Annotated in this window: 53 protein-coding genes, 2 tRNA genes and 1 pseudogene (1 of these 56 running past the window's edge); 42 read left to right on the top strand and 14 right to left on the bottom strand. The window is 64.3% G+C overall.

Going from position 1 to position 56,414, the window contains the following annotated elements; translation table 11 throughout:
• From BFD71_RS35355 to BFD71_RS35370, 4 genes and pseudogenes are all read left to right on the top strand, one after another.
• A pseudogene (locus tag BFD71_RS35355) lies at positions 1–450 on the top strand (hopanoid biosynthesis associated radical SAM protein HpnJ); the annotation flags it as partial.
• Positions 450–1,715, top strand: a complete 1,266-nt coding sequence (hpnI, locus tag BFD71_RS35360; protein WP_083245651.1) for a bacteriohopanetetrol glucosamine biosynthesis glycosyltransferase HpnI — start codon at positions 450–452, stop codon at positions 1,713–1,715. The pseudogene BFD71_RS35355 and the gene hpnI, both read left to right, overlap by 1 nt.
• A gap of 59 nt (positions 1,716–1,774) precedes the next feature.
• Entirely contained in the window at positions 1,775–2,785 is a 1,011-nt protein-coding gene (locus tag BFD71_RS35365; RefSeq protein WP_069268857.1) for a lysylphosphatidylglycerol synthase domain-containing protein, read from the top strand.
• A 77-nt stretch (positions 2,786–2,862) separates the two neighbouring features.
• Positions 2,863–3,750 (top strand): YopT-type cysteine protease domain-containing protein, encoded by an 888-nt coding sequence (locus BFD71_RS35370; protein ID WP_141710907.1) that lies wholly within the window; start codon positions 2,863–2,865, stop codon positions 3,748–3,750.
• A gap of 31 nt (positions 3,751–3,781) precedes the next feature.
• On the opposite strand, the gene BFD71_RS35375 is transcribed toward BFD71_RS35370, so the two are convergent.
• Positions 3,782–4,468 (bottom strand): hypothetical protein, encoded by a 687-nt coding sequence (locus tag BFD71_RS35375; protein ID WP_069268859.1) that lies wholly within the window; start codon positions 4,466–4,468, stop codon positions 3,782–3,784.
• A gap of 184 nt (positions 4,469–4,652) precedes the next feature.
• Here BFD71_RS35375 and BFD71_RS35380 point away from each other — a divergent pair, with 184 nt between their 5' ends.
• From BFD71_RS35380 to tagF, 15 genes are all read left to right on the top strand, one after another.
• Positions 4,653–5,156: a DUF3455 domain-containing protein gene (locus tag BFD71_RS35380; RefSeq protein ID WP_069268860.1), complete on the top strand. Its 504-nt coding sequence runs from the start codon at positions 4,653–4,655 to the stop codon at positions 5,154–5,156.
• Between the two features lie 81 nt (positions 5,157–5,237).
• Positions 5,238–6,281 carry a type VI secretion system protein TssA gene (gene tssA, locus BFD71_RS35385; protein WP_069268861.1) on the top strand — a complete coding sequence of 348 codons (1,044 nt, stop codon included), beginning with the start codon at positions 5,238–5,240 and terminating at the stop codon, positions 6,279–6,281.
• 43 nt (positions 6,282–6,324) lie between these two features.
• On the top strand, positions 6,325–6,840 hold the full coding sequence (gene tssB, locus BFD71_RS35390; protein ID WP_069268862.1) for a type VI secretion system contractile sheath small subunit: 516 nt from the start codon (positions 6,325–6,327) through the stop codon (positions 6,838–6,840).
• Positions 6,841–6,850: 10 nt separating this feature from the next.
• Positions 6,851–8,365 carry a type VI secretion system contractile sheath large subunit gene (tssC, locus tag BFD71_RS35395; protein WP_069268863.1) on the top strand — a complete coding sequence of 505 codons (1,515 nt, stop codon included), beginning with the start codon at positions 6,851–6,853 and terminating at the stop codon, positions 8,363–8,365.
• 50 nt (positions 8,366–8,415) lie between these two features.
• On the top strand, positions 8,416–8,907 hold the full coding sequence (locus BFD71_RS35400) for an Hcp family type VI secretion system effector (RefSeq protein WP_069268864.1): 492 nt from the start codon (positions 8,416–8,418) through the stop codon (positions 8,905–8,907).
• A 7-nt stretch (positions 8,908–8,914) separates the two neighbouring features.
• A complete protein-coding gene (gene tssE / locus BFD71_RS35405; protein WP_069268865.1) occupies positions 8,915–9,424 on the top strand; it encodes a type VI secretion system baseplate subunit TssE in 510 nt (169 codons plus the stop codon).
• Positions 9,421–11,271: a type VI secretion system baseplate subunit TssF gene (gene tssF, locus BFD71_RS35410; RefSeq protein WP_069268866.1), complete on the top strand. Its 1,851-nt coding sequence runs from the start codon at positions 9,421–9,423 to the stop codon at positions 11,269–11,271. Before tssE ends, tssF begins: the two co-directional genes overlap by 4 nt.
• Positions 11,256–12,272 (top strand): type VI secretion system baseplate subunit TssG, encoded by a 1,017-nt coding sequence (tssG, locus tag BFD71_RS35415; RefSeq protein WP_069268867.1) that lies wholly within the window; start codon positions 11,256–11,258, stop codon positions 12,270–12,272. Before tssF ends, tssG begins: the two co-directional genes overlap by 16 nt.
• A 4-nt stretch (positions 12,273–12,276) precedes the next feature.
• Entirely contained in the window at positions 12,277–14,880 is a 2,604-nt protein-coding gene (tssH, locus tag BFD71_RS35420) for a type VI secretion system ATPase TssH (RefSeq protein ID WP_069268868.1), read from the top strand.
• Positions 14,867–16,852: a type VI secretion system Vgr family protein gene (locus tag BFD71_RS35425; RefSeq protein WP_069268869.1), complete on the top strand. Its 1,986-nt coding sequence runs from the start codon at positions 14,867–14,869 to the stop codon at positions 16,850–16,852. The genes tssH and BFD71_RS35425 overlap by 14 nt, the downstream gene beginning before the upstream one ends.
• A gap of 2 nt (positions 16,853–16,854) precedes the next feature.
• On the top strand, positions 16,855–18,210 hold the full coding sequence (gene tagH, locus BFD71_RS35430) for a type VI secretion system-associated FHA domain protein TagH (RefSeq protein ID WP_069268870.1): 1,356 nt from the start codon (positions 16,855–16,857) through the stop codon (positions 18,208–18,210).
• An 8-nt stretch (positions 18,211–18,218) separates the two neighbouring features.
• The gene (gene tssK / locus BFD71_RS35435; protein WP_069268871.1) at positions 18,219–19,553 is read left to right on the top strand and encodes a type VI secretion system baseplate subunit TssK; all 1,335 of its coding nucleotides are present in this window, start codon (positions 18,219–18,221) and stop codon (positions 19,551–19,553) included.
• A gap of 25 nt (positions 19,554–19,578) precedes the next feature.
• Positions 19,579–20,931 (top strand): type VI secretion system protein TssL, long form, encoded by a 1,353-nt coding sequence (gene tssL, locus BFD71_RS35440; RefSeq protein WP_069268872.1) that lies wholly within the window; start codon positions 19,579–19,581, stop codon positions 20,929–20,931.
• Positions 20,928–24,452 (top strand): type VI secretion system membrane subunit TssM, encoded by a 3,525-nt coding sequence (gene tssM, locus BFD71_RS35445; RefSeq protein ID WP_069268873.1) that lies wholly within the window; start codon positions 20,928–20,930, stop codon positions 24,450–24,452. The genes tssL and tssM overlap by 4 nt, the downstream gene beginning before the upstream one ends.
• A complete protein-coding gene (gene tagF / locus BFD71_RS35450; protein WP_069268874.1) occupies positions 24,449–25,009 on the top strand; it encodes a type VI secretion system-associated protein TagF in 561 nt (186 codons plus the stop codon). The genes tssM and tagF overlap by 4 nt, the downstream gene beginning before the upstream one ends.
• Here tagF and BFD71_RS35455 read toward each other — a convergent pair.
• The 6 genes from BFD71_RS35455 to BFD71_RS35480 all read right to left on the bottom strand — a co-directional run bounded on the left by BFD71_RS35455 (position 25,006) and on the right by BFD71_RS35480 (position 30,905).
• Positions 25,006–26,343 carry a serine/threonine-protein kinase gene (locus BFD71_RS35455; RefSeq protein WP_069268875.1) on the bottom strand — a complete coding sequence of 446 codons (1,338 nt, stop codon included), beginning with the start codon at positions 26,341–26,343 and terminating at the stop codon, positions 25,006–25,008. The two genes, tagF and BFD71_RS35455, sit on opposite strands and share 4 nt — an antisense overlap.
• 3 nt (positions 26,344–26,346) lie before the next feature.
• Positions 26,347–27,240 (bottom strand): c-type heme family protein, encoded by an 894-nt coding sequence (locus tag BFD71_RS35460; protein ID WP_069268876.1) that lies wholly within the window; start codon positions 27,238–27,240, stop codon positions 26,347–26,349.
• A 19-nt stretch (positions 27,241–27,259) separates the two neighbouring features.
• Complete coding sequence (locus BFD71_RS35465; protein ID WP_069268877.1) at positions 27,260–28,102, bottom strand: hypothetical protein; 843 nt, start codon at positions 28,100–28,102, stop codon at positions 27,260–27,262.
• A 72-nt stretch (positions 28,103–28,174) separates the two neighbouring features.
• Positions 28,175–29,107, bottom strand: coding sequence for an anti-sigma factor family protein (locus BFD71_RS35470; RefSeq protein WP_069268878.1), 933 nt, complete (start codon positions 29,105–29,107; stop codon positions 28,175–28,177).
• Positions 29,104–29,649, bottom strand: a complete 546-nt coding sequence (locus tag BFD71_RS35475; protein ID WP_069268879.1) for an RNA polymerase sigma factor — start codon at positions 29,647–29,649, stop codon at positions 29,104–29,106. Before BFD71_RS35475 ends, BFD71_RS35470 begins: the two co-directional genes overlap by 4 nt.
• Positions 29,650–29,831: 182 nt before the next feature.
• The gene (locus tag BFD71_RS35480; protein ID WP_069268880.1) at positions 29,832–30,905 is read right to left on the bottom strand and encodes a catalase family peroxidase; all 1,074 of its coding nucleotides are present in this window, start codon (positions 30,903–30,905) and stop codon (positions 29,832–29,834) included.
• 113 nt (positions 30,906–31,018) lie between these two features.
• Here BFD71_RS35480 and BFD71_RS39810 point away from each other — a divergent pair, with 113 nt between their 5' ends.
• On the top strand, positions 31,019–31,258 hold the full coding sequence (locus tag BFD71_RS39810; RefSeq protein ID WP_083245653.1) for an ATP-binding protein: 240 nt from the start codon (positions 31,019–31,021) through the stop codon (positions 31,256–31,258).
• 27 nt (positions 31,259–31,285) lie between these two features.
• Here the strand turns inward: BFD71_RS39810 and BFD71_RS35485 are convergent.
• Positions 31,286–31,361: transfer RNA gene (locus BFD71_RS35485), tRNA-Gly, on the bottom strand.
• 5 nt (positions 31,362–31,366) lie between these two features.
• Positions 31,367–31,442, bottom strand: a tRNA-Asn gene (locus BFD71_RS35490).
• 122 nt (positions 31,443–31,564) lie between these two features.
• On the opposite strand from BFD71_RS35490, the gene BFD71_RS35495 reads away from it, so the two are divergent.
• Positions 31,565–32,320: a pyridoxamine 5'-phosphate oxidase family protein gene (locus BFD71_RS35495; protein WP_083245654.1), complete on the top strand. Its 756-nt coding sequence runs from the start codon at positions 31,565–31,567 to the stop codon at positions 32,318–32,320.
• Between the two features lie 16 nt (positions 32,321–32,336).
• Here BFD71_RS35495 and BFD71_RS35500 read toward each other — a convergent pair whose 3' ends face one another.
• Together BFD71_RS35500 and BFD71_RS41000 are read right to left on the bottom strand one after the other, a co-directional pair.
• Entirely contained in the window at positions 32,337–33,548 is a 1,212-nt protein-coding gene (locus BFD71_RS35500) for a GNAT family N-acetyltransferase (RefSeq protein WP_069268882.1), read from the bottom strand.
• A gap of 375 nt (positions 33,549–33,923) precedes the next feature.
• Positions 33,924–34,805, bottom strand: a complete 882-nt coding sequence (locus tag BFD71_RS41000) for a hypothetical protein (protein WP_141710908.1) — start codon at positions 34,803–34,805, stop codon at positions 33,924–33,926.
• A 45-nt stretch (positions 34,806–34,850) separates the two neighbouring features.
• Here BFD71_RS41000 and BFD71_RS35510 point away from each other — a divergent pair, with 45 nt between their 5' ends.
• The 6 genes from BFD71_RS35510 to BFD71_RS35535 all read left to right on the top strand — a co-directional run bounded on the left by BFD71_RS35510 (position 34,851) and on the right by BFD71_RS35535 (position 40,001).
• Complete coding sequence (locus BFD71_RS35510) at positions 34,851–35,684, top strand: ABC transporter substrate-binding protein (RefSeq protein WP_069268884.1); 834 nt, start codon at positions 34,851–34,853, stop codon at positions 35,682–35,684.
• A gap of 16 nt (positions 35,685–35,700) precedes the next feature.
• The gene (locus BFD71_RS35515; protein WP_069268885.1) at positions 35,701–36,432 is read left to right on the top strand and encodes an amino acid ABC transporter permease; all 732 of its coding nucleotides are present in this window, start codon (positions 35,701–35,703) and stop codon (positions 36,430–36,432) included.
• A gap of 35 nt (positions 36,433–36,467) precedes the next feature.
• Entirely contained in the window at positions 36,468–37,112 is a 645-nt protein-coding gene (locus BFD71_RS35520) for an amino acid ABC transporter permease (protein WP_370684339.1), read from the top strand.
• A gap of 136 nt (positions 37,113–37,248) precedes the next feature.
• Positions 37,249–38,544, top strand: a complete 1,296-nt coding sequence (locus BFD71_RS35525; protein WP_069268887.1) for an NAD(P)/FAD-dependent oxidoreductase — start codon at positions 37,249–37,251, stop codon at positions 38,542–38,544.
• 13 nt (positions 38,545–38,557) lie between these two features.
• Positions 38,558–39,115 (top strand): helix-turn-helix domain-containing protein, encoded by a 558-nt coding sequence (locus tag BFD71_RS35530; protein WP_069268888.1) that lies wholly within the window; start codon positions 38,558–38,560, stop codon positions 39,113–39,115.
• A gap of 607 nt (positions 39,116–39,722) precedes the next feature.
• Positions 39,723–40,001: an HU family DNA-binding protein gene (locus tag BFD71_RS35535; RefSeq protein WP_028207645.1), complete on the top strand. Its 279-nt coding sequence runs from the start codon at positions 39,723–39,725 to the stop codon at positions 39,999–40,001.
• Positions 40,002–40,230: 229 nt separating this feature from the next.
• Here the strand turns inward: BFD71_RS35535 and BFD71_RS35540 are convergent, their stop codons facing one another.
• Both BFD71_RS35540 and BFD71_RS35545 read right to left on the bottom strand, forming a co-directional pair.
• Entirely contained in the window at positions 40,231–41,733 is a 1,503-nt protein-coding gene (locus BFD71_RS35540; RefSeq protein WP_069268889.1) for a sensor domain-containing diguanylate cyclase, read from the bottom strand.
• A gap of 149 nt (positions 41,734–41,882) precedes the next feature.
• Positions 41,883–42,260: a DUF427 domain-containing protein gene (locus tag BFD71_RS35545; RefSeq protein WP_069268890.1), complete on the bottom strand. Its 378-nt coding sequence runs from the start codon at positions 42,258–42,260 to the stop codon at positions 41,883–41,885.
• Between the two features lie 218 nt (positions 42,261–42,478).
• On the opposite strand from BFD71_RS35545, the gene ssuD reads away from it, so the two are divergent.
• The 3 genes from ssuD (at position 42,479) to BFD71_RS35560 (ending at position 45,315) form a co-directional block, all read left to right on the top strand.
• Positions 42,479–43,624: an FMNH2-dependent alkanesulfonate monooxygenase gene (gene ssuD, locus BFD71_RS35550; protein WP_069268891.1), complete on the top strand. Its 1,146-nt coding sequence runs from the start codon at positions 42,479–42,481 to the stop codon at positions 43,622–43,624.
• 117 nt (positions 43,625–43,741) lie between these two features.
• A complete protein-coding gene (locus BFD71_RS35555; protein ID WP_069268892.1) occupies positions 43,742–43,987 on the top strand; it encodes a helix-turn-helix domain-containing protein in 246 nt (81 codons plus the stop codon).
• A gap of 2 nt (positions 43,988–43,989) precedes the next feature.
• Entirely contained in the window at positions 43,990–45,315 is a 1,326-nt protein-coding gene (locus tag BFD71_RS35560) for a type II toxin-antitoxin system HipA family toxin (RefSeq protein ID WP_069268893.1), read from the top strand.
• A 57-nt stretch (positions 45,316–45,372) separates the two neighbouring features.
• Here the strand turns inward: BFD71_RS35560 and BFD71_RS35565 are convergent, their stop codons facing one another.
• The gene (locus BFD71_RS35565) at positions 45,373–46,293 is read right to left on the bottom strand and encodes a LysR family transcriptional regulator (RefSeq protein ID WP_069268894.1); all 921 of its coding nucleotides are present in this window, start codon (positions 46,291–46,293) and stop codon (positions 45,373–45,375) included.
• A 195-nt stretch (positions 46,294–46,488) separates the two neighbouring features.
• Here BFD71_RS35565 and BFD71_RS35570 point away from each other — a divergent pair, with 195 nt between their 5' ends.
• From BFD71_RS35570 to BFD71_RS35620, 12 genes are all read left to right on the top strand, one after another.
• Positions 46,489–47,625, top strand: a complete 1,137-nt coding sequence (locus BFD71_RS35570) for a muconate/chloromuconate family cycloisomerase (RefSeq protein ID WP_069268895.1) — start codon at positions 46,489–46,491, stop codon at positions 47,623–47,625.
• Between the two features lie 28 nt (positions 47,626–47,653).
• Positions 47,654–47,944 (top strand): muconolactone Delta-isomerase, encoded by a 291-nt coding sequence (gene catC, locus BFD71_RS35575; protein ID WP_069268896.1) that lies wholly within the window; start codon positions 47,654–47,656, stop codon positions 47,942–47,944.
• A 44-nt stretch (positions 47,945–47,988) separates the two neighbouring features.
• Positions 47,989–48,924, top strand: a complete 936-nt coding sequence (catA, locus tag BFD71_RS35580; RefSeq protein WP_069268897.1) for a catechol 1,2-dioxygenase — start codon at positions 47,989–47,991, stop codon at positions 48,922–48,924.
• A gap of 113 nt (positions 48,925–49,037) precedes the next feature.
• On the top strand, positions 49,038–50,408 hold the full coding sequence (locus tag BFD71_RS35585; protein ID WP_069268898.1) for a Rieske 2Fe-2S domain-containing protein: 1,371 nt from the start codon (positions 49,038–49,040) through the stop codon (positions 50,406–50,408).
• Complete coding sequence (benB, locus tag BFD71_RS35590; RefSeq protein WP_069268899.1) at positions 50,405–50,893, top strand: benzoate 1,2-dioxygenase small subunit; 489 nt, start codon at positions 50,405–50,407, stop codon at positions 50,891–50,893. Before BFD71_RS35585 ends, benB begins: the two co-directional genes overlap by 4 nt.
• 52 nt (positions 50,894–50,945) lie before the next feature.
• A complete protein-coding gene (gene benC, locus BFD71_RS35595) occupies positions 50,946–51,968 on the top strand; it encodes a benzoate 1,2-dioxygenase electron transfer component BenC (RefSeq protein ID WP_069268900.1) in 1,023 nt (340 codons plus the stop codon).
• A complete protein-coding gene (gene benD, locus BFD71_RS35600) occupies positions 51,965–52,741 on the top strand; it encodes a benzoate diol dehydrogenase BenD (RefSeq protein WP_069268901.1) in 777 nt (258 codons plus the stop codon). Before benC ends, benD begins: the two co-directional genes overlap by 4 nt.
• An 84-nt stretch (positions 52,742–52,825) precedes the next feature.
• On the top strand, positions 52,826–53,560 hold the full coding sequence (locus BFD71_RS35605; RefSeq protein WP_069268902.1) for an ABC transporter substrate-binding protein: 735 nt from the start codon (positions 52,826–52,828) through the stop codon (positions 53,558–53,560).
• Between the two features lie 485 nt (positions 53,561–54,045).
• Positions 54,046–55,206, top strand: coding sequence for a porin (locus BFD71_RS35610; RefSeq protein ID WP_069268903.1), 1,161 nt, complete (start codon positions 54,046–54,048; stop codon positions 55,204–55,206).
• A gap of 208 nt (positions 55,207–55,414) precedes the next feature.
• Positions 55,415–55,843, top strand: a complete 429-nt coding sequence (locus BFD71_RS35615) for a MarR family winged helix-turn-helix transcriptional regulator (RefSeq protein WP_069268904.1) — start codon at positions 55,415–55,417, stop codon at positions 55,841–55,843.
• 41 nt (positions 55,844–55,884) lie between these two features.
• Positions 55,885–56,028 carry a hypothetical protein gene (locus BFD71_RS41695; protein WP_176733003.1) on the top strand — a complete coding sequence of 48 codons (144 nt, stop codon included), beginning with the start codon at positions 55,885–55,887 and terminating at the stop codon, positions 56,026–56,028.
• A gap of 32 nt (positions 56,029–56,060) precedes the next feature.
• Positions 56,061–56,414: the 5' portion of a trimeric intracellular cation channel family protein gene (locus BFD71_RS35620; RefSeq protein WP_069268908.1), read on the top strand. It continues 333 nt past the right edge of the window; only the first 354 of its 687 coding nucleotides appear in the window; its start codon is at positions 56,061–56,063; the stop codon falls past the right edge of the window.

The raw sequence follows: 56,414 nt of genomic DNA on the forward strand, positions 1-56,414 counted from the left end.
GCGCGCCGCTTCAGCGCCGACTGCAAGACGCTCGGCATCAAGGTGCACGGCACCTTCATTCTGGGGCTGCCGGGCGAGACGCAGGACACGATCAAGAAGACGATCGAGTACGCGAAGGAAATCAATCCGCATACGATTCAGGTGTCGCTGGCGGCGCCCTATCCAGGCACGACGCTCTACAAGCAGGCCGTGGAAAACGGCTGGATGGAAGAGAACAAGACCATCAACCTGGTGAGCAAGGAAGGCGTGCAACTGGCGGCGATCGGCTATTCACATCTGTCGCGCGACGAGATCTATCACCACCTCGAACAGTTCTATCGCCAGTTCTATTTCCGGCCGTCGAAGATCTGGGAGATCGTGCGCGAGATGCTCACGAGCTGGGACATGATGAAGCGGCGTCTGCGCGAAGGCGTGGAGTTCTTCCGCTTCCTGCGCGCACACGAGGCATGATGGACCGCGCGCATGCGACGGGGCGAACCGGCGCCATCGTTGCGATGGCCGTGACGGTGCTTGCGGTCGCTTCTGCTGCAATCGAAGTCATGCGTGCCGAATTGCCCGGCTTTTCGCACCTGCTCTTCGAATCGCTCGCGGTCCTAAGCGGTCTTTGCGCCGTGGTCGGCATTATCTATACCTGCACGGCGAGCGCGCTGGTCGGTCGTTTCTTCGCGCGCGAGGTGGCGACGCCGCAGCACTTCCCGGCCATCACGCTCGCCAAGCCGCTGCACGGCGACGAATGGCACCTCGAGGAGCACCTCGCCAGCTTTTTCGAGCAGGACTATCCTGGACAAGTCCAGTATCTGTTCGGTGTTCACGACGCGCGTGACGAAGCGCTCAATGCGATCGAGCGGCTACGCACACGTTATCCCGATGCGCACATCACGGTCGTCGCCGATTCGCGCCTATACGGTCCCAACCGCAAGATCGCGAATCTCGTGAACATGCTCGAACAGGCCGAGCACGACGTGCTGTGCTTCGCCGATAGCGACGTGCTCGTCGACAAGAACTATCTGCGCCAGGTGGTCGGGGCACTGCAGCAACCGGGCGTCGGCCTCGTGAGCGCGGTTTATCGGGGCCTGTGCGCGCCCGGATTCTGGCCGCGCGTCGCGTCGGCCTTGACCAACTATCATTTCCTGCCCGGCGTCGTCACGGGGCTCGCCATCGGGCGCGCGCGGCCGTGCTTTGGCCAGTCCATCGCCATGACGCGTGAAATGCTCGACCGCATTGGCGGTCTGGCGCAATTCGCGCATCACCTCGCCGAAGACCATGCGATCGGTGAAGCCGTGCGCCGCGCCGGTGCGGAAGTGTCCATTCCGCCTATTCTGGTGCGGCACGCGTGTGTGGAGAATACGTTCGCCAAGCTCTTTGCGCACGAATTGCGCTGGAGCCGCACTGTTCGCGCGGCGGACCGCTCGGGGCATCTGGGCGCCGTGCTGATGCATCCGTTCGCGCTCGCCATGCTTGCCGTGGCCTTGTCCGGCGGCGCGGCGCCCGCGTGGGTATTGGCCGCCATGGCGCTGTGCGCGCGCGCGTGGCTGATCTGGCGGACCGATCGCGCGACCGGCGACAAGTCCAGCGGACTGTTATGCTTACCCCTTTGGGAAATGGTCCAGTTCGCGATCTATGTCGCGAGCTTTTGTTCGTCTGGCGTCGTTTGGCGCGGCACGCGCTTTCGCGTCGACAGGAATGGCATGCTTTCGCCAGTCCACGAGACCTGAGCGTCACAGTAGATGGGGGGCACAATGAGACGGGAGCATCCACTAGAGAGCACCCGCAGATGAAGCACATGGGACGTATCGCCGCCCTGGTCGGTCTTGCGATCGCCGTGTGGCTCGTATGGCGCGAGCATCCCGCAGCGGTGCTGCAACTGTTGCGCGGGGCGGGCATGGGCCTCGTGCTGGCGGCGGCCGTGCATATCATGCCGATGTGCGCGAATGCATGGGACTGGCGCAGCCTGATTCGCGCGGCGCAGCGGCCGTCGTTCGCGACGATGCTCAAACTCGTGTGGATCCGCGAATCGATCAACGGCTTGCTGCCGGTGGCGCGCGTGGGCGGGGAACTCGTCTCGTTCCGGCTGCTTGGCCGTGCGGGCGTACGGCCGGCCACGGCGGTGGCGAGCCTCATCGCCGACATGCAACTCACGCTGATCAGCCAGGTGCTCTTTGCGTTGCTCGCGGCCGGCTACCTGCTCGAACATTCCTCTTCCGACACCGCGCGGATCGTGGGGCGGCTCGCATGGGGCCTCGCGGGCTTCATCCCGCTGCTCGTGCTGTTCGCACTCGTGCAGCACGCTCGGCCGTTCGAGCGCGCGGCACGCACGCTCAACCGCGTGACGAGCGGCAAGGTCGTCGATCTCGTGGGCAAGTCCGCGCGCGTCGATTTATCCCTCAAGCTGATCTGGCGGCAGACCGGCGTGATCGTGCGCTACGTGCTCGTCTGGCAGACGCTGCAATGCCTCGGTTACGCGCTCGAAATCTGGATCGCGTTGCGCGTGCTCGGCACGGACGCGACCTTCGTGCAGGCGTTCGTGATCGAGGCCCTGATCCAGATGCTGAGCAGCATCGCGTTTCTCGTGCCGGCCGGCCTTGGTGTGCAGGAGGGCGGCTTCGTCGTGATTGGCGGACTGCTGGGGTTCGATGCGCCGACATGCCTTGCGCTCGCGGGCGCAAGACGCGTGCGCGATCTGATGTTCTATTTGCCAGGCCTGCTTGCCTGGCAGGCGGCCGAGTATGGCTGGCCGTCACGACGCCGCACAGAAGGTACCGCCACGCGCGCCCGCACGGAATAATCCCGGAAGTGACCTGTTATTGAAGACAGGTCGCTTCACATTGCTCTATTGTCGGCAATCGCCCGAAAGGACTCGACATGGCAAGGGATTTCAGCGCGCTGAACAAGCACGCTCACCGCGAATACAAATTCGTTCAGGCCGATTCATATCGTCAGGTCAGGCAGACCTACGGGACAGATATGGATGGCGGGGCGTGCATGGGCGTCGTGTTGAATTGGGTCAAGGAGAAGTTGTCGACCTCGAACGGGCTGCTTCGTCCTGATGGTCCCCTGCGCAATTCGGCCGTCAAGCATTTTTCGAATCCACTCAATCCCCTTTCGCGCATTCGCAACGGCATCTCCCCGCCCACGGATTCCACGCTGGGGAAACTCATCGGCAAGGAACCCGGGCAACCACGCGGCAGAAAGAGCGCGGCGCGCAACGAAGCGACCATGCTGGAGGGCGCGAAGAATCAGGAAACTTACAACCGCTACAAGACCACTGACCGGTTGGTCGCTGAACTCGAGCTCGATCCGGGCGGATATACGCCAGAAGAAAAAACGCGCAAGGTAAAGCATGTCGCGCAGAATGTTGGCACAAGCCGCCCCCAGGAGAGTTTCGTAGCCGAGCGCTCGGACGACGCCACGATTGCCGGAGCCGCGGAGCAGTTGCCCAAGGGCAATGCAATCGTGCTCGATTTGCAGCAAGAGGCCGGTGGTCCCGGGCACGCCGTTGCGTTTTACAAGAGCCGGGGAGGCACGCTCTATTTTTTCGACCCGAACGCCGGCGTGTACGAGATATCTCGTCCGTACGAGAAACACCTTCTGGGATTCGTGCAGGCGTGGCTCGATGTCTACACGAAGGACAAAGACGATAAGGGCGTGCCCACTCCGAAAAACTGGAAGACGAAAGATGAACACCGCTGGTATTCAGTTTTTACCCGCACCACCCCCAAGAAAGCCGGCACTGCTCCCACGGAAGACTAACGCCTGAAAGAACCCGGAGCCCTCGCGGGCATTAACCGTGACTCGTGCGCAACTGAAAGCGCCAACGCTCGAGATTCGAGAGTTCATCCACGGTCTTCTTCTCGATGTCGCCGCGAATCAGGTGATGAATCGTGAGCCGACCCTGCTTTGTCTCCAGGATCTGTACTAGCCGTGCGCGCTCCCGCTGCCCCTTGAAGCCCAGATCGAAATAGATGACGCGGCGACGCGTATCTCCGGTGACGAGGCTCAAGCCACCCCCGCCGCCCGACCCGCCAAGGACGCCCATTTGGGGAACATCCCGTATGTGGAGATTCCAGCTGAAGCCATTGCGCGCGATCCACTTCTTTGCATCCTCCTCGCGCTTCATGGCCATGAGCGCAGCGGGCGGATGATTGGTCACATCGGTCGCGATCGTATAGCGCGACTTGTGCCAATTCCTGAAGGTATTCGATTCCCGATTGTGCGCATACATGTTTCTCTCGACTTTGCCTTCGAACTCCCATTGCTGCGTCACGGTGTCGAACCTGAACCATTCGATGCACTCGTTCCACTCCAGTTGGGGGCATTCGATGTCATCGGCCATGAGCTTGCCGAGCATGGGCGCCTTGACCTCAGCGCGAAACGTCAGGTCGAATTGATGACCGGCAGTGGCAGTGGAAGAGCGTCCGCCAATGGGTTTGATCCGCTCGACGGGCACAGCAAGATTGGAAATCGTCATGCGGGCTTTCATGGCTCACCTTTGTGCAATTCGGGATGCAGCCATAACAGCTGAACGTTTCCAGATATTCCCTCCCATGCACGGCGACAGGCTGCAAAAAACAAATGGAATAGTTCTCCTCGCCGGGCTGTTGTGGAAGAGCGGATCGAACTGGATCGACCCGCTGGGCTAAAGGAGCTTCTCCATGACTCACCTCTCACGCGGGAAGCATATTGCGATTGGGGCTGGGCTGATTTCGATGATGAGTGGGGCTTCCGCGCAAGTCGAATCGATCGATGTGCCGGGCGTACAGCCGTTCCTGAAAACGACCGCAGCGGGGGTGCAGATCTACGCCTGCGAGTACGGTGCGGATCACACGCTCGACTGGGTGTTCCGGCAGCCGCGCGCCACGCTCTACGACGCACACGGCGCCGAGGTGATCGAGCATTCGGCCGGCCCGTCGTGGCAGGCGCACGATGGCAGCCGCATCGAGGGAAAAGTCGTCGCGCAGGAACCCAGCGGGACGCCCGGCAGCGTGCCGCAACTGCTGCTCGAGGCGCACTCCGCCGGATCACCGGGCATGCTCGCAGCCGTGCGCTACGTGCAGCGGGTCAGGACGGTGGGCGGTGTGAAGCCGGCCGCGCCGTGCACAGTCGAGCACGAGACGGGTAGCTCGCCCTATATCGCGACTTACATCTTTTATAAGTAAAAAGACAGATCATAGAACGGTCTCTCTGGAAAGAGACACCGCAATTAATTCGGAATACGAATTTAAAACAGTCGAAGCGCCATGACCATCGAATTCATCACGCATCAGGACTGGACCGAGTGGCTCGAACCTCTCACGCAAGCGCAGCCGTGCGGCCCGGACCTCGAATATGACGCGCAATTTCGCGAACTCGAGGAAGCGGTCAGCGGACGTCCCGAAGCCGAGTACGGAGACACGCTCGTGGCCGCCGTTGCGCCCGACTGGGAAGCCGCCGATGCGCTTGGCACCGCATTGATGGCCCGCACGCGAGACCTTCGCGTGGTGATGCATCTAGCGCGAGCGCGCTGGGTTCGCGAGGGCATTACCGGTCTCGCGGACGGCCTCGTCTTGACCGCCGCGCTGCTGGAGCGCCATTGGGAGCACGTGCACCCGCAACTCGACGCCAGCGACGGCGACGACGCGACGGCCCGCATCAACGCGCTTGCCGCGTGGACGGCGGCCGGCGGCGTGCTCGCCGGTCTCATGGATAGCCCGCTGCTGCAAGGCCGTTCTCCGGTCACGCTGCGCGAGTGGTCGTATGCGAATGGCGAAGCCGTCGCGCCAGAAGGGCACACGATGATTAGCCTCACGGCAATCGAAGCGTCGATCGCCGTGTCGCCCGATGCCGCGCGCAGCGCGAAGAGGGCGTTCGATGCCGCGTACGCCAGCGTCCGCGCAATCGAAGCGACGCTTGCCGAACGCGTAGGCGCTACCCAATCGCTCGATTTTGCTTCGTTGAAGGCGTTGCTGGAGCGCGCATCGTCGCTGCTCGCGACGGGCGTGCACCCGGGCGAGGCGCAAATGCATCAAGCGGACGAGCCCGGTGTCGCGTCGCCAGCAGCCGCCATCGGCAACGCATCCTCCAGCACGATCGGCAGCCGCGCCGACGTGGCCGCCACGCTGCAGCGGATCTGCGCCTGGTACGCGCAACACGAACCTGCGAGCCCGGTGCCGTTGCTGCTCGAAAGGGCGCGCGGCCTCGTCGAGAAGTCCTTTGTCGATCTTTTGAAGGACCTCGCGCCGGAAGGACTCGCGCAACTTACCCAGGTGGTCGGTACCGCCGCCGTCGAAATACCGGCGGAATGATCTAAGCCGCACTGCAACGCAGTTCAACCAGGAGAACGGTCAAATGGCCAAGGAGAGCAGTCAGAAGTTCATTGCGCGCAATCGGGCGCCGCGCGTGCAGATCGAGTACGACGTGGAAGTGTACGGCTCGGAAAGGAAGGTCAACTTGCCTTTCGTGATGGGCGTGCTGTCCGATCTCTCGGGGCAGCCGCAGGAAGCGCTGCCGCCCGTTGCGGAACGCAAGTTTCTGGAGATCGACATCGACAACTTCGACGAACGGCTGCGCTCCATGAAGCCGCGTGTGGCGATGCAGGTCGACAACACGTTGACCGGCGAGGGCAAGATCGGCGTGGACATGACTTTCGCGAGCATGGACGACTTCGAGCCCGCCGCGATCGCGCGCAACGTCGAGCCGCTCGCGAGGCTGCTCGAAACGCGCAGCCAGTTGCAGAACCTGCTGACCTATATGGACGGCAAGACCGACGCGGAAAAGCTCGTCGCCCGCTTGCTCGAAGACCCTGCGCTGATGAATGCGCTTGCCGCCGCGCCGAACCCCCAGGGCGAGCCCGACTCCGAATAAAGGACCCAAGATGGCAGACACTCAACTCGATCCATCCGCGTTCGCGCAGCCGGAAAGGCAGGAAGCCGACGCGGCGAGCCCATCCGGCGAGTTTCAACAGCTCTTGCAGAAGGCGTTCCGCCCGCGCACGGAGAAAGCGCGCGAAGCGGTGGAAAGCGCCGTGCGCACGCTCGCGGAGCAGGCGCTGCTCGACACGCACCGCGTGTCCGACGATGCGCTCGCGACCATCGAAGCGCTGATCGCGCGCATCGACGAAAAGCTGAGCGCCCAGATCAACGTCATCCTGCATGCAGAGCCGTTCCAGCAGCTCGAAAGCGCGTGGCGCGGGCTCCACTATCTCGTCACCAACACCGAGAGCGACGAGAGCCTCAAACTGCGCGTGATGAACATTTCGAAGGCCGACCTGCACCGCTCGCTGCGCAAGTACAAGGGCGTGGCGTGGGACCAGAGCCCGCTCTTCAAGCGGCTTTACGAGGAAGAATACGGCCAGTTCGGCGGTGAGCCTTACGGCGCATTGGTGGCCGATTACTACTTCGACAACAGCGGCCCCGACGTCGATTTCCTCACGCAGATGGGCAAGATTTCCGCTGCCGCGCACGCGCCGTTCATCGCGGGCGCGGACCCCGCCGTCATGCTGATGGACTCGTGGCAGGAGCTGGCGAATCCGCGCGATCTCACGAAGATCTTCCAGACGCCCGAGCACGCCGCATGGCGCTCGCTGCGCGATTCCGAAGACTCGCGCTATATCGGCCTCGCCATGCCGCGCTTTCTCGCGCGCACGCCCTATGGCGCGAAAACGAGCCCCGTGGACGAATTCGATTTCGAGGAAGACACCGCGGGCGCGGACGCGTCGAAATACGCGTGGGCCAATGCGGCCTACGCGATGGCCGTGAACATCAATCGCTCGTTCAAGACGTGGGGATGGTGCTCGCGCATTCGCGGCATCGAGTCGGGCGGGGTGGTGGAGGATCTGCCGGTCCACGCGTTTCCGACCGACGACGGCGGCGTCGACATGAAGTGCCCGACGGAAATCGCCATCAGCGACCGCCGCGAAGCCGAACTGGCGAAGAACGGTTTCATGCCGCTCGTCCACAAGAAGAATTCGGATATTGCGGCATTCATCGGCGCGCAGTCGCTCAACAAGCCGATCGAATACGAAGACCCGGACGCCACGGCGAACGCCAACCTCGCCGCGCGCCTGCCTTATCTGTTCGCCTGCAGCCGTTTCGCGCACTACCTCAAGTGCATTGCGCGCGACAAGCTCGGCAGCTTCAAGGAGAAGGACGACATGCAGCGTTGGTTGCAGGACTGGATTCTTCAGTACGTGGACGGCGACCCGGCCAACTCGTCGGAAGAGACCAAGTCGCGCCGGCCGCTCGCGGCGGCGGAAGTCGTGGTCGAGGAAGTGGAGGGCAATCCGGGCTACTACACGTCGAAGTTCTACCTGCGTCCGCATTATCAGCTCGAAGGCCTGACCGTCTCGTTGCGGCTCGTTTCCCGGCTGCCGTCGACCAAAGCGGCCTGAGCCGCGACGGTTTTTCAAACTTGTACGAACCTGATCAATAAGGAATCCAAATGGCAGTCGATATTTTTCTGAAACTTGGCACGGTCACGGGCGAGTCGCTGGATCAGACTCACAAGGACGAAATCGACGTGCTCTCGTGGAGCTGGAGCATGGACCAGTCCGGCACGATGCACCTCGGCACGGGCGGTGGCGGCGGCAAGGTCGATGTGCACGATCTCTCGATCACCAAGTACACGGACCACGCCACGCCGGCCATCATGACCGCCTGCGTGACGGGCAAGCATTTCCCCACCGGAAAACTCACCGTGCGCAAGGCGGGCGGCACCAAACCGTTGGAGTACTACACGATCGATCTGGAAAAAGTGCTCGTCACGAACTACGCGACAGGCGGATCGGACGGCGAAGACCGCTTCACCGAAACGGTGACGCTCAACTTCGAGAAATTCCACGTGACCTACCAGCAGCAGGATCCGACCACCGGCTCGGCGCTCGGCGGCGTAGTCGAGTGCAAGTGGAACATTCCGGCCAGCGCAACGGCGTAAGCGGATCATGCGCACGAGAAACGCGGAGCGCGTGCAGCCCTCGCTGCTGGAGCGGCTGACCGACCACGCGCCCGAAGCCACGAGCGAAGTCCGCGAGCATCGCGCCAGCTCGGCGCGCGCGCAGCGCCTGAGCGTCATGCGCGATATCGGTTGGCTCCTCAATGCGCGGGGCATCGCGTCGGCGCAGGAGATCGCGCGCTATCCGTGCGTGGCCGACTCGGTGCTCAACTTCGGCTTCGCGGAGCTGGCGGGCAAGAGCGCGTCGGACGTGGAGCTCAGTCGGATCGAACGGCTGATTGCCGAGGCGATCGGCGCATTCGAGCCGCGCATCGTGCGCGGCACCCTGCGCGTGCGCGCCATTGAGTCCGGTGGGGTGGATATCGCACACAACGCGCTGGCGTTCATCGTCGAAGGCGATCTCCATGCGCACCCTGTACCCGAGCGGCTTTATTTGCGCACGGAACTCGATCTGGAAGCCGGCAAGGCAAACGTGTACGAAGAGGTGACGCCCAGATGAACCCCGACTTCCTCCAGTACTACAGCCGCGAATTGCAGCACGTTCGCGAGATGGGTGGCGAGTTCGCCAAGGCGTTTCCGAAGATCGCGGGGCGGCTGGGCCTCGAAGGTTTCGACTGCGCCGATCCGTATGTGGAGCGTTTGCTCGAAGGGTTCGGCTTTCTGGCCGCGCGCGTGCAGATGAAAATCGATGCGGAGTTTCCGCGCTTCACGCAGCATCTCGCCGAACTGGTGTATCCGCACTATCTCGCGCCGACGCCCGCGATGACGGTCGTGCAACTGCAGCCCGACAAGACTCACCCCGCACTGGCGGACGGCGTTGCCGTGCCGCGCGGTACGGCCCTGCAGGGTCGGTTCGACGGCGAACGTGCGACGCGCTGCGAGTTCCGCACAGCGCACGCGCTGACTTTGTCTCCGCTCGAACTGGTGGAGGCGCGGCTTTTCACTCACACCGGCGCGCTGCCCGGCGTCGCCGCCGTGCCGCGCGGCGTGAAGGCAGGCTTGCGCCTCAAGTTGCGCGCGCTCGGCGAGCGCACCATCGGCGATCTGACGATCGATCATCTGCCCATCTACCTGCGCGGCAGCGACGGCGCGGCGGCGAAACTTTTTGAACTGCTGGTCGGCTCGACGCTTGGCATCGCGACATCCGGTGGCGTGCTGTCGCCTTCGTCGCTGCGCCCGCTCGGCTTCTCCGACGAAGAAGCCCTGCTGCCCGTGAGCGATCAATCGTTTCCCGGCTATCGGCTGCTGCAAGAGTATTTCGCATTTTCCCAGCGCTTCATGTTCATCGGCATCGATGGATTGCGCTCGCATTTCGCTCGTTGCGAAAGCGACGAAATCGAGCTTGTGGTACTGCTTTCGAAGGGCGATACCACACTCGAACAACGGGTCGACCACGAAAACTTCGCGCTGCATTGCACGCCCGCCATCAATCTCTTTGCGCGCCGCGCCGATCGCATCGCGGTGACGGGTGAGCAGTTCGAACATCATGTGGTGGCGGACCGCACGCGTCCGCGCGACTTCGAGGTCTATCGCGTGCAAAGCGTGACGGGCCATCGCTCGGGCGGCGGTGCGCCGATCGAATTTCAGCCGTTCTACCGAATGCGCGATCTGGGCGCAGGCGAACCCGACACGGCGTTTTATCAGGTGCGGCGCGAGAAACGTCTGCCATCCGCCCGCGAGCAGGAGCGCGGCACGCGTTCGTCGTATTCGGGCAGCGAAACCTGGATCGCCCTGGTGGATACGCACGAAGCGCCGTATCCCGGCGATCTGCATCAACTCGGCGTGAGCGTGCTGTGCACCAACCGCGACCTCACGCTGACGATGCCGCTCGGGCGGGGCGAAACCGACTTCACTCTGGAGCTGGAAGCGCCGGTATCCGGCGTGCGCTGTGTCGCCGGCCCGAGCCGCCCATTGCCGTCCTATGCGCAAGGTGCAGTGGCGTGGCGTCTCTTGAGTCACCTGTCGCTCAACTATGCGTCGCTCGTGGACGACGCGGACGGGAGCGGCGCGCGCGCCATGCGCGACTTGCTCGCGCTCTACGCGCCCGAAGGCGACGGCGCGGCCGCGCGGCAGATCGAAGGTCTGCGCTCCATCGGCTCGCGCGCAGTCACGCGCCGCTTGCCGTCGCGCGGGCCGATCGTGTTCGGCCGCGGCCTCGCGCTCGATGTGCTGCTCGACGAGAACGGTTTCGAAGGTGCGAGCGCGTTTCTGTTCGGTGCGGTGCTCGCGCGCTTTTTCGAGCAATACGTGTCGATGAATTCGTTTACCGAAACCTGCGTGTCCTCGACCACTCGCGGTGAAATCATGCGCTGGGCGCCGGGGAGCGGGCAATGCCGGACGCTGTGATGCTATTCGAGCGCTTCTCTGCCGATGCGAACCGCTTCGACTTCTTTCAGGCCGTGCGGCTGGTGGAATGTGCGCATAGCGGGTTGCCGCGCGTGGGCGCTTCGCTGCGCCCGCGTGACGACGCAGTGCGATTCGGTCAGGAACCCGAATTGATCTTCTTTCCGACTGCGTTACGCCATTTCGCCAGCAAGCAGGACGCCGCGCCGAAGCTCGCCCTGAACTTCTTCGGTCTGCTTGGCCCGAATGGCCCGATGCCCACGCATCTGACCGAATACGTGCGTCATCGCGCGCGTAACGCGGGCGATCCGACTTTCGCGCGCTTTCTCGACGTGTTTCATCACCGCATGGCCTCGCTGTTCTATCGCGCGTGGGCCACGGCGCAGCCGGTGGTCAGTCTCGATCGCGACGACAACGATCGATTCTCCGCATACGTGGGCACCGTGTTCGGGCTCAACGAAGCGGCGCTGCGCAACCGCGACAGCGTCCCCGATTTCGCCAAGCTGCATTTCGCGGGGCTGCTCGCGGGGCCCACGCGCCACGCAGCGGGTTTGCGGATCGTGCTGTCGCGCTTTTTTGGCTTGCCAGTGGAAGTCGTGCAGAACGTGGGGCACTGGATGAAGCTGCCCGAAGCTGCGCTGACGCACCTCGGTGCGCGCGATGAAAACGCCCTCATGGGTGTCGGCACGATGCTTGGGGGCCGCGTGTTCGATCGGCAGCACAAGTTCCGCGTCGTGCTCGGACCGCTTTCGCTGAGCGATTACGAGCGCTTCCTGCCGGGCGGTACGAGCCTCGCGCGGCTCGCCGACTGGGTGCGTCTATACCTGCGCGACCCATTCGAATGGGACGTGAACCTGCAATTGCGGCGCGCAGAGGTGCCGCGTCTCGCATTGGGGCGCAAGCAGCGCCTCGGCTACACGACCTGGCTGCACGCGCGCGCCGCCACGGCCGACGCGACGCAACTCGAGCTTCGTCCGTTGATCCCATCTCATGCAAAGGACTAGTGCAATGGCAGACATCAGCCGCGCCGTCATGTTCGGCAAACTCGATACGCTCAGCTTCGGCGCGATGGAGAGTGCGACCACGTTCTGCCGCTTGCGCGGCAATGCGTATGTCGAGCTTGCGCACTGGCTGCATCAGATGCTGCAGTTGCCCGATTCGGATCTGCACCGCGTCATCCGGCACGCCCACTTCGAACCCGCGGCGCTCGCGCGCGATCTGACCGATGCGCTCGACCGACTGCCGCGCGGGGCGGCCTCGGTCAGCGATATTTCATCGCAGCTGGAAGAGGCCGTGGAGCGCGGCTGGGTCTATGCTTCGCTGCTCTTCGACGCGCAGAAGGTGCGCAGCGCGCATGTGCTCGTCGGCGTGTTGCAGACGCCCGTGCTGCGCAACGCATTGCGCGGTATTTCGCGCGAGTTCGATCGCGTGAAGCTGGATGACCTCGTCGCCAACTTCGCCGATGTGCTCGACGGTTCGCCGGAAGCATCGACGCAGGCGCCTGTCGTGACGCAGGAGCCCGACACGCCGCATCGCACCGACGACGCGTTGCAGCGCTTCACCGTCGATCTCACGGCCCAGGCGCGTGAAGGCCGGCTCGATCCCGTGGTGGGCCGCGATGCGGAGATTCGCCAGGTCGTCGACATCCTCATGCGGCGCAGGCAGAACAATCCGATCCTCACCGGCGAGGCAGGGGTCGGCAAGACGGCCGTGGTCGAAGGCCTCGCACTGCGCATCGCGGCGGGCGACGTGCCGCCCGCGCTGCGCGACGTGAGCCTGCGGGCGCTCGACGTCGCACTGCTGCAGGCCGGAGCGGGCGTGAAAGGCGAATTCGAAGCGCGGTTGCGTCAGGTGCTGGAAGCCGTGCAGGCGGCGTTCCATCCCATCATCCTCTTCATCGACGAGGCGCACACGCTGATCGGCGCGGGCGGCGCGGCGGGCACCGGCGACGCGGCGAATCTGCTCAAGCCCGCGCTTGCACGCGGGAGTGTGCGCACCATCGCAGCAACGACGTGGTCGGAGTACCGCAGGCACATCGAGAAAGATCCGGCGCTCACGCGGCGCTTTCAGGTCGTGCAGGTCCACGAGCCCGAGGAGGCGCGTGCCGTGACGATGATGCGGGGACTCGCTGCCGCGCTGGAAACGCATCACGGCGTGCAGGTGCTCGACGAGGCAATCGAGGCGGCGGTGAAACTCTCGCATCGCTATCTGCCCGCGCGGCAGTTGCCGGACAAGTCGGTGAGCCTGCTCGATACCGCATGCGCACGCGTTGCGGTGAGCCAGCACGCCACGCCGCCGGCCGTCGACGACGCGCAACGGCGCATCGATGCGCTCAACACGGAGCTGGAGGTGATCGGGCGCGAGGCGGCGATCGGCGTCGATACGGCGGCACGTCGCGAAGCCGCGGCGGCGGCATTGCAAACCGAGACCGCGCGCCTTGCCGATCTGCACGCGCGCTGGAATGTGGAGCGCGAGATGGTCGAAGACATCCTCGCGCGCCGCCAGGCGCTGCGGGAAGGCGCCCCGGACGCCGATCTTGCCGCGTTGCGCGAACGCCAGGCGCAACTCGCCGAGCATCAGGGCGACGCGCCGCTCGTGCTGCCAGGCGTGGACCGTCATGCCGTGGCCGCGGTCGTGCAGGACTGGACCGGCGTGCCCGTGCTCAACATGCTGAAGAACGAGATCTGCAATGTATTGCGGCTGAACGAGGTGCTCGACCGCCGCATCATCGGCCAGCAGCATGCCACGCAAATGATCGCGCGGCGCGTGCAGACTTCGCGCGCAGGCCTCGACGATCCGAATAAGCCGGTTGGCGTGTTTTTGCTCGCGGGCACCTCGGGCGTGGGCAAGACCGAGACGGCGCTCGCGCTTGCCGAGGCACTCTATGGCGGCGAGCAAAACCTCATTGCCATCAACATGAGCGAGTATCAGGAAGCGCACACGGTGTCGCTGCTCAAGGGCGCGCCGCCGGGCTACGTGGGCTTCGGCGAAGGCGGCGTGCTGACCGAAGCGGTGCGCCGGCGGCCGCACAGCGTCGTGCTGCTCGACGAAGTGGAGAAGGCGCATCCCGACGTGCACGAGCTGTTTTTCCAGGTTTTCGACAAAGGCCGGATGGACGACAGCGAAGGCCGTTCCATCGATTTCCGCAATACGCTCATTCTGCTCACGACCAATGCGGGCACCGAATGCGTTGCGCAGTTGTGCCGCGATCCACGAACGAGCCCACCGATGGAGGTGATTGAACGCGAGCTCCACACGCAATTGCTGGAGACGTTCCCGGCCGCGTTGCTCGGACGCATGGTGACCATTCCGTATTACCCGCTCTCCAATGAGATGCTGAGCGCCATCATCCGGCTGCAACTCGGCCGCGTGGCCGAGCGTGTGACGCTCACGCACGGCGTGCCGTTCACCTATGACGAGACCGTGGTGACGCAGATCGCACAGCGTTGCACGCGCATGGAAAGCGGCGGCCGCATGATCGACGCGATCCTCACCAACAGCGTGCTGCCGCGCATCAGCACGGCGTTCCTTTCGCGCGTGATGGACGGAAAGACGCTTGCGCGTGTGCATGTGAGCGTCGAGAACGAGGAGTTCAGCTATGCCTTCGACTAGTCGCCATGTGCGTATGACCTGTGCGGCGCTCGGCGACGACGCGGTGTTTCTGCGTATGTCGGCGAGCGAGGCGCTGGGACGCCTGAGCCGCTTCGAGATCGCGTTCCTGAGCCTTCACAACGATATCGACCCGGGCGCGGTGCTCGGGCAGAACCTTTCTGTGACGCTCGATTATCCAGCGGGCGGGTCGCGCGAGTTCAACGGCATTGTCACGACGCTGCGTCTGCTCGCACCCGGCGACACCACGAAAAATCGCATGGCGCGCTATGAGGCGGTCGTGCATCCGCGCCTGTGGTTGCTCACGCGCGCCTCGCACCGGCGCTTCTTTCATCAGCGCACGGCACCGCAAATCGTTGCGCAAGTGCTGGAGTCGTACGACATCGACTTTCGCAACGCATGTACGGCGAGCTATCCGGCGCTCGACCATTGCGTGCAGTACCGCGAAACGGATTTCGACTTCGTGAGCCGCCTCATGGAGCGCGAAGGCATGCATTACTTCTTCGAGCACGCAGGCGGCAAGCATACGCTCGTGCTGGCCGATTCCGGCGCGGAGCATCGGCCCATCGCGCACTATGAGTCGGTGCCGTTTCAGGGCTGGGACACGCCGGAACCCGATGAAGAATGCGTCTACCGCTGGCATGCGGGCGCGACGCTCGAAACGGGGCGCTACGAAGTCAACGACTACGACTTCGAAAAGGCCTCGGTGAGCAACAGCGAAGGACTCGTTTCGCGCGCGACACGCAGCGCACCCTACGATCCGCCGCGGTATTTGATGCAGGAGCATCTGAGCGGGCATCTGAAAGCGGGCGACGGCGAGCGCCTCGCGCGCATCAACGTGGAGATCCATCAAACGCAGAACGACGCGATGGAAGGGCGCGCCACCTCACGCGGCATCGCAGCGGGCGGCTTGTTCCGGCTGCGCGAACATCCGGGTGGCGCGCAGAACCGTCAGTATCTCGTGATCGAGAATCAGGCCGAAATCGTATCGGATGCCTATGTATCCACGAGCGATCCCACACAGCCGATGTTCGATTGTCGTTTCACTGCGATTCGCAGCGACAACACGTTCCGTTCGCTGCGCATCACGCCCGTTCCTCGCGCGGCGGGACCGCAGACGGCGGTCGTGATCGGCCCGCCGGGCGAAGAGATTCTCACAGACAAATACGGGCGCGTGAAAGTGCAGTTCCATTGGGAGCAGCTTTCGCAGGCAGGCGGCGCGGATCGGCTCGATCGCTGCTGGGTGCGCGTGGCGCAGGGCTGGGCGAACCGGCGCTGGGGGGCGATGTGCCTGCCGCGCATCGGCCAGGAGGTGCTGGTGGATTTCATCGAAGGCGATCCCGACCGGCCAGTGATCGTCGGCGCGGTCTACAACTCGACCAACATGCCGCCGTACGACCTGCCCGCGCAAAGCGCGGTGTCCACGCTCAAGAGTCAGTCGACGAAGGGCGGCAACGGCTACAACGAAGTCCGCCTCGACGACCGCAAGGGCGGCGAACAAATGTTCTTTCACGCCGAGCGCGATCACGAAACGTGGGTCAAGCACGACGCGCTGATGAACGTCACCGGCGAACGGCATCTGTGCATCGGCGGCGAGGAGTTTCGCGAGACGCGCGGCGCACGTAACGATTCGGTACTGGGCAGCAGCACGTCGCGCGTGGTTGGCCCCGTCTCGGCCGCCAGCATGACGACGCACGAGCAGTTCGTGGGCGAGGTGTATTCGCTCGACGCGGGCGCAGCCGTGCACATCAAGGCGGGCGCGGCGGTGGAAATCGAGGCGAGCGCAACCATCGCGCTGCGTGCGGGAGCGTCGTACATCCTCATCGGTCCGGAAACGATCGAGATGTCGAGCTTCCCGATTCCGCTCGGCCCGGGCGTGCCGCCGGTGTCGCTTTCCGTGGCCCCCGCGCCGCCAACGCCGCCCCGCGACGCCGACGACGGCACGAGCAAGATTCGCAATCAGGAGGCTCCGTGAGATTGACGTTGACTGTTGAGGGCGGCGAAGCCGGTGAGCACGCCGCGCCACGCACGATGGAGATCGACGATCGCGCAACGATTGGCCGCGCGCCGGAGAGCACGCTGGTGCTGAGCGACGCGCAGCGCGGTATTTCGCGCATGCAGGCGAGTATCGAGCGCCGTGACGGCATCTATGTGCTAATCGATGCCGGAAGCAATCCGACACTGCTGAATGGCGAGGCGCTGAACGGCGCGCACGAGGCCGTGTTGTCCGATGGCGACCAGATCCGGATTGGCGCTTATACGCTTGCGGTTTCCATCGAAAAGGACGAGGAAAGCCGGGCGCCATTCGATCAAACGCTGATGACGCAAGCCACGCCGCCTGCGCGGCTACCCGCAGCGAGCCTGCCGGGCACGCCGGAGTTCGAGGCGCCGCCGAGCGCGCCGCTCATCCCCGACGACTGGGACGCGCCCCGCGCTTGCGCTGCGCCGCAGCCTGTGCGCGACGAAACGCCGTTCACGCCCGACCCGCTCGCCGCGACGCCATTACTGCGCGAACCGGGCCATTTCGGCGGCGAAGCGAATCAGGCGCTAATGGACGTGCTGGGCTCCGCCGACCCGTTACGCGACGCCCCCGCGCCGGCGGAGCGCGAACCGGCCGCGCCGTTACGCAGTTTCGAGCACGTCTCGCCAGAAAAAGCCGTGACTGCCATACCGGCGCACCGGTTGGACGCGGCGCGCGCGGCGGCACCGGAGACCCGCCCCGCAGCCCCTCGCGCGGACGATTCGGCAGTGCTGGACGCACTGCTGGAGGGTCTCGGCATCGCGTCCGCCGATGTCGCCCACCTCAGCGCGCCGGAGGTCGCGCGCCTCGCCGGCGCGCTGTTGCGCGAAGCCACGCAGGGCACGATGAGCGTGCTGCGCTCGCGCGCGATGGCGCGCCGCGAGGCCCGCATGGCGATGACGATGATCGAGGCGCGCGACAACAACCCGCTCAAATTCTTTCCCGACGCAGACCGCGCCTTGACGCAAATGCTCGGCGCGCGCGGTCGCGGCTATCTTGCGCCGGACGAAGCCTTGCGCGCCGCGTACCGCGATATCCAGGCGCACGAACTCGCACTCGTCGCCGGCATGCGCGCCGCGTTCGACGACGCCATGGCGCGCCTCGACCCAGACGCGATCGAGGGCTCGCTCGACGCGCCCTCCGGCCTCGAGGCGCTCGTCGGCAATCGCCGGGCGCGCCTGTGGCTGCGCTTCGTGAAGACGTGGGAGCACGTGTCGCGCGACGCGGGCGACGACTTCCAGCAACGCTTCGGCGAACCGTTCAATCGAGCCTATCAGGCGCAGATCGACGCGTTGCAATTTCCCAAGGATTGAGTCACAGCATGTACTGGAACAACAAAGTCATCTGGTCGGAGGGCATGTTCCTTCAGCCGCAGCATCTCCAGCAGCACGACCGGCACGTCGAGGCGCTGCTCGCGGGCCGCGTGAACGGCCTGCGCGCCTATGGCTGGGGCTTTACGACGCTGGAGATCGACGAGGCGCTGCTCAAGCTCGGCAAGCTGGCGTTGCGCGCGGCGGCAGGCGTGCTGCCCGACGGCACGCCGTTCAACCTGCCCGCAGACGACGATCTGCCCGAGCCGCTCGACATCCCGGAAAACGCCGCGAACGTGACCGTCATGCTCGCGCTGCCGGTTCGCCGCGCCGGCGCGCCCGAATCGGGCGGCGACGGGCACGCCGACGATCTCGCGCGTTACGGCGCGGGGGACTTCGAAGTGCACGACAGCAACGACGCCGACGCGCCCAGCACGTTGCTGCAGATCGGCAAGCTGCGCCTGCGCCTCGCGCTCGCGCCCGAGGTTGCCAACGCGCATGCGTGCGCGGGTGTGGCGCACGTGATCGAGCGCCGCAGCGACGGCCGCGTCGTGCTCGACGACGACTATTGCGCGCCGTGCCTCGACTATCGCGTGGCGGGGCGCCTCGCGCGCTTCTCGACCGAGCTGGGCGGCCTGCTTCAGCAGCGCGGCGAAGCGCTCGCCGGACGTCTCGCCCAGCCCGACGGCGCGGGTATGGCCGAAATCGCCGATTTCCTGCTGCTGCAGATCGTCAATCGCGCGCAGCCGCTCGTCACTCACTTCAATGCCATGGATGGTTTGCATCCCGAAGCGTTCTATCAGTCGTGCATCGCGCTGGCGGGCGAGCTTGCTACGTTCAGCCAGACTGGGCGGCGGCCACCGACGTTCGCAGCATACCGGCACGACCGGCTGAAGGAGACCTTCGAACCCGTGATCGATGCGCTGCGGCTCGCGCTGTCGCGCGTCGCCGATCCACAGGTCGTGGCGATTGCGCTCGAAGAACGCAAGTATGGATTGCGGGTGGCGCGCGTTGCGGACCGCACGCTCTTTGCCGGCGCGACCTTCGTGCTCGCGGTGCGGGCGCAGGTGCCGGCCGGCACGCTGATTTCCGCGTTCACAAGCCAGGTGAAGATCGGCAGCATCGAAAAGATCCGCGATCTCGTGAACCTGCAGCTGCCTGGCATCGCGTTGCGCGCGCTGGCGGTCGCGCCGCGCCAGTTGCCGTTCCACGCGGGCTACAGCTATTTCGAACTCGACGACCAGGACGAAGCGTGGGCAACGCTTGCCGCTTCGGCGGGCATGGCGCTGCACGTGGCGGGCGAGTTTCCCGGGCTCACGATGGAACTCTGGGCCATCCGTCATTGAAGTCATGCGTGGAGGACCTCTTTCCATGACCGATAGCACAAACGCACCGCTCGACGACGCGGACTATCTCGACGCGGCGCGCACGATCCGCATGCCGATGCCGGGGCGCAAGCGCGAACGCACAGGCGGCGCCGAAGCGCAGGCCACGCCGCAGCCCAAGCCGCAAGCCGCCGAGCCGGCACTCACGCCGCTCGATGCCTCGGCCGCCGGGCGCAACCCGCTGCTGCGGGCGGCCAATGCGCTGCTGGAACTCGCGCTCCCGCTGCGCCGCCTGCCGAGCCATCCGGATCTCGACGCGCTGCGCGCGCAACTGATCCAGATGGTGCGCCGCTTCGAGGCCGACGGCCGAGCGTTCGGCGTGCCCGACACGCAGCTCGGCCCGGCGCGCTATTGCCTGTGCACCTTCATCGACGAGGCCATTGCGGCGACGCCATGGGGCGCAGGGGTCTGGGGCCGCAGGAGCCTGCTCGTGACGTTTCACAACGAGGCCTCCGGCGGCGAGCGGCTTTTCGTCATGTTGCAGCGGCTCGCGCAAACCCCCGCTGCCGATATCGACCTGCTCGAACTGATCTATGTGATGCTCGCGCTTGGCTTCGACGGGCGCTACCGGCTCATGGAAGGCGGCAAGCGGCAGCTCGACGAGATTCGCGAACGCCTTGAACAGATGATCCGCGCGCAACGCGGCCCGGTCGAGCGCGCGCTGTCGCCGCACTGGCAACCCGCGGAGCACGCGCGCGAACGCACGCTGGGTTTCGTGCCGCTGTGGGTCGCGCTGGCGCTGGCGGCCCTCGTGTTGATGGCGACGAGCCTCGTGCTCGGGCTGCGCATCAACGCGTTCTCCGACCCGGTGTTCGAGGCGATGCGCGGCATTCGCGTGGCGCCTGCGCCCGTACTCGCGGCAAAGATGCAGGCCGCGCCGAAATTCGCGTCGGCGCTCGATGGCTTTCTCGCGCCGGAGATCGCGCAAGGGTTGGTCACGGTGGGCGAATCGGGGGACCGCACAACCGTGACCATCAACAACAGCGCCGAAGGCACGCAAATCTTCGCATCCGGGAGTGCCGAACTCGACCCGCATTTTGTGCCGCTCGTGCAGCGCATCGGCGAGGCGCTGGCGGACAAGCCGGGCAATGTCGTCGTGATCGGGCACACGGACGATCAGCGCATCGTGTCGGCGCGCTTTCCCTCGAACGTCGCACTCTCGCAGGCGCGCGCGGAGACGGTGCGCGCGATTCTCGCCGCACATCTCGCGGACCCTGCGCGCGTGAGCGCCGAAGGCCGCGGCGATACCGAGCCGGTCGCATCGAACGATACCGCGACGGGCCGCGCGCGCAACCGCCGCGTGACGATCGCCATTCTTGCCCCGGGAGCCGCGCCATGAAGTGGATCCAGGGGTTCAAAAGGCCCGCTGTCGTCACGTTTGCGGGCGTACTCGCGCTTTGTGCGCTGGTCTGGTTCGAAGGGCCGCTCGTGGCGTTCAACGGCACGGCGCCGTTCGAGAGCAGCGCCAGGCGCTGGAGCGTGATTGCGCTCATTCTCGCGTGCTGGGCGCTATATTGGGGCGTCCGGTTTGCAAAAACACGCATCGCCAGTTCGACGTTCGTGCAGCGCCTCGTTGCCGATGCGCTCGACCCCGCGAAACACGCACCGGACCCCGCGCGCAAGGCCGCCGACGCCGACGTCGCGGCGCTGCGCACGCGCTTCGAAGCGGCGCTGAAGACACTGCGCGACTCGCGCACACCTGCCGGCGGCGCGCGCGGCATGCGGCGCATCTTCGCGTGGCTCGCTCCACGCCGCGAAACGCTCTACGACTTGCCGTGGTATCTCTTCGTCGGCGCGCCGGGCGCGGGCAAGACGACCGCACTCGCGCATTCGGGGCTGCGCTTCCCGCTCGCGGACCGGCTCGGCGCGCAGGCGGTGGGCGGCGTGGGCGGCACACGCAACTGCGACTGGTGGTTCACGGACCACGCCGTGCTGCTCGACACTGCCGGCCGCTTCACCACGCAGGACAGCCACGAGCAGGCCGATCGCGGCGCATGGCTCGGCTTTCTCGGGCTGCTGCGCAAGTACCGGCCGCGCCGTCCGCTCGACGGCGTGATGGCCGTGGTTTCGGCCGCCGATCTGCTGCAACAGTCCGACGCCGCGCGCGCCACCTATGCCGCCGCAATCCGCGAGCGCCTTTCCGAACTGAACCAGCAACTCGGTGTGCATCTGCCGGTGTATGTCGTCGTGACGAAAACCGACATGCTTGCAGGCTTCTCCGAGTATTTCGACGACTTTGGGCGCGACGAGCGCGAGCAGGTGTGGGGTATGACGTTTCCGCTCGCATCGGAGAACGAGGCGGGCGAAGGCAGTGCGCCGCTCGCGCGGTTCTCCGAAGCGTTCGGCTTGCTGCACGCGCAACTGCAAGGCCGCGTGCTGCAACGCATGCAGCAGGAAACCGACCCGCGGCGGCGCGCGCTGATCTATGCCTTCCCGCAGCAGTTCGCGGGCATCGAGCGCGCGTTGCGGCGGTTTCTCGAAGAGGCATTCGGCGAGTCTCGTTTCGCACGCGCGCCGTCGCTGCGCGGCGTGTACTTCACGAGCGGCACGCAGAGCGGACGTCCACTCGACCGCATGATGAGCGCGATGGCCGCATCGCTCGGCTTGAGCCGCGAGGTCGTGATGGCGGACGCCTCGAGCGGCCGCGCGTATTTCGTCAAGCGGCTGCTGCGCGACGTGATCTTCGCCGAACAGGGCATCGCGGGGAGCGACCCGCGCGCGGTGCGGAGGCGCACGCGCTTTCAGCAGGCCGCAATCGCAGGCATCGCCGTGTTGCTGGCGGCTGGACTGATCGTCCTGATCGCGAGCGATCGCGCAAATCGCCGCTTCGTCGATGAAAGCCGTCAGCAGATCGCGGCGCTCGCCGAGCTTGCGAAGAAAACCAGTGCGGGCGACAGTCCGCTTGCGGTCCTGCCGCTGCTCGACGCCGCGCGCGATTTGCCCGGCGGCGAAGCGGAGCGTGCTTCGCGTGACACGCCGTGGTGGGCGGGCCTGGGTCTCGATCAGCGCCAGAAGCTCGGCCTGGAAGCGCAGCGCCTGTATCAGCGCCTGCTGCGGCAGACCTTGCTGCCGATCGTCGTGCAACGCATGGAGGACGAGCTTCGCCGCGGCAACACGGAAGACCCGGCCACGCTCTATGAAGCCCTGCGTGCGTACCTGATGCTGGGCGACCCGACGCATTTCGACCCGGACGCGCTGCAGGTCTGGGCGCTGCGTACCTGGCGAACGGGTTCGATGAAAGATGCGAGCGACGCGCAGCGCGCGGACATCGAGCAGCATTTGCAGGCGCTGTTCCGGCGTGGCGAGTTCGATTCGAACTTGCCGCTCGATCAGAACCTCATCGCGCAGGCGCGCGCCGTGCTCAATCGCGTGCCGCTCGCGCAGCGCCTGAACGGCCGTATCGATCAGCAACTCGCGCAGCTGCGCCTGCCGGATTTCACCGTGGCGAAAGCGGCGGGGCCGAGCGGGCAGATCGTGTTCGTGAGACGGAGCGGCGCGCCGCTCACGCAAGGCATAGAGGGCGCCTATACGCGTGCGGGCTTCGACGCGTTCGTGCGCTTGCGCGAAGAGGCGCTCGCCAATCTGTCGAAGGACGACTGGGTGCTCGGCGCGGGCCAGACGCATACGGATGCGCAAAGCACCGACGCATTGCGCGCGGCGCTCACGCGGCTCTACAGCGAGGAGGCGATGCGCCAGTGGGACGCGCTGCTTGCCGATATCGCCGTCGTGCCGTTCAGCGCGCCGGATCAGGGCGCGCGCATCGCGAACCTGCTCGGCTCGGCGACTTCGCCGTTGCGCGCGCTGATTCAGGCCGTCGCGCGTGAAACGACCTTCACGCCGCCTGCCGCCGCGCCCGGCAAGCTCGACGCGCTCGAAAAGCGCATCGGCGCGGAAGCGGAGCAGCCTGCCGCGCCGACACCCGTCGATACGCATTTTCAGGCGCTGCACGATCTAGCCGGCGCGGCGCTGGACGAATACATCAACGCGCTCAAGGACGCCGCAGCGACCCTGCAGGCGGAAGACACGGCGCGCAGGCAGTCGCTGCCGCCGCCCGCCACGGGCCCGCTCGACCGCCTGAAGCTGCTCTCGCAGAACGCGCCCGCGCCGCTCGCGGCGGTGCTGCAAGGCGTAGCGGGCGACGCCGATACCGTGCAGATCCAGGGCCAGCGCGCGCAATTGCAAACGCTTTGGGCCACGACCGTCGCGCCCGCGTGCAAGCAGGCGCTCGACGGCCGTTACCCGCTCGTGAGGACTTCGACGCGCGACGCCGCGCCCGACGACTTCGCGCGCGTGCTGGCGCCCGGCGGCTTGATCGACGCGTTCTTCCAGAAGAATCTGCAGAATCGGGTGGATACGTCCGGCGCGGTGTGGAAGTGGCGGCCCGAAGCGAAAGCCCTCGGCATGTCCGACGACGTGCCGGTGGCGTTCCAGCGTGCGGCGACGTTGCGGGATGCTTTGTTTCGCGACGGCGGCCACGACGTGTCCGTGCATTTCTCGGCGAAAGTGGTTTCGCTCGATCCTTCGCTGAAGCGCTTCGTGCTCGATGTCGACGGCACCCAACTGAGCGCGACGAGCGATGCGCCCAACGCCACCGCCGCCTTCCAGTGGCCGAGCGGGAAGGGCACGGGGCAGGCGCATGTCGAACTCGATCCCGCGACGACGACGCCGCCTCGCGCGGACGGACCCTGGGCGCTGTTCCATCTGCTCGACACCGCGCGTATCGAGCAGGCCGGACAGGCCGATCATTTCAATGCGACGTTCGACGACGGCAAGGTCAAGCTCGCGCTCGTTGCCGGCAGCGTGGAGAATCCGTTGCGCGCGGGCGTGCTCACTGGCTTTCGTTGCCCGGCCTCGCTATGAACGCAGCATCTCGAATCGACGCCGGTTTTTACGGCAAGGTCCGCACACATGGCGATTTCGTCGGACGCGGCCTTTCCGCGGCTTTCGTCGGCCGTTGGGACGCGTGGTTGCAACGCGGTCTGCTGGCCGCGCGCGAACGCCATGCCGGAGGCTGGCTCGAGCGCTATCTGGAGATGCCCGTGTGGCGCTTTTCGGCTCCGCCCTCCGTGATCGACGACTACGCGTGCACCGGCGTGCTCATGCCAGGCATCGACGCCGTGGGGCGCTATTTTCCATTCGTGATCGCGCGGCAAATCGAAGGCGCAGCGCGTGCCGTCGATTCGCGCTGGCACGTCGAGGCATGTGCGCTTGCCCTCTCGACGCTGGCGCCTTCGTTTTCGCTCACGGCGTTCGAGTCGAAACTTGCTACGCTGCACGAGCAGCCAGTCGCACTGGCATCGTGCGAGGGCGCCAGCCTGTGGTGGACTCAGGAAGGCAGTGCGATGCATCGGCACGAGGGTGCGCTCGATCCGAGCTTGTTCCTGGACCTGCTCGAAGCGTACGACATCGCACGCTAGTCGCTGTCCACATCCCATTCGCGACGCAGCGTTTCGCGGTGCGGCTCCGGCACCGCGTCGAGCAGTTGCGTGTGGAAAGTGCGCAGATCGGTGGCGCGATCGGCGGCGCGGCGCGCCACGATACGGGCGACGGGGCCCAGCAGCGTCGAGAGGCGCGAGGCGGCTTCGTTCACGCTTTCGGCGCTGACTGTCTGCGGGCCGATCGTGCGCGGCGCGCCCGCGCCTACCGGAATCAATAGCGAATCGAAGTCGCGTCGCGCATCGTCGTTGGGCAAGTGGGCGCTCAGGCGTTCGCGCAGCGTATCGATGTTCGTCGCCCCTACGCACGCTCGCCGTACCAGCAACGACGCCACGGGCCCGACATGGCTCGCCAGGCGCTTCTCCAGATGCGCGACGAGTTGGGGATCGAGTTGGGTCCGCGTTGGCGGCGCGGGAAACGGCGATTCGAGAGCCGCCTGCACAAGCACCGTTCGTTCGGCATCCTCATGGACGCCGGCAGCGAGTGCCGCAAGCAGCGTATCGCGCCAATCGCGCGCACCGGCGTAGCGCCCTTGCGGGCGCTTCTCCATGCCCTTCATCACCAGTTCGTCAACGTAGGCAGGCAAGCCGGGCACGAGCGCCGAAGGGGGAGGCGGCATCTCATCGAGAATCTTGTGCATCACGGCGCCCGCCGTTCCCGTGAACGGGCATATGCCGGTGAGCATTTCATAGAGCACGACTGCCGCGCTAAAGAGATCGGAGCGTGCGTCGACAGCGTCGCCGGTGAACTGCTCCGGCGACATATAGCTCGGCGTGCCGAGCAGCGTGCCGGTTTGCGTGAGCTTGGACGTGTCGAGTTGCGCGATGCCGAAGTCCGCGACCTTGCATTCGCCGCGCGGCGAGATCAGCAGATTGGCGGGCTTGACGTCGCGGTGAACGATGCCTGCGCCGTGCGCGTAGTCGAGTGCGTCGAGCAACTGCGCGAACCAGCGCAGGGCGGCCAGCGGATTCATCTGCGTGCCCGCGCGCGCGTGCTGCGCGAGATGCGCAGCGAGGGTTTCGCCGCGCACATATTCCATCGTGATAAAGGCGGTGTCGCCCGTTTCGCCATAGTCGTACACCGCAACGATGTGCGGATGGGCGAGACGTCCCGCGGCGCGCGCTTCGTTCAGAAAGCGCGCGGTGAGTTCGTGATCCGCTTCGCCGTTCGCAGGCCGCTGAATAGTCTTGAGCGCCACCTTGCGCTCGATGCGCGGGTCGAACGCCAGATACACCACGCCCATTGCGCCGCGCCCGAGTACGCGCTCGATCACGTAGCGGTCGAAGGTCGCGGGGATGTCGGCGGAGTGGGACATCGCTTACGTCTGCTCTTCGTCGAGAATGCGGAACGCTTCGATGAGGCTGGTCTGCATGCGTCCGAAGGACACCGCAAGCGAGGCGATTTCGTCCGATCCGCCCGTTGGCAGCGTGGTCGCGTCGAGCTTGCCGAGGCTCATTTCGTCGGCGGCGCGAGACAGCGCACGAATGGGACGCGTGATCAGCACGTGCATCATCACGTTCATGACGATCAGCACGACCGCGAACACGCCGGTGAGCGAAAGCATGAACGTGCGCCAGACGGCGCGCCCGCGCGCAATGGGCTGCGCCATCGGCACGGACACGAACTCCGCGCCGATCACCTCGTTCATGGTCCAGCCGAAGCCGTTCGAGGTGCCGTACTTCTCGATCATCGTCGCGGGCGCGGCGTTCGGCGTGCTATGGCACTGCATGCAGGCAGTGTCGGTAATGCTGCTGGGCCGCGCGAGGAAGAACGAACGGCCGCCTGGCGCGTCGCGCTGGCCGCTCAGTTCCTTGAGTTCCGGATGATCGTGCAGATGCCGGATGACGTCGGTCTCCCAGTCGGTCGGGCGGTCGCGCGGATTGGTCGGGTTGAGCATCGTGGCGTTGTACGAGAAGTTCGGGAAGTCCTTTCCCAGCAGTTTGAGCATCTCGATAGCCGAAAACGCGGGGATCGATTCGGGCACGAAGCTGTACTTGATTTGCGTGGCGAGCAACGGCGTGACGTGCGCCGCGGTGTAGCTCTGCATCGACGATGCGGCGCTCGCGAGGATGTTGGCGTCGTGCGCGGTTTCTTCGAGCGCCTGCCTTTGCAGCAGTCGGTCGGAGACCACGCCGATGACCACCAGCGCGATCGCGAAGATGATCAGGAATACCAGGTTGAATTTGACGCTGAGCGAGAGTCCGGGCTTCATGGCAGTGAAGGATCGAGCCTTAGGGATAGCGCACGTTGTGAACGCCCGGGCCCGGGCGCGCTGGCGGATAGAGCAGGGCGCGCCAGTCGGGCAGGGTATTCAGATGCGCTTGAACATCGTGGCGAAATGCACGATCGGTCAGACGCGAGCGAAAGCGTGCGGGAAAGCTCTTGCGCGCGGGCAGCTTGCTGTCCAGCCACCGCGCGACGTCGCCGTAAGTCGCGGCGTGCGAGGGCGGCGCAATGTGTGCGGGCCTGGCGACGGCGAGCGGCTGCAAGGCGTCGCGAAACGCGACCGGCATGGTCGTGACGAAAGCGTCGGTGGGGCGCGCCGATATTTGCACACGGCCCGTGCTGTCGATGCTCGCGAAACGGCCGTTTGGTAGCGACGTGGGCGGCTTAGCCGCTAAGGTCTGCGTGCCGGTTTCGCTGAATACGTTGACCGTTTGCGTGTTATCGGGCGCTGCGATGATCGCAGCCGCGCTCGCTCCAATATCGAGCGATCCGGGTTCCGTGTCCACGCGCACCTGGGCACAAGGCGCGCTTGCGCACGCGGCAGCCGCGATCTTCAGCCAGCCGCTGAGCAAGGCGACATGTCCGTCGGCCATGAGCATCGCGCGAGTTCGCGGACCGAGCGCGACGAGCGTGCCGTGCTCGTCCTGCAGATGCGCAACGCCATCACGCGATTCGAGTAGATCGCCGTCGCGCAAGGTGTCGCCCGCCGCTGCCGAAGTCACGCTCGCGCCGCGCACGACGCCGATGGGTGCATCGCTGCTCGCGAGCCGCCAGGCGGCGTGCGCAGGCGATGCAAGCGCCGCCGCGATGACGATGCCCGCTGCCCAGAGGTGCAATCGATGAATCATGCCGAGCCATTGATCGAGGGTTCCTCAACACAACAGCCCGGCGTCGAAATTATTCCGCGCCGGCCTTGGCGCTTATCCGTTATGCGGCGGTACGGCTTCCTGCGCCTCGCTGAATAGCGCGGCCGTATCGAGGTTGGAGATGCGCTTGCCGAGCGCGGCGAGATCGACATCGCCCGGCTGGCCTATGAGCGCGTAAGTCAGCTCGTTCTGCCGCCATGTGGTGACGCCCATCGAATCGACGGTGCGCGAGGCGACCGCTTCGTCCGGGCGCGCGTCCTTCATCACGCACAACGCGATGGGCGGCCCGCTGCGCGGCAGATAAACGATCTGCACGAGCGGCTTGTCGTGAAAGCGCAGGCGCTGCACCGACTTGAAGGTGAGCCCTGCGCTGCTCAGGTCGGGCACGCGCAGCGCGAGACGGTCGTCGCGGCGGATGTCGTTGACGACCCTGGCGGCGAGCGCCGGATCGTCCTGCCGGTAGGCGACGGTCTCCCGCGTATAGAGCTTCTGGTAGCCGACCGCCGCCTTCACCCACGGCGACAGGTCCGATGCGCTCGCGAGTTGCGAGGCGCCGGAGCCCTGGCCCGCAGGCCCGAACAGCGCATCGAAGCGCACGAACTGGCCGGCCAGGAACGCGCCCGCCACGCAGGCCGCCGCGAGCCAGACCGGCACACGGCGCAGGCGCGATCTCACGGGCGCGGGGGGGTGTTGTTCCGCGGCTGGTATCGCCGCGTCGTTTGCGCTCGAAGACGGTTGCGCGGGTTGCCCGGTTTGTGCGGTTTGTGCGCGCACCCTATCCTCGATGGCAATGCGCAGCGATTCGGGCACGGGCGGCAGCGTTTGCTGAGCGAAGGCGCCGGCGAAATCGACCTGCGAGGTGCGCAGCAGCGTAACCTTCTTGCGCGCCTCGGCGGACTCGCGCAACTGCGCTTCGATCGCGGCGCGCTCGTCCGGCGACAGGCGGCCGTCCACATAGGCGAGTAACTGTGCGTCGTCGGCAATCATGCGAGTGAGTCCTTCTGCTGCGGGGCGGGCGGCGCCTTGGGCGCTGCACCGCTGAACATGGCGCCGACCGATTGCCGCGCTCGCGAGAGCCGGCTCATCACGGTGCCGATGGGTACCTTGAGCACGTCGGCGGCCTGCTGGTACGTCATGCCTTCGACCGCGACGAGCAGCATCACCACACGCTGGGCTTCGGGCAGGCGCTCGACTGCCTCGATGATCTGGCTGTGCATGAGTTGTGTTTCGGGGCCGTTATCGACGGGATCGGGGAGATTTTCGAGGAAATCGTCGTCCCATTCGAAGCTCGCGCGCTTGCGCACGCTGCGGGCTCGAAGTTCGTTGATCCATGTGGAATGCATGATGGAGTACATCCAGCTCAGGGGAGCCGTGTCGGGTCGAAGCTGATGAGCGCGTTCGAGCCCGCGCAGGCAGGCGCGTTGCACGAGGTCTTCGGCGTCGTGCTGGTCCCCGGACAGGCGCAGCGCAAACGCCCACAGCCGCGGAATCATGGCGGGTAGCATGCCCGGTAAGTCTGTACCGCTCATCGAAGGGTTTTCTCCACGATCCCCGTTCAATCCGGACTGGCGTGCGCTGCGGTCGTGTGCGACCGTCTGGTCAAGGGCGCGCGGCTCGGGCCATTTTGGTGAACTAGAAACGAAACACCTGGCCGTTGGACTTTATTCCATGCTTTCGTTTGGGTTGCGTTTGGGTTGCGTTTGCGCCGCCTTCAGCGGGCTTTGACGCGGGCGTGCGCTTCTTCGCTCGTGCGGCGGTCGAACGACACCGCGTAAGCGGCCGCGCGCGCGGCGAGCAGCGGGTCGTCCGAGGGCGCAATGCCCACCGGCAGCACCGTTGGGTCGAAATTGATGTCGCGGCAGGGGCCGTCGATCTGCGACTGTGCATGCTCGATGACGATGGTACCCGCATCGACGCGGTGCTGCTCGCGTTCGGCGGGCCAGGTCCGGGTGGCATCGTCCACCGGGTCGCCCGCGCCCGCGGGCGTCAGCATGAGGTGCCAGCGCACGGGAGCCGACTTCAATTGCACTTTCAGGTCGTGCGCGAGAAAGTCGGGGTCTCTCGCATTCGAGTTCCGGGTGTCCAGCGCCGCGTAAGGCGTATCGGGCACGACACTCCAGCGCACGAATCGCATGTTGCCGCTTGCGTCAGTGAAGCGAAACGCATCGATGCTGTAATAGCTCGCGTTATAGAACGCGGAGGACGGCGCATGCGCGGCGAGCCAGTCGCGCAGTGCGCGAGTTTCGGGGTGGCTCGCAAAGAACGCGTCGAGTCTCGCGGGGTCGGGACGGCCTGTGAGCGTGTCGTGCTCCATTGCCTCTTGCAGTTCGTAAACCGCTTGCGGCGTGCGCACCGCGAATACGGGCGCGGAATTCATGCCAGTGCGCCATTGCTCGCCGTCGCGCATCGCGAAGCGCAGCGCAAAGCTGCGCACGGTCGTGTCCGCGTCGTCTTCAGCAGGATTGCCGCCGGGCGCGGAGAAGCGGCCAATCAACGGCGTGCGTCCGCGCTCGAATACGCTCGCGCGAGAAAGCGCCGTGCCGTTGCCGTTGCTGTCGAAATAGCCGCTCACGCAGATGCCTTTCGCATGATTGCGGCGAAATCCGGGATGCTTGCCGGCTGTGCGTTCGAAGACGTCGATGAGCCGGTCAGGCGTGAGCGCGGCCTGAGCGCCGGGCCAGTGTATCCAGCCCGCGGTCCATGCGAACGCCGCGGCAAATGCCGCTAGCGTGAACGCAATGAATGCGTACCGGACAAGAAGTTGCGAAAGCGAAAGACGGGACATAAATCAGCGCAGGGGCCTCATACAGCCGCTGATGCATCGAAAGGCCCTCTATGAATCTCGTGCGTTGCCGTCGTGCGGCGAGGCCATTATGGTAATCCGCTTGCGGCTATTCAGTGTGCACTGAACGACGAAGGTATTCCTATGTATCGGGTGCCACGAAGGTCGCGCACCATCTGTTCGACTCGCTCGCGACTACCAAAGACGCGGGCATGGGGATGGGGCTGTCGATCTGCAAGTCGATTGTCGAGGCGCACGGCGGACAGATCGAAGCGACTTCGCTGGAGGGGAAAGGGGCGTGCTTCCGGTTTTCGCTGCCTCGAGGCAGGGGCACGCGCGCTTGGACGCGGTGCTGATCGCAGGCGGATGGCCTGACTGGATGCTGGAGCGGGAGACGAGTCTCGAACTCGCGACCTCAACCTTGGCAAGGTTGCGCTCTACCAACTGAGCTACTCCCGCATGTCTGGCTCCCCGACCTGGGCTCGAACCAGGGACCTACGGATTAACAGTCCGGCGCTCTACCGACTGAGCTATCGGGGAATCAAGGAGGCCGGATTGTACAGGAGATTTTTTGATCCTGCAGCTTTTTCCTGACAAATCTCGATGAGGTGTTTTGGGGAAGATTTGTGGCTCCACCGCACAAGGCGAGTCTGGATCTACCCATGGGGCCACGGCTTGTCTATCGTAGGCGGCATCTCAACCCGAACCATCGAGGAAGCCAAACGATGTCCCTTGCCGATGCCGTCAACGACCCTGCCGCCGACACCAGCGCAGCACCTTCGCCACGCACACGTGTGCGCCGGATCGCGCGGCGCGCGCACTATGATGCGGCGACGCTGCATGCGATTCTTGACGAAGCCTACGTCTGCCACGTCGCCTTCAGCGACGAGCACGGCGTGCATTGCATTCCCACCGCATGCTGGCGCGAAGGCGATCATCTCTATATTCACGGTTCGAACGGCAGCCGCATGCTGCGCCTGGCGGCCGAGGGCGCCGAGGTTTGCGTGACCGTCACGCATCTCGATGGACTCGTGCTCGCGCGCTCGGCGTTCAACCATTCGATGAACTATCGTTCCGCCGTGATTTACGGTGTGTTCGAGGTGGTGACGGAAGAGCACAAGGCTGCCGTGCTCGATGCCTTCATGGAGCACATCGCGCCGGGCCGCAGGCATGAAGTGCGAGCGGGCAATCGCAAGGAACTGGCAGCGACCACGGTCATGCGCATTGCGCTCGCGGAGTCCGTGACGAAGATCCGCACGGGCGGCCCGAAGGACGACGAGGATGACATGGATCGCCCTGTCTGGGCAGGTGTGCTGCCGTTGACGCTCGCACCGTTGCCGCCCGTAGCCGATACCGCAACGCCGGAGCGCGAGGCTCCGGCTTACGTCAAGGCCTGGTCAAACCGGCAGGACGGCTGACCACGGATTGCGGCGTTCAGCGCGCCGACATGAGGGCGCGCAGCTTCGCGCGCAGCGGGTCGATGGCAAACTCGCGCGCTCTGCGCAATACGCGCCGAGCCTGCTCCGCGGCAAGAGGAAACTCAATGAGCCTGCCACGCCATGTGAGTACGACGAAATGCGATTCGTACCAGCTCTTATGATTCGACCAACGCTCCTTGTAGCTCGAGAAGTATGGGCGGAAGTCGAAATCACGGCCGTTCGCGAGCGCCCATCGCGCCATGCTGTCGACCAGCAGGTTGCCGACGGAGCGGGCGGCATAGGCCTCGTCATACGTCGTGATGAAATACTCCAGCCTGCGCGGCCCGGTCAGATTGACGGATGCCGCAATGGGAATGCCGTCCAGTTTGACGAACGAGACCAGTGGAGTCGTAGCGAGATCGGTCCGCCCGGCGAGTTCGATGAAGAAGTCGCGCACGTCGTCGTTCATCAGATAAGGCGCGTCGAGGCCGCGAGATAACACCCAGTTGCGCTTCGTCGCAAAGAGCCATGTGAGGACCGTTCGGGCGTCTTCGACGTCCTTGCACCAGCCATATTCCACCGCGCCGTCCTCCGAAAGCCGCCTTGCGAGACGTCGCAATGGGCGACGCAGCGAGTCGGGCCTCGTCGCGATGAAGGCGTCGAAGGTGGGGAATCGGGACAGCTCCATGGAGTACCCGGACAGCAGGCGCCAGCGTTCCGGAAGCGCGCGTAAGACCCACGACAGAGGCGCACGCGAGAGCGCCTCGTGAAGGGGGCCATTACATTCGACGAAGCGTATCTCCAGCACGTCGGCGTCGACGCTGCGCAACGCATCGACGGCGGCGTCATAGAAGCGCCCGTCGCCTCGATCGGATACGAGCGGGCCGCCATATTCCTCGTTGCTTCCGCAGCCGAGTGCGCGCGCGATCCGGCATGCGCCTTCGCGCGCAATGCACAACGGCCAGAGCGCGACGAGCGCGGCGCCGTCGTAGACGAGCGCGACATTGACCGCCGCGCCGCGCGCAAATGCCTTGGCGGCTGCAAGTTCGCAATAGGTAAACTCGAGTGTCGCCGGACACGTCGTGCAGACGGCCTCCCAGGAAGAGCGCAGTTTCAGGAAGTCCGCGTGGGTGTTGCATACGCGGATCTCGTGGCGAAGACTACCCGTGTTCGCGCGGGCGGTGACGTCGGGAAGGAAAGCAGTCTCGGTCGGTGAGTTTCGCATCATGTTGTCCCGGTAGTCCGATTCAGTGGAGCGCCAATCTCACATTTTCCTTATCGCTATGGACTCCGAACGAGAGATACGTATGATCATCGGAGGCATATCCATATGATCCATCGAAATAACTCGCGCAGCGCGGGAAAGTATTCCGATTGCTTGAAATTGGCGGCGGACGACTAATGCGTGGTGCAATCGCGGTAAGAGGAATGTGGAAGTGCGGTAAAACGCACCGCACCATCGCATGAATTCGCCTGGCCTTCGGCATGAGTTGCCGCTCGATTAGTCGGTTGAATGATCAACCAGGTGGAGATCCGACCGACGACGAACGCGGGCGACTACCGAGCCCGCAAGATTTGATTGCGGGTAGTCGCTCGGTCCCGGTCAGGCGATGGCGGACCAGAGCATGCTGGCGATTGCGACGAGGTAGAAGACAGCCGTGATGATTGCCGCCACGCGTAGCGGCCGGCCGACTGCCGAACTGCCGGTGATAATGACGAGGCTTATCCCGATGCCGATCAGGGCGAGCACGAAGAGTCGCGGCAGCAGGCTCCAGCCATCCAGCCCAACCTTGAAGATCGACCAGCCCAGGGCGGCGACGAACATGCCGAAATACCACCACAGTCCCGCCGAGCGGTTCCATAGCATGAGGATGCCAGCGCCGATCAGTGCAACGCCGGCGACGAAGTAATAAGGCGCGTGGCCCATCCAGGGTATCCACCCGCCCAGCACTGCGAAAGCCGCGCCGACGAGGATGATCCATTCTGCGGTCTCGGCAGGAGACGTCCAGCGGCGGTAAGACATAAAAGTCCCCCAAATGCAGACAAACCGGGATTTGCAGCGAGCCTTGCTGAGGACCGAAACTGACTCATCGACCCGCCGATGAAAAAGCTCAATGCAAAGTCCCACGTTGATGCTAAGCAGCCGATGTACCCAGGTCAAGGGTGATAACCCCATTAAGTTGTAAGAACCTGGGAACCTATTCGCATTCAATTTTCGCGCGCGAAATAAATGCATGTCGGCGGCATTGGCGATAGTCGACATTACCGCATCGAATGGATTTTCCCGGCAAGAGTTGCAGTGCGAGGCCGCATGCAAGGAAGCATGCGTCAACATTACTTGCGGCAGGTGGTGCGGGTATGGCCATCGGATCGCTGTATCTCGGCGCTTATAGCGAGGCATAAGCGACAGTTGCAGCGTGCCGTTGGCCATATCGCCAGCAGCGCTTTCGATCTGAAAAAAACTTGGTTCGTTCGCACCCGTCATGCGGATAGGCTGCGTACCTCAACGAGAAAAGAAGGAAAACCGATAATGAAAAGCAGCATCTGGGGCGCGGTGCCAGGCGCACTGTTGACGGCACTTCTGGTCGTGGCATCGACTTCCGCGCATGCGGATCGTCTGGACGACATCAAGCGGGCGGGCGTGTTGCGCGTCGCTGCATTCGACAGCAATCCGCCGTTCGGTTTCGTCGATCCGAAAGACAATCAGATCGTTGGGCTCGACGTGGACTATGCGCGCGCCGTCGCAAAAAACCTGGGTGTGAAGCTCGAAGTTCAGCCCACCAATCCCGCCAATCGCATTGCGTTTCTGAAGTCGGGAAAGGTCGATCTGGTATTCGCCAACTTTACGATTACCGACGATCGCAGGAAGGAAGTCGATTTCAGCACGCCATACTTCGCTTCGGGCACCCAGTTCATTGCGAAGAAGGGCGTGCTGAAGTCTTCGGAACAGCTCAACAGTCTGCGTATCGGCGCGGATAAAGGCACGACCAACGAACAGCAGGTGCGGGCGAAATTCCCGGGTGCAACCATCGTCGCGTACGATGACACACCTTTCGCTTTTGCCGCACTGCGTACGGGCAACGTGCAAGCCATCACGCAGGACGGCCCGAAGCTCGTCGCGCTGCTGGCACGCGCGCCGGACAAGGCGGGCTATGAGATTTCCCCGTTCACGATCTCGAACGACTACGAAGGCGTTGGCGTACCCAAAGGCGAGACGCGTCTGCTCGATGCGGTGAACAGCACGCTGACTCACCTGGAGAGCGACGGCGAGGCCGCGCAGATTTACGACAAGTGGTTCGGCCCGAAGAGTGCGGCGCCGCTGCCCCGTCTCTTCAAGATCGGCGACCCGCAAAAGAACAGCTGAGCGCGGCGCCTGATTCATGCATAACTGGCTTGACCCGAAGTATCTCGCGTGGCTCGAACAAGGTTTCTTCGTCACGCTGATGCTCTCTGCCTGCACGGCGTCGTGCGCGACGCCGCTGGGCTTTCTGCTCGCGGTTGCGCGCACGGCCCGCACTCGCGCGATTGCGCGCGCGGCGGCGCTCTACGTGTTCGTCTTCCGCAATTCTCCTCTGCTCGTTCAATTGCTGTTCTGGTATTTCGGTGTCGCGGCCGTGCTGCCGTCCGGCTGGATGAGCTGGCTTAACACGCCGCACCTGGCGACGTTTGGGCCGCTTACGCTGCGCTGGCCGAGTTTCGAACTGTTCGCCGGCTGGGTTGGATTGACCTGCTACACCACGGCGTTCATCGGCGAAGAGTTTCTGGCCGGCATGCGCGGCGTGAACCGCGCACAGTGGCAGGCGGCTGCGGCGCTTGGCATGCGCCGCTACGCGATCCTGCGCTACGTGATCCTGCCACAGGCGTTGCGCATTGCCACGCCGCCGCTCGCTGGCCAATACATGAACGTGATCAAAAATTCGTCGCTGACGATGGCGATAGGGGTGGGCGAGCTGTCATACATGTCGCGGCAGGTCGATACCGAAAGCTTCAGGACCTTTCAGGCATTCGGCACAGCGACCGTATTCTATGTGCTCGCCATCGCAGTTATCGAAGTCGCGCTGGTGCTCTGGCAGCGTGCCGGCCTGCACGGTTTGCAGCGAGGCCGTGCGTGAACGAGTTCGCGTGGTTACCGGCTTTGCGCTATTTGATGATCGGCGCGTTTCCGGCGGGACCGCTGGGAGGCGTTGCGCTGACGATCGCGCTCTCGGTGGTGTCGGCTCTGCTCGCAGCGCTGACCGGATTCGCGCTCGGCGTTGCGCTCGCCATGACGCGCGGCGTCGTCCGTCTCGTGCTGACCGCCGTGGTCGCATTCTTTCGCGCGATACCCGTGTTGATGCTGATCTTCTGGACCTTCTTCCTGATGCCGATCCTGCTGCACGTCGACGTTCCTGGTCTTGCGACGGTCGTGTGCGCGCTCGCGCTGATCGGCGGCGCGTATCTGTCGCATTCGGTTTATGCGGGCATCACGTCGATCGGCGCGGGGCAGCGGCAGGCAGCGCTTTCGCTTGGCTTGACGCGCTGGCAGGCATTGCGCGAAGTCATCCTGCCGCAAGCCGTGCGGGTGATGATGCCGTCGTTCGTCAATCAGTGGGTGTCGTTGATCAAGGATACGTCGCTCGCCTATATCGTCGGCGTGCCCGAATTCACCTTCCTCGCCAATCAGCTCAATAACCGTCTGCTGGTGTACCCGGCGCAAATCTTCCTGTTCGTCGGGTTCGTGTATCTGCTGCTGTGCGGTGCGTTGCAATGGGGCGCCAATGCGTTCCTCGCGCGCCGTGAGCCGGGCCTTTAGCCGATGGGCACAAATGTTGATCTCGGGTACGCCGGTTCCGGGGAGCGTCGCCACCGGGAATACGTCGATTTGCGTGTGTGAAATTTTCGTGTTAGTTTTTCATGAAATTTAACATGAAAAATTTCACAGACGTGCCATGTTCGCCGAATCGACCCGTCATATTGAAAGCTATTACGCACGTCGCTTCGCCCAGAGCGGCGCGCTGCCCGAGCGCCCCGCACTGGCGGGCGATTACCACGCCGACGTGCTGGTCGTAGGGGCAGGCTTCAGCGGCTTGCACACGGCGTTGCGGCTTGCGCTGGCCGGGCGCCGCGTGGCGGTCGTCGAGGCGAGCCGCGTGGCTTGGGCCGCCTCTGGCCGCAATGGCGGGCAAGCGCTGCTCGGCTGGTCGTGCGATATGCCGCCGTTCGAGCAGGCGCTGGGTCTGGCGGGGGCGCGCGAGCTGTGGGACAGCATGCGCTGGGCCGCCGCCGAAGTGCGCGAATTGCCCGGGCGGCACGGCTTCGACATCGACTACCGGCCAGGCAGCCTGTGGGCGGCGGTGCGGCGCTCGCGTGTCGCCATGCTCGAAGCCGCGCGCGACGAGGCCGCGCACAAGTGGGGCTACGAACGCCTGCGACTCATTGGCGAGCCGGAGATGCCGGAGTGGATCGGCAGTCGCCGTTATCGCGCGGCGCTCTACGATCCCGAGGCGGGGCATCTCGATCCGCTCAAGCTGGCGCTCGGCCTCGCCGACGCCATTGAGCGCGCGGGCGGCGCCATCTTCGAGCAAAGCCGGGTGCTCGCGTATCGCGAAACGCCGGGCGGCTGCGTGGCGAGCACGCGGGAAGGCACGGTGCGCGCCGGCACGCTGGTGCTCGCCTGCAACGCCTACATCGACCGGCTCGATAGCGATCTGGCAAGCCGCGTGCTGCCTGTGGGCACCTGGCAGATCGCCACGTGCAGGCTCGACCCTGCGCTTGCCCGCTCGCTTTTGCCGCGCAACAGTTGCGTGATCGACAATCAGTTCGTGCCTGACTACTTTCGCCTGAGCCCGGACGATCGCCTGCTCTTTGGCGGCGCATGCACATATCTTGGCGGCATCCCGAAGGACATCGGCGCCGCGATCCGCCCGAGTCTCGAGCGCGCGTTTCCGCAGCTGCGCGGGATCGAATTCGAGTACGCGTGGGGCGGCCATATCGACATCAGCATCCGCCGCACGCCCGACGTCGGTCGCGAACGCGATCGGTACTGGCTGCAGGGCTTTTCCGGGCACGGCATTCTGCCTACGCTCGCGGCGGCGCGCGCCGTTGCCGACGCCATCCTCGGCGAACCGCACTTGCTCTCGCTCTATGAGCGCATTCATAATCCGCGCTTTCCGGGCGGCGAGCGCTTCGCCGCGCCGCTCGAGGCGCTCGGCAAGCTGTGGTATCGCCTGCGCGACGTCGTGTGACAGAGAGAACCGCATGGACCAGCAGGACGAAATCGAAGGCCTCGCGATCCTCATTCGCGATCTGCGCAAGCACAAGAAGGTGACGCTCGCCGAACTCGCACAAAAGATCGGCCGCTCGGTGGGCTTTCTTTCGCAGGTCGAGCGGGGGCTTTCGCGGCCCACGGTGGCGGATCTCACGTCCATCGGCGAGGCGCTGCAGACGCCCACCACGTACTTCTATAGCGTGAGCATGCCGCGCGAGCTGCCGTGGGTCACGCGGCCAGGCGAGCGGCGCACGCTCTACTATGGCGGCGGCATCACGGACGTGCTCGTTTCGCCCAGCATGTCGTCGGGTTTTTCGATGCTGGAGAGCCGGCTCGATCCCGGCGCGACGAGTGGCGAGCGCCCCGTGGACGACAGCGACGAGCAGGGCGGCTTCGTGCTCGACGGCGAGCTGACGATCTGGGTGGAGGACAGCGAAGAACCCGTGACGCTGCGGGCCAACGACAGCTTCCAGTTGCCGGCGCGTTGCCGCTTTCGCTACGCCAATCTCGCCGATGTGCCCGCGCGCGTCCTTTGGGTTTTCACCTGAGCCCGGCTGTCGCGATCGAAGGCGGCGAGTCTATAGGTAATCAGCATCACTGATCAATACAGCCATGGATAGCGAGATTTCCTTTGGTGCAGACGCCACCAAAGTCGAAAGGCGTTCACGCTGCCTTACGTTGCGCAACTGAAAGACAGGATGCGATTCGGGCCGCCGCGATCCGCATTCTGGAGGACGGCTGATGCATTCGCCCCGGTCGACCCCAGTCCGCCTGGCTCGCCAGACGCCGCCCGAGTGATGCTTCCAGGAGGGTGACAGCAGGCTGGCGGCGCATTTTTTTTCTGGCTCGGTCACAACCGGAAATACTCCCGGTTTTCGCTATGCGTCAGCGGCCATCTGCACGAACCATTCCTGTATAAACCCGTTTTAAACCGCCGCAATGTCGTTTTTGCGCATTTTTGCCAATTTTTAACGTGTTTTTGTCTACACACTGACGCCGTGTTGTGCTATTGATTCGGCTTTCGCCGTCATGCGCGTGGGAGGCAAAACACGTGCCGGGCGGGCGATCGGCGCGTTTCCATATGCAACGCGATTTGCCTGTTTTGCCCGCGTGAGGTAGGGTATGCAGGTTTTCTCAACTCAACACAGGTAGCAGATGAACAAACAGGAACTCATTGACGCAGTCGCCGCTAGCACGGGCGAGACCAAGGCAGCGACGGGCGCAGCTATCGACGCGATCCTTGACGTCGTCACGCGTGCGGTCACCTCGGGTGACTCCGTGCAACTCGTCGGCTTCGGCTCGTTCTCGACTGGCCAGCGTGCCGCCCGCGTGGGCCGCAACCCTGCCACGGGCGCGGAGATCCAGATTGCCGCCGCCAAGACGGTGAAGTTCACCGCTGGCAAGGCATTCAAGGACGCCGTCAACGCGTCGTGATGCCAGGTCGCCGTCATGGCGGACGCGCGCGGCTGGCTCGCTTGCTGGCGCGCGGCGCAGCATCACGCCAGCACGGTAGCCCGCACTCAGGCCGGTGGCGTCGCGCCGCTAGCCTGAGTGTGTGAAACGAGGGCGCAAGGCCTTCGGCAAGCCGGCAAGCTCACATGCCGGCCGCTTTTTCTTCCCCGCTTTTCTTACGGTATCCGAAGCTTTTCGCGCGCCTCGGGCTTCAGGCATCACGCGCCGCGTCGGTTTCCAGCGACGTGCGGCTCGTTTCGTTGCGGCGGCGCTTGGCCTCGTACATCGCCGCGTCTGCTTCACGCAGCATCGCTTCCACGCTTTCGCCTTCCTCGCAGCTGGCAAAGCCCATTGAAAAGCTCAGCTTCGGTCCGCCGTAGAACTGGTTGTTCAACTCCACCAGTTTGTTGATGCTGTCCACCACGGTTTCCGCATCGCGCAGATCGGCGCCAGGCATCAGTACGGCGAATTCGTCGCCGCCAATGCGCGCAGCCTGCCAGGGCTTCTGGATCGCTTTCGCGAGCACTTCACCGGCGCGGCGCAGCAACGCGTCGCCGGCCGCGTGGCCGAGCTGGTCGTTTACCGTCTTCAGATTGTCCATATCGACGACGATCGCGCTCACCGGGAACGGCCCCTTGCGATGCAGTCGGTTGAGTTCGTCCACATAGAACGAGCGGTTCTTGAGCTTCGTGAGCACGTCGTGCTTGCCGAGGAATTCGAGGTAGGCCTCGGCTTTCTTGCGCGCCGTGATGTCGGTGAGCGCGAGCAGCACGAGGTCCCACTGCGCTTCGTGGCCTGGGAACACGGAAAACTGCAGGTGTACGTTGACCTCGCTGCCGTCGAGCGCGTAGTTCACCACCTCTCGCTGCTGAAAGAGGCGGCCTTCCCAGAGATCGAGCAGCTGCTCGCGAAAGTGCGGGCGCATTTCGTCGCGGAACACCTCGGGCAGGCGCGCGAGCAGCGTGGCTTTGTCCGGTGCGCGAAACATGCCCAGCGTGTAGTGATTGACGTCGAGCACCTGGATTTCGCTCATGCAGCGCTCGACAAATTCGGGGTGCACGTCGGTAAAGGTACGAAAGTCGACGATGCCCTGCTCACGGACCTCGTTGAGCAGCTCGCGAATGGCAGAGAAGTTTTCGACCCACAGCGATACCGGCGAGTGTTCGAAAACGCCGAGCGCGTATTGCTCGCTCACCGTCGCCCGATGGCGCGCTTCTTCGAGCGCCGAGACATCTTCGATCGCCACGAGCACGCGGCTCCAGTCGGCTTCGTGGCCCGGCAGAATCACGCCGCGCAACAGGATGTCCATGCGCCGGCCGCGCAGCGTGTAGTTCACGCTCTTGCTCTCGAACGTGCTGTGCCCGGCCCACATCTGCTCGAGCTCTCCGACGTGTGCCTGGAACATGTCGTCGCGCAGCACCTGCGGAAGATGCGCGGCAAGTTCTTCATAGTCGCGCGCACCGTAAAGATCGAGCGTATGGCGGTTGACCTTGAGCACGCGAATGCAGGCTGAGCATTCGGCCACGCGGCGCGGATCGTCTTCGAGGAACTGGCGCAGGCTGGTCACGCCTTGTGCGCGCCAGCTGTCGAACAGCGCTCGCAGCTGGCTATAGTCTTCGAGCCACAGCGAAGTGGGCGTTACGTCGAAGAAGTCGAGCAGATCGACGCCCATGTTGGCAAAACTGGCCGCGGTGGCCGGGGTGCCTTGTTGCATGTCGGTTGGATGTAAGGGAGCGGGGTGCGGCGGGCTGCGCCGCACGAATTACCGAATCCTGGCACATCTTGGGGCCCGAGTGGGCATCGACGATGCAGATGTCGCGTCGCCTGGCGATACGTTACGCATCGAAAGGCGGCGCAGGGCGCTCAGTCGGACGTCTCGATCGAATCGACACGATCCGGGTAGAACGCAAGATGGTCCTTGATTGCCGACACCGCTTCATGCGGCGTTTCATAAGTCCATATTGCGTTTATGGCTCGCTCGCCGCCTGGCGTGATCGAGTAGTACGAAGCCTCGCCCTTGTACGGGCACCAGCTCTTGTGTTCCGTGCGTGAGAGCAGCGACATGTCGGCGTCCTCGCGCGGTATGTAGAACACGGCCGGATAGCTCGCCTCGCGCAGCGTGAGCGCGCGGCGCGTGTCGGCGATCACGCGGCCGCCTGCTGTCACCACCACGTGTGTGCGCGCCGGTTCGACCGTGATCGGATGATCGGGGCCGGGAATTTTGACGGTCCGTGTGTCCATGGCTGGGTTCCTCGCGAAAGGGGTTGGAAATGCGGACGTTTAGCCGAATACATCATATGCAATTGCAGATTAACTGGTAGGGGAAAACGCTGCAGGCTGTTTCAATGAGGGCGCGACACAGTTCGACGCACGGGCGGCGATAGTCACGCGATTGCGCCGCGCGCCATCGTGCTTCCAGTCTTCACCCGCGCCTTCATTTACCCGCAGCAGGATCACTGATGAGCCTCGATATCTTCTGGTTCTTGCCGACTTCCGGCGACACCCGCTACCTCGGCAAATCCGATTTCGGCCGCGCGCCGACCAACGCGTATATGCGCCAGATCGCCGTGACCGCCGAAGAGCTCGGCTACGACGGCCTCCTCATTCCCACCGGCAGCAGCTGCCTCGACCCGTGGGTGACGGCGGCGAGCCTCGCGCCCGTCACGCAGCGCATCAAGCTGCTCGTCGCGCTGCGCACGTCGCTCGGCGGTCCCACCGCTTCGGCGCGCCAGGCGGCCACGCTCGACCAGGCGTTGAACGGCCGTTTGCTGCTCAACGTCGTGCCGGGCGGCGACGCCACCGAACTCGCGGCCGACGGCGTGTTCCTCGCGCACGACGAGCGCTATGAAGCCGCCGACGAATTCCTGACGATCTGGCGCGACCTGCTGCGCGGCGAGACGGTGAACTTCGAGGGCAAGCATTTGCGCGTGCAGGGCGCGCAGAACTTTCACGCACCGGTCCAGACGCCGCATCCGCCGCTGTATTTCGGCGGCTCCTCGCCGGCGGCGCACGAACTGGCGGCAAAGCACGTGGACGCCTATCTCACGTGGGGCGAGCCGCCCGAAGCCGTCGCGCAGAAGTTCGCCGATATCCGCGCGCGGGCGGCACGCCATGGACGCACGCTCAAGCTAGGCGTGCGCCTGCACGTGATCGTGCGCGAGACCAACGACGAAGCGTGGGCCGCTGCTGAGCGCCTCATCAGCAAGCTCGACGACGACGATATCCGCCGCGCCCAGGAAAACTACGCGAGCATGGATTCGGTGGGCCAGCGCCGCATGGCCGAACTGCACGGCGGCAGCCGGGACAAGCTCGAGATCAGCCCGAACCTGTGGGCCGGCGTGGGCCTCGTGCGCGGCGGCGCGGGCACGGCGCTCGTGGGCGATCCGCAAACCGTGGCGGCGCGCCTCAAGGAATACGTGGATGCCGGCGCGGACAGTTTCGTGCTCTCCGGCTATCCTCACCTCGAAGAGGCGATTCGCTTCGCCGAACTGGTGTTCCCGCTGCTACCGGGCAAGAAACCGGTGACGCTGCGTGACCAGGCTCTGACGGGCGGCGCGTTCGACGTGCGTGCGCATGAGCGGGCGCAGCAGGCCGCTCGCGCGTGAGGAGCCTTGCCGGACGATTATTCGTGGGAGCGATATGTCCGTTTTATTCGTGTGAATGATATTGGCGAAATATTCCCCACAGGCATATAATCGGTTTATGCCTCACAGGAATATGCCATGAAGATCATCGTCCAGACGCCAGCCGGGCTTGGCGAGATTCTGCAATCGGCCCGCAAGGCGCGCGGCATGACCCAGGCGCAGGCCGCGGCGCATCTCGGCATCGGCCAGCCGCGTCTTTCCGCGCTCGAAACCACGGGCGCCGCCAGCCTCTCGCTCGAGCAGATGCTCGCGCTTTTCGCGCTCTACGGGCTGGAATTCTGCGTGCAATCGCGCGAGGCGGCGGCCGGCGCGCCGGAGTGGTGAGCATGGGCCGCAAATCGCATTCGCGCGCGCTATCGATCTGGGCCAACGGCGAGCGTGTGGGCACGTGGGTCATGACGTCCGCCGGCGACACCGAGCTGCGTTATGACGACGCCTGGAAGCGCTCGGCCGTGGGCCGGCCGCTTTCGCTCTCGCTGCCGTTCGGCATCGGCGACCTGCCGTTGCGCGGTGAGCGCGTGCAGCACTATTTCGACAATCTCCTGCCCGACAGCGAGCCCATCCGCCGCCGCATCGCCACGCGCTTTCGCACCGATACGCTCGAGGCCTTCGACCTGCTCAAGGCCATCGGGCGCGATTGCGTGGGCGCGGTGCAACTGCTGGGCGAGGACGAAACGCCGGGGCGCGTCGACCGCATCGAAGGCACCGCGCTGAGCGATGCCGTCATCGAGCGCCTGCTGCTCAAAACGGCCGGCGCGCTGCCCGGTGGCGCGCACGAGACTGACGATCTGCGCATTTCGCTAGCGGGCGCGCAGGAGAAGACCGCGCTCCTGCGCCACCGCGGCAAATGGCTGCTGCCGCGCGGCGCCACGCCCACCACGCATATTCTCAAGCTGCCACTCGGGCTGATCGGCCATCGCAAGGTGGACTTCAATACCTCGGTCGAAAACGAATGGCTTTGCCTGGCATTGCTGAGGGCCTATGGGTTGCCTGCTTCGCAGGCGCAGATACTCCACTTTGGCGCGCAGAAGGTGCTCAGCGTGGAGCGCTTCGATCGTACGCGCTCGCGCGCCGGTGGCTTGCTGCGCCTGCCGCAGGAGGACTTCTGCCAGGCGCTCGGCGTGCCGCCGCATCGCAAGTACGAAGCGCATGGCGGCCCCGGCGTGCGTGAAATTGCGGGTCTCCTGCGCCAGTCGCTGCAGGCACGGGAAGACCTCGAAACGTTTCTCACTGCGCAAATCGTCTTCTGGATGCTTGCGGCGCCGGACGGCCACGCGAAAAATTTCAGCATCCGCCTGCTGCCGGCAGGGCGCTTTCAGCTCGCGCCGCTCTATGACGTCATGTCGATCTGGCCCGTCGAGGGCGACGGCGGCAATCAATGGTCGTGGCACAAGGCGTCGCTCGCCATGGCGGTGTGGGGCAAGGCGCGCCACTATCGCATGCGCGACGTGAAGCGCACGCATTTCGACGCCACCGCGCGGCTGTGCCACTACGGGCCGGATGCGGGCCCGCTGATCGAGCGCGTGCTGGCGCGTACGCCCGCTGCGATAGAGGAAGTCGCGGCGGCACTACCCGAAGGCTTTCCCGAGCGGGTAGCCGAGCGACTCTTCGACGGCTTGCGTTTTTCGGCGGAGCGACTGGCTGCGCAGTGACGGTGTGCGTCGCCGTACGCGAATTCCTGAACGAACAGGCTTAGACGGCACATCGCTTCACGACTTTTGCTTCTTCGAAGGCAGCCACGTTTGAGGCTCGGCGTACATTTCCTTGACCAGTTGCTTCACGAGATCGACGTAGACTGAATTGTCGTTCACGCGGTGATTCAGGATGATTGGCGAGGTCGCGTGGTCGCTGTCTATCAGCCGGTAGTGCACGTCCTGCCGCAACTGCCGCGCTGATGCGGGGATCACACATACGCCGAACTCGGCCGCGACGAGCCCCAGCGCCGTCTGGATTTCCCGCACTTCCAGCACTTCACCCGGTTGCACGCCGTCGCCGTGCAACACGTTCAATACCTGATCGGCAAAGCTGGGGCGCGGCTCCTTGGGATAAACAATCAGTTTCTGCCCGGCCAGTTGCTCGATGGGGATGGGTGTGGATTCCTGCGCCATCTCGCTGCCGATCGGCACCACCACCGCCAGCGGCTCTTCGCGCAGGACGATGCCGGCCACGTTGGGGTCGCTGTGGCGCACGCGTCCGAAGCCGATGTCGATACGGCCTTCCTTCAACGCCTCGATCTGTTGCACCGACATCAGTTCGACCATCTGGATGTCGAGTTCCGGCGCATTCTGGCGCAGCTTGCGCATCAACGGCGGCAGTCCCGAATACAGAACGGAGGCGACGAAGCCGATCGACAGCACGGTGCGGTGATGCAGTCCCACGTGTTTGGCCGTCGCCTGCAGTTGTTCGACGCGCCCAAGAATCTGCATGGCCTGCTCGTAGACGAGCCGCCCCGCATCGGTCGTGCGCACCGGTCGCGTATTGCGAATCAGAAGGGGCACGCCGATCTCTTGTTCGAGCAACTGAATCTGCCGGCTCAGTGGCGGTTGAGCGATGCAAAGCTGTTCCGCGGCGCGCGTGAAATTGCGCTCGCGCACGACGGCAACGAAGTAACGAAGCTGGCGGAGATCCATGGTTCCTTCCCAAATGAAGCCATCAAATTATCAATACTCTGAAAATATGATGCGCCGCAATATTGGCCTGCTAATGGGCGATTGCGGGGTTTCCATATTATAAAGGTATGGAATTGGACGCAAATAGTATTGGATCAGGCTCAGGCGCGGCGTGTATAAATCCACCATACCTTCTTCACTTACGCAGCCTTCGAGATGACTTCCACCACGATCGAACGTATCGAAACCCGCCTCGTCGATCTGCCGACGATTCGCCCTCACAAGCTGTCCGTCGCCACGATGTACGGGCAAACCCTGATGCTGGTGAAGGTGTATTGCAGCGATGGCGTAACCGGCATCGGTGAAGGTACGACGATTGCCGGCATGGCCTACGGCCCCGAAAGTCCGGAAGCGATGAAGCTCGCGATCGACGCCTACCTCGCCCCGGCGATGATCGGCCAGGACGCCACGCGAATCCAGGCGCTCATGGCGCATCTGGGCAAGCTCGTGAAGGTCAATCACTTCGCCAAGTGCGCGCTGGAAACGGCGCTGCTCGACGCGCAGGGCAAGCGTCTCTCCGTGCCGGTGAGCGAACTGCTGGGCGGCCGCCGCCGCGAACGCCTGCCGGTGGCATGGACGCTCGCTTCGGGCGATACCGCCAAGGACATCGCCGAAGCTGAGACCATGCTCGAAGTGCGCCGCCACAAGATCTTCAAGCTGAAGATCGGCGCGAAGGACCTCAATACCGACATCAAGCACGTGGCCGACATCAAGAAGGCGGTGGGCGATCGTGCCGCCGTGCGCGTGGACGTCAACATGGCCTGGAGCGAGACGCAGGCGGCCTGGGCGATTCCCGCGCTGGCGCAAGCCGGCTGCGAGCTGGTCGAGCAGCCGGTGGCTTCGCCCGCGGCGCTTGCGCGCCTCATGCGCCGATTCCCGGTGGCGTTGATGGCCGACGAAATCCTGCAGGGACCGGAAAGCGCGTTCGAGATCGCGAAGAACGAGGGCGCCGATGTGTTCGCGATCAAGATCGAACAAAGCGGCGGACTGTTCGCGGCGCAGCGCGTGGCCACGATTGCGGACGCCGCGGGTATCGAACTTTACGGCGGCACGATGCTCGAAGGCGCATTCAGCACGGTGGCGTCGGCGCATCTGTTCGCGAGCTTCGCCAACCTGCAGTGGGGCACCGAACTGTTCGGCCCCTTGCTGATCACCGAAGAAATTCTGACGACCCCGCTGGACTACAGCAACTTCGAGCTGACCGTGCCGAACGGTCCGGGCCTGGGCATCGAACTGGACGAAGCGAAGGTCAAGCGCTTCACCCGCGACGGCCTCATGAAAGCCACGAAGTAATCCGGACACCTGATAAACGGACAAGACGATGCTATTCCACGTACGCATGGATGTGAACATCCCGGCCGACATGCCGGCCAATGTCGCCAACGAAATCAAGGCGCGCGAAAAAGAGTACTCGCAGGAACTGCAGCGCAGCGGCAAGTGGCGCCATATCTGGCGACTGGTGGGCGAGTACGCGAACTACAGCATCTTCGACGTAGAGAGTAATGCAGAGCTGCACGACATTCTCACCGCCTTGCCGCTTTTCCCGTACATGAAGATAACGGTCACGCCGTTGTGTCGCCACCCGTCCTCCGTCAGGGCCAACGACGCTTGAGCTGATTCCCCCTCAATACCAGCAAGCACCAGGAGACAAACACCATGAGCGCAAAAGTATTCGACACGAAGGAAGTGCAGGACCTGCTGAAGGCCGCTGCGAATCTCAACGGCAGCAGCGGCAACGCGCGTTTCCAGCAGGTCGTTTATCGGCTGCTGGGCGACCTGTTCAAGGCCATCGACGATCTCGACATCACGCCCGATGAGGTCTGGGCCGGTGTGAACTATCTGAACAAGCTCGGCCAGGACGGCGAAGCGGCGCTGCTCGCCGCCGGACTCGGCCTCGAGAAGTACCTCGACATCCGCATGGACGCCGCAGACAAGGCGGTGGGTCTCGAAGGCGGCACGCCGCGCACGATCGAAGGGCCGCTGTATGTGGCAGGCGCGCCGGTGCGCGAGAGCGTTTCGCGCATCGACCTGAACGCCGACGCCGATGCCGGCCCGCTCGTCATTCACGGCACGGTCACCGGCCTCGACGGCAAGCCGCTCGCCGGCGCCCTGGTCGAATGCTGGCACGCCAATTCGAAGGGCTTCTACTCGCACTTCGACCCGACCGGCGCACAGGACGACTTCAACCTGCGCGGCGCGGTGAAGACCGGCGCGGACGGCAAGTACGAATTCCGCACGCTGATGCCGGTGGGTTACGGTTGCCCGCCGCAGGGTTCGACCCAGCGTCTGCTGGACGGCCTCGGCCGCCACGGCAACCGCCCGGCGCACGTTCACTTCTTCGTGACGGCGGATAACAGCCGCAAGCTCACCACGCAATTCAATATCGAAGGCGACCCGCTCATTTGGGACGACTTCGCCTACGCGACGCGTGAAGAGCTGATTCCGCATGTGGCCGAAAAGACCGGTGGCACCGCGCTCGGCCTGAAAGCCGACACGTACAAGGACATCGAGTTCAACTTCACGCTCACGCCGCTGGTCCAGGGCAAGGACAACCAGCTCGTCCATCGCCTGCGCGCCGCAGCGACGGCGTAACCGCCCAGCATGGCGGCGGCACGTTGCCGCCGCCCCTCGTTTCTTCGCGATCATCATCCGACACCGATGCAGGGACTCCGTACTGCGTGTGGAGTATGCATAGGAGAGCTAATATGTCAGCCATCATCGACAAAGCCAGTGACCTGGATCACCTGCTGTCCACCGCCGTGCAGGACGACAAGCAAAACGGTGTGTTCCGTTGCCGCCGCGACATCTTCACCAATGCCGACCTGTTCGAACTGGAGATGAAATACATCTTCGAGAAGAACTGGGTGTACCTCGCGCACGAAAGCCAGATTCCCGAAAACAACGACTACTACACCACGTGGCTCGGTCGTCAGCCGGTAGTCATCACGCGCGACAAGACCGGCACGCTCAACGCCGTGATCAACGCCTGCGCGCACAAAGGCGCCATGCTGTGCCGGCGCAAGCACGGCAACAAGGGCAGCTTCACCTGTCCGTTCCACGGCTGGACGTTCTCCAACACCGGCAAGCTGCTCAAGGTGAAGGACGAAAAGACCACGGAATATCCCGTGCAATTCAACAAGCAGGGCTCGCATGACCTGAAGAAGGTCGCGCGCTTCGAGAACTACCGGGGCTTTCTGTTCGGCAGCCTCAACGCTGACGTGAAGCCGCTGGAAGACTACCTCGGCGAAGCGAAGATCATCATCGACCAGATCGTCGACCAGTCGCCGAGCGGCCTCGAAGTGCTGCGCGGCAACTCCTCGTATGTCTACGACGGCAACTGGAAGATGCAGATGGAGAACGGCTGCGACGGCTACCACGTCAGCACCGTGCACTGGAATTACGCCGCGACCATGGGCCGCCGCAAGGAAGACGGCACCCAGGCGGTGGACGCCAATAGCTGGAGCAAGTCGGTGGCGGGTGTTTACGGCTTCGACCACGGCCACATCCTCTTGTGGACGAACACGATGAACCCCGAAGTGCGGCCGGTCTACAAGCATCGCGACGAAATCAGGGCGCGCGTGGGGGAAGTGCAGGCCGATTTCATCGTCAACCAGACGAGAAACCTGTGCCTCTACCCGAACGTGTTCCTGATGGACCAGTTCAGCACGCAGATTCGCGTGGTGCGCCCGATCAGCGTGGACAAGACCGAAGTGAACATTTTCTGCTTCGGGCCGAAGGGCGAGAACGCGGAAGATCGTGCGACGCGCATTCGCCAGTACGAGGACTTCTTCAACGTCACGGGCATGGGCACCGCCGACGACCTCGAAGAGTTCCGCGCCTGCCAGGCGGGCTACGCCGGCACCACGGCGATGTGGAACGATCTCTCGCGCGGCGCACCACTGTGGGTCGAAGGCGCGGACGACAACGCGAAAAAGATGGGCCTCAAGCCGGTCATGTCCGGCGAACGCAGCGAAGACGAAGGGTTGTTCGTGGTTCAGCACGAGTACTGGGTGCACGCCATGCGCGACGCCCTCGAGCAGGAACTGAACCACGCACAAGCGGGAGCGCAGGCATGAGCAACGATTACCAGACAATCTGCGCCGCGCTGTATCGCGAAGCGCGCCTGCTCGACGATCGCCAGTGGGAAGAATGGCTCGCCTGCTACGCAGAAGACGTCACGTACTGGATGCCCGCGTGGGACGACGATGACCAGCTCACCGACGACCACGAATCGCAGATCTCGCTGATGTACTACCCGGATCGCGGCGGCCTCGAAGACCGTGTGTTCCGCATCAAGACCGAACGCAGCGGCGCTTCGATGCCGGAGCCGCGCACGAGCCACAACGTCACGAACGTGGAAGTGCTGGCGGACCGCGGCGACGAAGTGGAAGTGCGCTACAACTTCCACACGCTCAATCATCGCTACCGGGCCACGGACCATTTTTTCGGCACGATGTTCGTCACGTTGCGTAGGGCCGGCGACGGCTTCCTGATCGCCTACAAAAAGATCGTGCTGAAGAACGACTACATCCGGCAGGTGCTCGACGTTTATCACGTGTGAGATCACGTTCGACATCGAGCCTCAGTTTCAACATGGGATAGAAGGAGACACCATGTCCAGCTACAAGATTGCACTCAATTTCGAAGACGGCGTCACGCGTTTCATCGACTGCAAGGCGGGCGAAAAAGTGCTCGATGCGGCCTTTCGCGCGCGCATCAACCTGCCGATGGATTGCTCGGACGGCGTGTGCGGCACCTGCAAGTGCCGCGCGGAAAGCGGCAGCTACGACCTGGGCGAAGACTTTATCGAAGACGCGCTGACCGAAGACGAAAAGGACAGCGGTCTCGTGCTCACCTGCCAGATGGTGCCGGAAAGCGATTGTGTGATCGCGATTCCCGCGTCTTCCACGGTCTGCAAGACAGGGCAGAGCAAGTTCGCGGCCACGGTGGCGAAGGTCGAACAGCACAACGACGCCGCGGTCGTGCTCGAACTGGATGTCGACGCAGCGGGTCCCGTGTTCCTGCCGGGCCAGTACGTCAACATCGACGTGCCGGGCAGCGGCCAGCATCGTTCGTATTCCTTCTCTTCCGCACCGGGCGAATCGAAAATCAGCTTCCTGATCAAGAAGATTCCGGGCGGCGTGATGAGCACGTGGCTCGAAGCCGCACAAGCGGGCACGAAGCTCGAATTGACGGGGCCGCTCGGCAGCTTCTATCTGCGCGACGTGCAGCGGCCGCTGCTGTTCCTCGCGGGCGGCACGGGTCTCGCGCCGTTCCTCTCGATGCTGGAGGTGCTCGCGCGCACCAACGCGCAGCAGAAGGTGCACCTGATTTACGGCGTCACGCGCGACCTCGACCTCGTGCTCGTCGAAGCCATCGAAGCCTACGCGGCGAAGCTGCCGAACTTCAGCTTCGCTACCGTGATTGCCGACGCGGATTCGACTCATCCGCGTAAAGGCTGGGTCACGCAACATATTCCCGCCGACGCCCTGAACGATGGCGACGTCGACGTGTATCTGTGCGGCCCGCCGCCGATGGTGGACGCCGTACGCAAGTATTTCGACGACGAAGGCGTGAAGCCCAACAGCTTCCACTACGAGAAGTTCACTCCCAACGTAGTCCCGAAGGCGGCATGATCATGCAACGATTCGCAGGCAAGGTCGTCGTCGTCACCGGGGCGGCGCAGGGAATTGGCCGCGGCGTGGCGCTGCGGGTGGCGGCCGAAGGCGGCAAGGTAGTGTTCGTCGATCGCGCGGATTTCGTCGCGGAAGTCGCGGCCGAGGCGCAGGGCGCGCAAACGGCAGGATTCGTCGCCGACCTCGAAACGTATGAGGGCGCGAAAGCGGCGATGGATTTCGCCGCGCAGAAGTTTGGCGGCATCGACATTCTCATCAACGGCGTGGGCGGTGCCATCCGCATGCGTCCGTTCGCGGAATTCGAGCCTGCGCAGATCGATGCGGAAATCCGCCGCTCGCTCATGCCCACGCTTTACGCGTGCCATGCCGTGCTGCCGCATTTGCTCGAACGCGGGCGCGGAACCATCGTCAACGTGTCGTCGAACGCCACGCGCGGTATTCGCCGCGTGCCGTATTCGGCAGCGAAGGGCGGCGTGAATGCGATGACGCAGTCGCTGGCGATGGAATACGCGGAGCACAATATCCGCGTGGTCGCCACGGCGCCGGGCGGCACCGAAGCGCCGCCGCGCCGCATTCCGCGCAATGCCGCGGGCGACAGCGAGCAGGAAAAGGCCTGGATGGGCGAGGCGGTGCGCCAGGTCACCGATTCGACCTTCTTCAAGCGCTATGGCAGTCTCGACGAACAGGTCGCGCCGATCCTCTTTCTCGCTTCGGACGAGGCGAGCTATATCACCGGTTCGATCTTGCCGGTCGCCGGTGGGGACACGGGCTGAGCGATGAACGCGTGGTGATGGTGGGCGCGCACAGGCGGGCGGGGTGATATGCTCGAAAGACCCCGATTTCGCCCCGCGCTCCCCATGTCCATCGATCCCGCTGTCGTCAAAGCCTTCGCGCCCACGGGCACGTTGCGCGCCTCCATCAATCTCGGCAATCCGATACTCGCGAATCGCGATGCGGCGTCGGGCGAACCGTTCGGCGTTTCCGTCGATCTCGCGCGCGCTTTCGCGCGGCATTTGGGTGTGCCGCTCGAACTTGTCGTATTCGACGCAGCGGGCAAGTCCGTCGAAGCCGTGAGCGACGAACGCGCGGACTTTGGCTTCTTTGCCGTCGATCCCAAGCGAGGCGAAACGATCGCGTTCACCGCGCCTTATGTATTGATCGAAGGCTTCTATCTGGTTCGCAACGATTCGCCGGTGCGCACCAATGCCGAAGTCGATCAACCGCATAACCGCGTGGCCGTGGGCAAGGGCAGTGCCTACGATCTTTTTCTCACGCGTGAACTGAAGCAGGCGCAAATCGTGCGCGCACCGACTTCGCCCACCGTCGTGCAGACCTTCCTCGAACAAGGGCTCGAAGTGGCCGCAGGGGTGAAGCAGCAACTCGAAGCCGATGCCGCGAAAGCCGGCGGCTTGCGTCTGCTCGACGAACGCTTCATGGTGATTCGCCAGGCCATGGGCGTCGCAAAGCGCCGCGGTCCGCAGGCCGCCGAAGCGCTTGGTGCGTTTGTCGAAACGATGAAGGCATCGGGATTCGTCGCGCAGGCATTGGAGCGTCACGCCATAGCGGGCGCATCGGTTGCGCCGGCTGCTTGAACGAATCAAGCCAAAAGAGAGTGCGCATTAAAAGAATAATCAACGCGCTCCACAGGGCCGATTAGCTCAGGGATTCTCGATGAAGATAATCGGCCTTTCTCGCCTGGCTTAATGCATCGCTTCGAAAGCATTATGTAATTGTCTCGACGATATTCACGCCCCGCACATTCCTCGACGTGCGTCGAGCCTTGCCGGGCGTGGTTGTGCCATCGACGCCACGTCACTCGAATTTCGACACCATTTTTATTTTCGGCACCCTATGATGCGGGTGTTCGATTCGCACCGCACTCACCGTACGATTTCCATTTTTTCCATTGCTATATCAACACTGGTCAATTGCGTAACTCGCAATAATCATCGGTGGATTGCTTTTCGATTTTGAATTCGCACCGAAATGGAATGCACGCATATGAGATTGCACGTCGATGGTGCCGGCCGCCTGAATTCGATGCATTGACCCACCGCCCAATCCGGAGCTTAAAAACATGAAAAAATCGCTACTCGCCGCGGCACTTCTGAGCGCCTTTGCTATTTCGGCGCACGCGCAAAGCAGCGTGACCCTCTACGGCCTGATCGACACCGGTCTCGTCTACACGAACAACCAGTTCGGCCATAGCAACTGGCAGCTCAACAGCAGCTCCACGCAGAATACGGTGTTCGGCCTCAAGGGTTCGGAAGATCTGGGCGGCGGTCTGCACGCAATCTTCAAGCTCGAACAAGGCTTCCTGCTCAACAACGGTGCGCAGGCGTTCTCGGGCCTCGGCTTCGGCTCGCAAGCGTGGGTGGGCCTGCAAAGCGATCCGTACGGCACGCTGACGTTCGGCCGCCAGTTCGACGTGATGAACGACCTCGTCGGCCCGCTCACGGCAGAATTCAACACGTGGGGCGGCAGCCTCGCGGCTCACCCGTTCGAGAACGACAACCTCGCCGCGAACTCGGTGGTCATCAACAACTCCGTCAAGTACGCGAGCCCGACCTGGTACGGCGTGACGTTCGAGACGATGTACTCGTTCAGCAACAAGGCCGGCGACTTCGCGAACAACCGCTCGTACGGTTTCGCCGTTTCGTATAGCCAGGGCCCGCTGAACCTCGCAGCCGGCTACCTGCAGTTCAACAATGCGGGCAACAGCAGCGGCGCGGTCACCTCCAGCGACACGAGCGCGAACTTCCTGGCGGAACGTCAACGCGTCTGGTCGCTCGGCGGCAACTACACGTACGGCCCCGCGACGGTGGGTCTGGTCTGGAGCCATTCGCAGATCGACAACGCCTCAGGCGTCTACTCGTTCGGCACGGGCACCTATCTTGGCTCGAACGACGACTCGGCCGGCTCGCTCGCCGGTTCGCTGCGCCTCGACAACTTCGAAGCGAACGTGAAATACGCGCTCACGCCGGCATGGAGCGTTTCGGGTGCGTACACGTACACGCACGGCGCCTACAACGGCACGAACCCGGGCTGGAACACGGCGATGCTGCAAACGGACTACGCCGTCAGCAAGCGCACCGACTTCTACCTCGAAGGCGTATACCAGAACGTGCACGGCGCACCGCAAGGCTCGGTGCTTTCGCACGCCATGATCAACACGCTTTCGCCTTCGTCGACCGATACGCAGGTTGCCGTGACGGTGGGCATGCGTCACGCGTTCTAAGTCGATTCGGCGATGACGTCCGCGGGGCATCTGTCCCCGCCGGACGTTTCCCCCTGCGCGGCGGGCTTCCTCTCGAACGAGGGCCCGCCGCGTTGTCACATCCGCATCCCTGCATCCGCTCGATCGTGTTTCCCCGATCCAGATAGTTGAAATTTTCAACTATTTGACTATACTGGCGTCCAGCTAGCGTACGGATGGGAGCACGCATTTGTATTCGGATTTCCTCACCTTCAGGCTCGATCAAACGAGCGCGCTGCTGATGGATCGCGCCAACGCGGTCTACCGCGAGCGCTGGGACCTCGACGTGCGTGCCATGCGCGTGCTGCGCATCATCCGCGCCGAGCCGGGCATCACGCCCAAGGCCGTTTCGCAGCGCGCGCTCATCGAAAAAACGCTGCTTTCCAAAACGCTCGGCGAACTCGAATCGCGTGGTCTGATTGGCCGCGGCACGCATGCGCTAGACCGGCGCAGCGTCGTGCTGCGCGTCACGCCCGAGGGCGCGAAAGTGGCGAATGCCTCGGAAAAGGCCGGCTCGAAGCTCGAAGCCGAACTCGCGGCCGTCCTCACCGAACACGAGCGCAAGACGCTCGACCAGTTGCTCGCCAAGCTTGCGCAGAGCCTGATCGACGGTGTTTGAGATCGCGGCGCGCACGCCGCACATTGCACAATGAAATACGCATGAAGGAGTCGTCCATGCCGCATCTGGTCGAAACCGTGGCGCCCGCCATTGGCGCGCTGCTCGACCCCACCTTACGCACCGGCCTCGAAGCGATGCTGTGCGCGGCCGCCGCCTGGCTCGGCCGCGAAAGCGAGGCGGCGTGAGCGTGGCACTCGGGGCGCACGTGGGCGCGCATATCAACGCTCACACGGCCTATACGGTACTCGACCTGATCGGCACATTCGCCTTCGCGATCTCTGGCGCCGTTGCCGCGCGGCAGCGGCGGCTGGATCTGTTCGGCATCGTCGTCGTGAGCTTCATGGTGGCGTGCGGCGGCGGCATCATCCGCGATCTGTGCATCGGCGCGGTGCCGCCAGCGGGGCTCGCGAACTGGGCCTACCTCGCCGTCACGCTGCTGGCTACGGGGCTGACCATTGCCGCGTATCCGCAGGTGCGGCGGCTGCGTCATCCCGTGCTGTTGTTCGATGCGATCGGTCTTGGACTCTTTGCGGTGGCAGGCGCGCAGAAGGCGCTTGCGTACAGCCAGAGT

The organism is Paraburkholderia nodosa, assembly GCF_001718195.1.
GTDB classification, from domain to species: domain Bacteria; phylum Pseudomonadota; class Gammaproteobacteria; order Burkholderiales; family Burkholderiaceae; genus Paraburkholderia; species Paraburkholderia nodosa_A.

Coding starts and splice junctions, on each gene's coding strand:
- BFD71_RS35560 (WP_069268893.1), top strand. CDS start 43,990: ATGGGCCGCAAATCGCATTCGCGCGCGCTATCGATCTGGGCCAACGGC.
- BFD71_RS35480 (WP_069268880.1), bottom strand. CDS start 30,905: ATGTCCCGTCTTTCGCTTTCGCAACTTCTTGTCCGGTACGCATTCATT.
- BFD71_RS35530 (WP_069268888.1), top strand. CDS start 38,558: ATGGACCAGCAGGACGAAATCGAAGGCCTCGCGATCCTCATTCGCGAT.
- tssE (WP_069268865.1), top strand. CDS start 8,915: ATGCGCACGAGAAACGCGGAGCGCGTGCAGCCCTCGCTGCTGGAGCGG.
- BFD71_RS35495 (WP_083245654.1), top strand. CDS start 31,565: ATGGGGCCACGGCTTGTCTATCGTAGGCGGCATCTCAACCCGAACCAT.
- BFD71_RS35520 (WP_370684339.1), top strand. CDS start 36,468: ATGATCGGCGCGTTTCCGGCGGGACCGCTGGGAGGCGTTGCGCTGACG.
- BFD71_RS35500 (WP_069268882.1), bottom strand. CDS start 33,548: ATGATGCGAAACTCACCGACCGAGACTGCTTTCCTTCCCGACGTCACC.
- tssC (WP_069268863.1), top strand. CDS start 6,851: ATGGCAGACACTCAACTCGATCCATCCGCGTTCGCGCAGCCGGAAAGG.
- BFD71_RS35570 (WP_069268895.1), top strand. CDS start 46,489: ATGACTTCCACCACGATCGAACGTATCGAAACCCGCCTCGTCGATCTG.
- BFD71_RS35515 (WP_069268885.1), top strand. CDS start 35,701: ATGCATAACTGGCTTGACCCGAAGTATCTCGCGTGGCTCGAACAAGGT.
- catA (WP_069268897.1), top strand. CDS start 47,989: ATGAGCGCAAAAGTATTCGACACGAAGGAAGTGCAGGACCTGCTGAAG.
- hpnI (WP_083245651.1), top strand. CDS start 450: ATGGACCGCGCGCATGCGACGGGGCGAACCGGCGCCATCGTTGCGATG.
- tssM (WP_069268873.1), top strand. CDS start 20,928: ATGAAGTGGATCCAGGGGTTCAAAAGGCCCGCTGTCGTCACGTTTGCG.
- BFD71_RS41000 (WP_141710908.1), bottom strand. CDS start 34,805: ATGACGGGTGCGAACGAACCAAGTTTTTTTCAGATCGAAAGCGCTGCT.
- BFD71_RS35540 (WP_069268889.1), bottom strand. CDS start 41,733: ATGCAACAAGGCACCCCGGCCACCGCGGCCAGTTTTGCCAACATGGGC.
- BFD71_RS35470 (WP_069268878.1), bottom strand. CDS start 29,107: ATGATTGCCGACGACGCACAGTTACTCGCCTATGTGGACGGCCGCCTG.
- BFD71_RS35585 (WP_069268898.1), top strand. CDS start 49,038: ATGTCAGCCATCATCGACAAAGCCAGTGACCTGGATCACCTGCTGTCC.
- BFD71_RS35460 (WP_069268876.1), bottom strand. CDS start 27,240: ATGAAGCCCGGACTCTCGCTCAGCGTCAAATTCAACCTGGTATTCCTG.
- benC (WP_069268900.1), top strand. CDS start 50,946: ATGTCCAGCTACAAGATTGCACTCAATTTCGAAGACGGCGTCACGCGT.
- tagF (WP_069268874.1), top strand. CDS start 24,449: ATGAACGCAGCATCTCGAATCGACGCCGGTTTTTACGGCAAGGTCCGC.
- BFD71_RS35370 (WP_141710907.1), top strand. CDS start 2,863: ATGGCAAGGGATTTCAGCGCGCTGAACAAGCACGCTCACCGCGAATAC.
- BFD71_RS35510 (WP_069268884.1), top strand. CDS start 34,851: ATGAAAAGCAGCATCTGGGGCGCGGTGCCAGGCGCACTGTTGACGGCA.
- catC (WP_069268896.1), top strand. CDS start 47,654: ATGCTATTCCACGTACGCATGGATGTGAACATCCCGGCCGACATGCCG.
- tssA (WP_069268861.1), top strand. CDS start 5,238: ATGACCATCGAATTCATCACGCATCAGGACTGGACCGAGTGGCTCGAA.
- tssG (WP_069268867.1), top strand. CDS start 11,256: ATGCCGGACGCTGTGATGCTATTCGAGCGCTTCTCTGCCGATGCGAAC.
- tssF (WP_069268866.1), top strand. CDS start 9,421: ATGAACCCCGACTTCCTCCAGTACTACAGCCGCGAATTGCAGCACGTT.
- BFD71_RS35465 (WP_069268877.1), bottom strand. CDS start 28,102: ATGATTCATCGATTGCACCTCTGGGCAGCGGGCATCGTCATCGCGGCG.
- BFD71_RS35455 (WP_069268875.1), bottom strand. CDS start 26,343: ATGTCCCACTCCGCCGACATCCCCGCGACCTTCGACCGCTACGTGATC.
- BFD71_RS35525 (WP_069268887.1), top strand. CDS start 37,249: ATGTTCGCCGAATCGACCCGTCATATTGAAAGCTATTACGCACGTCGC.
- tssB (WP_069268862.1), top strand. CDS start 6,325: ATGGCCAAGGAGAGCAGTCAGAAGTTCATTGCGCGCAATCGGGCGCCG.
- BFD71_RS41695 (WP_176733003.1), top strand. CDS start 55,885: ATGAAGGAGTCGTCCATGCCGCATCTGGTCGAAACCGTGGCGCCCGCC.
- ssuD (WP_069268891.1), top strand. CDS start 42,479: ATGAGCCTCGATATCTTCTGGTTCTTGCCGACTTCCGGCGACACCCGC.
- tssK (WP_069268871.1), top strand. CDS start 18,219: ATGTACTGGAACAACAAAGTCATCTGGTCGGAGGGCATGTTCCTTCAG.
- BFD71_RS35610 (WP_069268903.1), top strand. CDS start 54,046: ATGAAAAAATCGCTACTCGCCGCGGCACTTCTGAGCGCCTTTGCTATT.
- BFD71_RS35605 (WP_069268902.1), top strand. CDS start 52,826: ATGTCCATCGATCCCGCTGTCGTCAAAGCCTTCGCGCCCACGGGCACG.
- BFD71_RS35565 (WP_069268894.1), bottom strand. CDS start 46,293: ATGGATCTCCGCCAGCTTCGTTACTTCGTTGCCGTCGTGCGCGAGCGC.
- BFD71_RS35545 (WP_069268890.1), bottom strand. CDS start 42,260: ATGGACACACGGACCGTCAAAATTCCCGGCCCCGATCATCCGATCACG.
- benD (WP_069268901.1), top strand. CDS start 51,965: ATGATCATGCAACGATTCGCAGGCAAGGTCGTCGTCGTCACCGGGGCG.
- BFD71_RS35375 (WP_069268859.1), bottom strand. CDS start 4,468: ATGACGATTTCCAATCTTGCTGTGCCCGTCGAGCGGATCAAACCCATT.
- BFD71_RS35400 (WP_069268864.1), top strand. CDS start 8,416: ATGGCAGTCGATATTTTTCTGAAACTTGGCACGGTCACGGGCGAGTCG.
- BFD71_RS35475 (WP_069268879.1), bottom strand. CDS start 29,649: ATGAGCGGTACAGACTTACCGGGCATGCTACCCGCCATGATTCCGCGG.
- BFD71_RS35535 (WP_028207645.1), top strand. CDS start 39,723: ATGAACAAACAGGAACTCATTGACGCAGTCGCCGCTAGCACGGGCGAG.
- benB (WP_069268899.1), top strand. CDS start 50,405: ATGAGCAACGATTACCAGACAATCTGCGCCGCGCTGTATCGCGAAGCG.
- tssL (WP_069268872.1), top strand. CDS start 19,579: ATGACCGATAGCACAAACGCACCGCTCGACGACGCGGACTATCTCGAC.
- BFD71_RS35425 (WP_069268869.1), top strand. CDS start 14,867: ATGCCTTCGACTAGTCGCCATGTGCGTATGACCTGTGCGGCGCTCGGC.
- tssH (WP_069268868.1), top strand. CDS start 12,277: ATGGCAGACATCAGCCGCGCCGTCATGTTCGGCAAACTCGATACGCTC.
- BFD71_RS35380 (WP_069268860.1), top strand. CDS start 4,653: ATGACTCACCTCTCACGCGGGAAGCATATTGCGATTGGGGCTGGGCTG.
- BFD71_RS35365 (WP_069268857.1), top strand. CDS start 1,775: ATGAAGCACATGGGACGTATCGCCGCCCTGGTCGGTCTTGCGATCGCC.
- BFD71_RS35555 (WP_069268892.1), top strand. CDS start 43,742: ATGAAGATCATCGTCCAGACGCCAGCCGGGCTTGGCGAGATTCTGCAA.